The 41792-nt window shown below is 39.7% G+C and carries 31 protein-coding genes; 22 read left to right on the top strand and 9 right to left on the bottom strand.

Going from position 1 to position 41792, the window contains the following annotated elements; all coding sequences use genetic code 11:
• Positions 1-146: 146 nt before the first annotated feature.
• Genes VK097_RS10160 through pssE form a run of 4 tightly spaced genes read left to right on the top strand, consistent with a single transcriptional unit; the run spans position 147 to position 3518 of the window.
• Positions 147-1451 (top strand): O-antigen ligase family protein, encoded by a 1305-nt coding sequence (locus VK097_RS10160; protein ID WP_324211695.1) that lies wholly within the window; start codon positions 147-149, stop codon positions 1449-1451.
• Positions 1452-1476: 25 nt separating this feature from the next.
• Positions 1477-2565, top strand: a complete 1089-nt coding sequence (locus VK097_RS10155; RefSeq protein ID WP_324211694.1) for a glycosyltransferase — start codon at positions 1477-1479, stop codon at positions 2563-2565.
• 6 nt (positions 2566-2571) lie between these two features.
• The gene (gene pssD, locus VK097_RS10150) at positions 2572-3042 is read left to right on the top strand and encodes a PssD/Cps14F family polysaccharide biosynthesis glycosyltransferase (RefSeq protein WP_324211693.1); all 471 of its coding nucleotides are present in this window, start codon (positions 2572-2574) and stop codon (positions 3040-3042) included.
• Positions 3039-3518: a PssE/Cps14G family polysaccharide biosynthesis glycosyltransferase gene (pssE, locus tag VK097_RS10145; RefSeq protein WP_324211692.1), complete on the top strand. Its 480-nt coding sequence runs from the start codon at positions 3039-3041 to the stop codon at positions 3516-3518. The genes pssD and pssE overlap by 4 nt, the downstream gene beginning before the upstream one ends.
• A gap of 5 nt (positions 3519-3523) precedes the next feature.
• Here the strand turns inward: pssE and VK097_RS10140 are convergent, their stop codons facing one another.
• The 3 genes from VK097_RS10140 to VK097_RS10130 all read right to left on the bottom strand — a co-directional run bounded on the left by VK097_RS10140 (position 3524) and on the right by VK097_RS10130 (position 6868).
• The gene (locus VK097_RS10140; protein ID WP_324211691.1) at positions 3524-4675 is read right to left on the bottom strand and encodes a CDP-glycerol glycerophosphotransferase family protein; all 1152 of its coding nucleotides are present in this window, start codon (positions 4673-4675) and stop codon (positions 3524-3526) included.
• A complete protein-coding gene (tagD, locus tag VK097_RS10135; protein WP_324211690.1) occupies positions 4668-5060 on the bottom strand; it encodes a glycerol-3-phosphate cytidylyltransferase in 393 nt (130 codons plus the stop codon). Before tagD (VK097_RS10135) ends, VK097_RS10140 begins: the two co-directional genes overlap by 8 nt.
• Positions 5061-5299: 239 nt before the next feature.
• Entirely contained in the window at positions 5300-6868 is a 1569-nt protein-coding gene (locus VK097_RS10130; protein WP_324211689.1) for an aryl-sulfate sulfotransferase, read from the bottom strand.
• Between the two features lie 196 nt (positions 6869-7064).
• Here VK097_RS10130 and VK097_RS10125 point away from each other — a divergent pair, with 196 nt between their 5' ends.
• Together VK097_RS10125 and VK097_RS10120 are read left to right on the top strand one after the other, a co-directional pair.
• Positions 7065-7844, top strand: coding sequence for a hypothetical protein (locus VK097_RS10125; RefSeq protein WP_324211688.1), 780 nt, complete (start codon positions 7065-7067; stop codon positions 7842-7844).
• Between the two features lie 177 nt (positions 7845-8021).
• Positions 8022-10427 carry a CDP-glycerol glycerophosphotransferase family protein gene (locus VK097_RS10120; RefSeq protein ID WP_324211687.1) on the top strand — a complete coding sequence of 802 codons (2406 nt, stop codon included), beginning with the start codon at positions 8022-8024 and terminating at the stop codon, positions 10425-10427.
• A gap of 48 nt (positions 10428-10475) precedes the next feature.
• Here VK097_RS10120 and VK097_RS10115 read toward each other — a convergent pair whose 3' ends face one another.
• Positions 10476-11663: a CDP-glycerol glycerophosphotransferase family protein gene (locus tag VK097_RS10115; protein WP_324211686.1), complete on the bottom strand. Its 1188-nt coding sequence runs from the start codon at positions 11661-11663 to the stop codon at positions 10476-10478.
• On the bottom strand, positions 11656-12054 hold the full coding sequence (gene tagD, locus VK097_RS10110; RefSeq protein WP_324211685.1) for a glycerol-3-phosphate cytidylyltransferase: 399 nt from the start codon (positions 12052-12054) through the stop codon (positions 11656-11658). Before tagD (VK097_RS10110) ends, VK097_RS10115 begins: the two co-directional genes overlap by 8 nt.
• 453 nt (positions 12055-12507) lie before the next feature.
• Between tagD (VK097_RS10110) and VK097_RS10105 the strand changes: the two genes are divergently transcribed.
• A complete protein-coding gene (locus VK097_RS10105; RefSeq protein WP_324211684.1) occupies positions 12508-16500 on the top strand; it encodes a GW dipeptide domain-containing protein in 3993 nt (1330 codons plus the stop codon).
• Positions 16501-16613: 113 nt separating this feature from the next.
• Complete coding sequence (locus VK097_RS10100; RefSeq protein WP_324211683.1) at positions 16614-18830, top strand: peptidoglycan recognition protein family protein; 2217 nt, start codon at positions 16614-16616, stop codon at positions 18828-18830.
• Positions 18831-18884: 54 nt separating this feature from the next.
• Here VK097_RS10100 and VK097_RS10095 read toward each other — a convergent pair whose 3' ends face one another.
• A complete protein-coding gene (locus tag VK097_RS10095; protein WP_324211682.1) occupies positions 18885-20474 on the bottom strand; it encodes a glycosyltransferase in 1590 nt (529 codons plus the stop codon).
• 173 nt (positions 20475-20647) lie between these two features.
• Here VK097_RS10095 and VK097_RS10090 point away from each other — a divergent pair, with 173 nt between their 5' ends.
• From VK097_RS10090 to VK097_RS10060, 7 genes are all read left to right on the top strand, one after another.
• Entirely contained in the window at positions 20648-22762 is a 2115-nt protein-coding gene (locus VK097_RS10090; protein ID WP_324211681.1) for a CDP-glycerol glycerophosphotransferase family protein, read from the top strand.
• A 110-nt stretch (positions 22763-22872) separates the two neighbouring features.
• The gene (locus VK097_RS10085; RefSeq protein WP_324211680.1) at positions 22873-23694 is read left to right on the top strand and encodes an ABC transporter permease; all 822 of its coding nucleotides are present in this window, start codon (positions 22873-22875) and stop codon (positions 23692-23694) included.
• A gap of 15 nt (positions 23695-23709) precedes the next feature.
• A complete protein-coding gene (gene tagH / locus VK097_RS10080) occupies positions 23710-25014 on the top strand; it encodes a teichoic acids export ABC transporter ATP-binding subunit TagH (RefSeq protein WP_324211679.1) in 1305 nt (434 codons plus the stop codon).
• Positions 25015-25051: 37 nt separating this feature from the next.
• Positions 25052-26419, top strand: a complete 1368-nt coding sequence (locus VK097_RS10075) for a PQQ-binding-like beta-propeller repeat protein (RefSeq protein WP_324211678.1) — start codon at positions 25052-25054, stop codon at positions 26417-26419.
• A gap of 106 nt (positions 26420-26525) precedes the next feature.
• The gene (locus tag VK097_RS10070) at positions 26526-27695 is read left to right on the top strand and encodes a CDP-glycerol glycerophosphotransferase family protein (protein ID WP_324211677.1); all 1170 of its coding nucleotides are present in this window, start codon (positions 26526-26528) and stop codon (positions 27693-27695) included.
• A gap of 75 nt (positions 27696-27770) precedes the next feature.
• Positions 27771-28736, top strand: a complete 966-nt coding sequence (locus VK097_RS10065; protein ID WP_324211676.1) for a hypothetical protein — start codon at positions 27771-27773, stop codon at positions 28734-28736.
• Between the two features lie 117 nt (positions 28737-28853).
• Complete coding sequence (locus tag VK097_RS10060; protein ID WP_324211675.1) at positions 28854-29819, top strand: hypothetical protein; 966 nt, start codon at positions 28854-28856, stop codon at positions 29817-29819.
• Positions 29820-29854: 35 nt separating this feature from the next.
• Here VK097_RS10060 and VK097_RS10055 read toward each other — a convergent pair whose 3' ends face one another.
• Positions 29855-30571 carry a glycerophosphodiester phosphodiesterase gene (locus VK097_RS10055; RefSeq protein WP_324211674.1) on the bottom strand — a complete coding sequence of 239 codons (717 nt, stop codon included), beginning with the start codon at positions 30569-30571 and terminating at the stop codon, positions 29855-29857.
• A gap of 355 nt (positions 30572-30926) precedes the next feature.
• Here VK097_RS10055 and VK097_RS10050 point away from each other — a divergent pair, with 355 nt between their 5' ends.
• The 4 genes from VK097_RS10050 to VK097_RS10035 all read left to right on the top strand — a co-directional run bounded on the left by VK097_RS10050 (position 30927) and on the right by VK097_RS10035 (position 36808).
• Positions 30927-31949 (top strand): glycosyltransferase family 4 protein, encoded by a 1023-nt coding sequence (locus VK097_RS10050; RefSeq protein WP_324211696.1) that lies wholly within the window; start codon positions 30927-30929, stop codon positions 31947-31949.
• A gap of 43 nt (positions 31950-31992) precedes the next feature.
• Positions 31993-32736 (top strand): WecB/TagA/CpsF family glycosyltransferase, encoded by a 744-nt coding sequence (locus VK097_RS10045; RefSeq protein ID WP_324211673.1) that lies wholly within the window; start codon positions 31993-31995, stop codon positions 32734-32736.
• 696 nt (positions 32737-33432) lie between these two features.
• The gene (locus VK097_RS10040; protein WP_324211672.1) at positions 33433-35385 is read left to right on the top strand and encodes a CDP-glycerol glycerophosphotransferase family protein; all 1953 of its coding nucleotides are present in this window, start codon (positions 33433-33435) and stop codon (positions 35383-35385) included.
• Positions 35386-35464: 79 nt separating this feature from the next.
• The gene (locus tag VK097_RS10035; RefSeq protein WP_324211671.1) at positions 35465-36808 is read left to right on the top strand and encodes a hypothetical protein; all 1344 of its coding nucleotides are present in this window, start codon (positions 35465-35467) and stop codon (positions 36806-36808) included.
• A gap of 173 nt (positions 36809-36981) precedes the next feature.
• Here the strand turns inward: VK097_RS10035 and VK097_RS10030 are convergent, their stop codons facing one another.
• A complete protein-coding gene (locus VK097_RS10030) occupies positions 36982-38025 on the bottom strand; it encodes an LCP family protein (RefSeq protein WP_324211670.1) in 1044 nt (347 codons plus the stop codon).
• A gap of 353 nt (positions 38026-38378) precedes the next feature.
• On the opposite strand from VK097_RS10030, the gene VK097_RS10025 reads away from it, so the two are divergent.
• Genes VK097_RS10025 through VK097_RS10015 form a run of 3 tightly spaced genes read left to right on the top strand, consistent with a single transcriptional unit; the run spans position 38379 to position 41567 of the window.
• On the top strand, positions 38379-39338 hold the full coding sequence (locus tag VK097_RS10025; RefSeq protein ID WP_324211669.1) for a glycosyltransferase family 2 protein: 960 nt from the start codon (positions 38379-38381) through the stop codon (positions 39336-39338).
• A 12-nt stretch (positions 39339-39350) separates the two neighbouring features.
• Entirely contained in the window at positions 39351-40622 is a 1272-nt protein-coding gene (locus tag VK097_RS10020) for a lipopolysaccharide biosynthesis protein (RefSeq protein ID WP_324211668.1), read from the top strand.
• Between the two features lie 27 nt (positions 40623-40649).
• Positions 40650-41567: an ATP-grasp fold amidoligase family protein gene (locus VK097_RS10015; protein WP_324211667.1), complete on the top strand. Its 918-nt coding sequence runs from the start codon at positions 40650-40652 to the stop codon at positions 41565-41567.
• Here VK097_RS10015 and VK097_RS10010 read toward each other — a convergent pair.
• Positions 41564-41792 (bottom strand): hypothetical protein (locus VK097_RS10010; RefSeq protein ID WP_324211666.1); only part of this gene is annotated, 229 nt, incomplete at its 5' end. The two genes, VK097_RS10015 and VK097_RS10010, sit on opposite strands and share 4 nt — an antisense overlap.

Below are 41792 nucleotides of genomic sequence, written 5' to 3'. Positions count from 1 at the left end.
TTTAGTATTGATCATTTAGTTATGTCCCAGCCTCCTTTCTTCGTTGACATCAGATTCGATCCCTCTTGTTTTAAAATACCCTGGAATGTCAAATACTAAGATAGAAGTTAGCCATCCTGGGCAAAAAACGGAAAGGGGTCGGCTTCATGGCCTTGAGTTTACAAAAGCATAACGTCGAGAAATTATTCATCTATTTTCTTCTGCTGCAGCCGGCCCTGGATGTATTGGCTTATGTTAATATCCCGCTTTCATCCGTTTTACGCGGGCTGCTTGTGGGCGCAGGTATTGGATACATATTTTTTTTCCTGCCTGATAAACAAGGGAGAAAGTCAGCACTTATTTATCTGGTGATACTCGGTATTTTTATGACCATGCACTTGGTGAATAATTATATGGTAAAAGAGTCATTTAGCATACCGGTTGAACTGACGTATATCATCAAAACCGTCTTTTTTATTGTCATGCTGCTTGTTTATGTGTTTGTCATCCCGTCATTTTCAAAACAGAAGTATTGGCAGAAGGTCATCCAATCAGCTGTTCTGATCAATATGACGTTTATAGCAGTCATCATGTTACTGGCAACTGTGACGGGCAGCGGTTATAGGAGTTATGGCGCTTTGGCTAAGGAGGGCCATTCAGGCTGGTTTTTTTCGGGGAACGAACTAAGCGTCATTCTGGGGATGGGTTTCAGTATCACCATTTTGTACATGCTTCAAAAACAATCGACCCGGACGAAAATGCTGTTATTGCCGGTTATCGGTCTGATCATCTGGGCGATGCTGATGATAGGCACGAAGGTCAGTTTTGGCTCTGTCCTGATTGTGCTGGGGATTTCCATTTCAGTTTTTATTTTAAAAGCCATACATAACAGCAAAAATTGGTTCAATCTCGGCGTTCTTACGGTACTGCTGGCAGCCGCAATAGCAATAGCACCGATAACGCCAATCGGCAATAATCTGGACCTTACGTTTGGAACGAATATCGCTAAACAGGAAAAGAGTCCGGCAGATGTTGATGCAGATGGGAAGAAACAAGCGGCACAACAATTGCTGAGCGGCAGGAAGGATTTTTTAAAGGAAAAAAATAAACAGTACCAGGAAGCGCCTGTCTCACAAAAATTACTCGGAATGGGTTTTGGCGGAAACTACACTTTTGCGCCAAAATTAATCGAGATGGATTTTTTGGACTGGTATTTTAATTTCGGCTGGATTGGATTCATCTTATTATTATTGCCGCTGCTTTATATTGGTTATCGGATTCTGATTAAATTGTGCAAGTATCACCTGAAATCCCTTAACGTTCCCATCATACTCACAGGCGTATCTGTCGCTTTAGGAATTGGCAGTGCATTTACAGCAGGTCACGTACTGTCATCACCCGCTGCAAGCATTTATCTGGCGGTCTTTATCGGTTATCTGTTCGCGCTGGTCCAGAATGAAGCCTCTCCGTAAAAACATGTATAAGGGTGTGGGGAAAGTGGAGAAAATATTAGTAATCAGTACGATGTATCCAAGTAAGTCACATCCCAGCTTTGGCATCTTTGTGGAAAATCAGGTAAAGACCCTCAGGGAGCGCGGGTTTCATATCGATGTTGCAGCCATCAGAAATCCGCGAATAGACAAGCCGGCTGTTGTCATGAAATATGCTTTCTTGATTGTCCGAGTCCTTTTAGTCTTGCTTTTCAAAGGCAGGCAATATGATGTCATTCATGCCCATTATGTGTACCCAAGCGGGAAATTGGCGCTGCTATTTAAAAAACTATTCCGCATGCGGGTCATCGTAACAGCGCATGGCGGTGATTTGGATAAGATGGCGAAAAAGGGTGCGCTTTTCTTTAGCCAGACAAAGCAAGTGCTTTATAAAGTGGATCACATTATTGCTGTCGGTGAAAAACTTAAACAGGATATGATCAGTACATTTAACGTAAGTGGGGAAAAGATTACGGTTTTGAATATGGGCGTCAACCGGCAAATTTTCAAGCCGATGGATCAGGATCACGCACGTAATTTAATCGGCCTGTCGCCTTCAGCAACCGTCATTTTGTTCGTTGGCAACATCATCGTAGCAAAAGGTATAGGTGAACTGATAAGCACCTTTCACGACCTGAAGAATAACAACGCAAGCCTGGAGCTTCACTTAATCGGCGCACAAAAAGAACCCGCGTTTGCAAACCGGCTAATAGATAAAAACGAAAGCATACAGGATATCCATATACATTCGCCGATGCAGCAGCACGATATAGCCATATGGATGGCCGCGGCAGATGTGTTTGTCATTCCATCATACATGGAAGGTTTCGGTCTTGTGGCATTAGAAGCCATGGCATGTCACACGCCGGTCGTCGGCAGCAATGTTGGCGGATTAAGTTATTTGCTCAGCGGAAATGCGGGCGTTCTGATCGAACCGAAAAATAAACTATCTTTAAGACGGGGAATTGAACAAGTCCTTAAAGATGAAGGCCTAAACAAAGAACTGATCGCAAATGGGGAGGAAAAGGCTAAAAAATATGATCAGGAAAAACTGATCGGACAGCTGATTGAGCAATATCAAAAGTATAGGAGCTGAATCCAGTTGAACCAGAAAAAATTACTTCTCATTTCATCAGTGGGCGGACATTTGACACAGTTACTGCAGCTTGAGCCCCTATTTAAAAATTATCAATACCATATCGTCACCGAAAAATGTGCCATCACCATGGAATTGAAGGACAAGTATCCCGTATCCATGCTTGTTTATGGCGCCCGTAATTATTTGTTCAGGTACATATTCAAGTTTTCCTACAATATGGTGAAGGCCCTGTGCATTTTTTTGCGGCGAAGACCCGACGTGATTATCACAACAGGTGCCCACACAGCTGTGCCGATGTGCTATATTGCCAAGCTTTTCCGGAAAAAAATCATCTTCATTGAAAGCTTTGCGAAAACCGACAGCCCGACACTATCGGGTAAAATGGTTTACCCGATTTCCGATTTATTCATCGTTCAATGGAAATCAATGCAAAGGATTTATCCAAATTCTGTTTACGGGGGGTCGATCTATTGATATTCGTTGTATTGGGCACCCACGAACTGCCATTCACCAGATTATTAAATGAAGTGGAGCGGTTAAAAAAGGAGGGCATCATTCAGGAAGATGTGATCGTCCAGCGCGGTCATACACGTTATGAAAGTGACAACCTGTTTCTGAAACAATTTGTCAGTCATAACGAAATGGATCTGCTGTATGAACAGGCACGGCTGATTATCACGCACGCAGGAACGGGTTCGATTATTATGGGATTAAAGAAAGGGAAGTGCGTCATTGCCTGTCCCCGTTTGGCCAAATACGGTGAGCATAATGATGACCATCAGCTGCAGATCGTCTCTGCCCTCGCTGGACAAGGTCATATGCTGAGCTGGCAGGAAGGCAATCAGCTTGAGGGTGTTATCCGGCAAACTGAGGATTTCCAGCCGAAACCATTTCATTCGGGAAGAGAACAGATTTATGAATTAATTGAGAATTTTATTGAGGACGTGTAGCTTATTTAATGATATAGTGTTTGTATCAACCTCTCACTCGAATTCCCTGTCGAGTACTGGTTCCATTCATTGGCAAATGTAAGAATTTGCTCCAAATGAAAGTCTGCATTTTTCAGAACATCAATCAAATCATCCGTATTTTTCACCACAGGCCCCGGAACAAGGTCTTCATAGTCCTCCCAGAAGCCTTTCGAATATGCATATTCTTCCAAATCATAGGCAAAAAACACCATTGGTTTATGCATGAATGAATATTCAAACGGAACGGATGAGTAATCCGAAATCAAAACATCCGTTACGGTGAGAACGTGATTGATATTATCCAGGCCGGAAACATCATAAACAAACCCGGGATAATCATATTCAGCTTTGACGTTCATTTTAGGGTGGAGGCTAAGGAAGAGTACATATTCATCCCTAAGAACAGTATGCATTTTTTGAATATCCAGTTTAATGTCGGCAGCAGACAGATTATTGTCACGATATGTTGGCGCGTATAAAATGATTTTCTTTTCATTGATGACCGGAAATTGATTGATTAATGCTCGTTCGGTTTCCTGCATAGCTGATGTGTCAAAAAAGAAATCCGTTCTGGGTATACCGGTTCTTAAAAATTGACTCACCGATATGTCAAAGGCTTCCGAAAAAATCGCAGCCATCTTTTCTGAACCCACCACAACCAAGTCAAATTGATTATAAACCCGTTTAAATCGTCTGCAGGCACTGGGATGACGATTGTGAATTTGATGGTCCTTTAGCCCGAACTTTTTGATTGCTCCTGCCGCATGCCATAGTTGGATGCATTGTGTATTCCGTCTGAAACGCGTGGCCGAAAGAAAGCCATAATAATTGTCAACGAATACTTTCTCAGACGTTGCCAAATGATAAATCGAACGCACCCAGTCGATGATACAAGGAAATTTGAACATAATGATCCGCCGGTGTGGTGCACCCTCAAACATCATGCAGCACTTGCGGGTTTTTAAAATAATAATGCGCTGATCGGTCAGTTTTTCCAACGCGTTCATCGTATATAAGGCATTATTGCCAAATGACACGACAAATGTTGTCTTGTTTGTTTGAGGAAATACGTTAAATAGGGTGAAGAGCATGCGAAAAATGAAAAGGTAGACGTTAATGACGAGTTCTCTAGCCATTTCTATTCAAATCTGTCTTGATTTTTGTCGTGGAGATGCCAACCGTTCTTGGCAAATAAATAACGTCGCAATGCTCTTTTAAATAGTCGAATTGTCCTTTCCAGTCATCCCCCATGACAAACACATCGATTTGGTGCTTTTTAATATCGTCTTCTTTTTGCTCCCATACATGTTCCGGGATCACTTCATCCACATAGCGAACAGCTTCCAATATGACTTTTCGCTGTTCAAACGAATAATACGCCTGTTTCCCTTTTAAAGCATTGAACGAATCTGAAGAAATGGCAACAACCAAATAGTCACCGTATTGTCTGGCGCGGCGCAATAAGTTTATGTGACCGGTGTGAAGGATATCGAATGTCCCGTATGTGATGACTTTTTTCATAAACACAGCCTCCCGTTTGGGGTAAGGTTATATTAGTTATAGTATGTATTTATTGTAGGAAGTTAATCATGAGAGGATACACCAACCATTAAAATCGATGAATGATTTAATTCGTCAGCTGAAAAAAACCTGCTGAAGTCGCTATCCAGCAGGTTGAAACTTTTGCACCCAATCCTTTTCGTTAAGGCAGGGAACAGATGATTTATGATATTGAGAATTCAAGGGAAGCGCAGACGATTTTATTGATCGAATTTATAAGAACGGTAACTGATGTCTCCCTCATCTTTCGGATAGAAAACAAACAGTTCTTCGCCAGTTGATAATTTTTTTTCTGTGAAAGTAGCGTCATTGTTCTCACCGCTGCCCCAGCCGATTAATACAATGTTCTTCTTTTCGTTGAGCATTTGTACAGATCCGCGTGTGCCGGAAAACTCGCCGGTAGGGTAGTTTTCGTATTCGACAACTTCCTTGTTTTCTTCATCTATTTTAATTTTCATAATGGAAGTCTCTTCTTTTTTGTCATGCAGTGGACTGTCATCAGGGACCACCGGATATGGTGCTTTCGGCAGAACATTGCCATTGTTGAACAGAAGTATTGTGCCATCACTCAAAAATGATAACTTGTGCTGTCGGCTGAATTTTTGCTCCTCGGACAATCCGAACTGGTCACCTTTTCCGCCTAATACCCACATGATATCGCCGGTCTCCCGGTTTAATTTAATAATACTGCTCATATTGCGGGCTGAGATAATAAGGTTATTATCCTCTGGATCAATGGCTAATGAGTTAAAGTGTACATAATCCGCATATTCGGCATGCTCATTTGTGAAGTCGTTATGCTCGATACTCAGTTCATAGAGCTCAGGATAATCTGTGCTCTGCCATTGCCATAATACTTCACCATCTTTGATTTCCTGTAAAGTTGAAGCAATTACCCGGGAACCGAATTTATTCTGATCAATATCAGAAGGTATATTATTAACTTCCTTAGGATAATAGGAACTGATAATATAATGATGCAGGTCCAATACAATTAGTTCATGATTTTCTAAAGGGCTTGCGTCAAGTTTATCAGTCGGGACAAGGGATTCGACTTCATCCACTACATTATAGTTTTCATCCATGATGACTGCTTTCGTTGTCTGATAGCCGATGTTCGAAATTTTATCCTGGTTGTTCGCTTTTACTAAATAGCTATAATAGATGTCACCATCTTCCGTCTTATTCAATTTAAAGTCATAAGACAATCCGACATCTTTGTAATAAACGACTTCACCATCTGTGTTTAATTTTACAATATACGATTCATAGGTGAAATAATAGTAGCCATCTTCAGCACCATTATTTTCGTAATCATAGCCTTCCATTCCCTCAGGCAGTGTTCGGATTGTATAATCTGCTCCGTCAATGGTTAGTGTCAATTGATTGTCTTCACTAATTTCATCTATTTCCAGACTATAGTTGTCCTTCCCGCTGACATCCTTGCCATTGATTTGAACGTCATGACCGGATAATGATCTTAAATCAATAACGTTTTCCGCTTCAGTTGTCAGTGAATTAATGTTATAAACACTGTCAGGTTTGTCCAAATCAATATCAGGCAATGGTATCCAATTATATTCTTCATCGAAAGATTTATTATTCCGGTTGAACTTTTTCTTTTGGCTATCATCACTTTTTCCTTGGACATTAACTGAAGTTGCCTCTTTAACAAATTCAGTATCAGCAGTGAACCAATAGGTAACACCAACTACCAAAATAGTATAAAATATAATTCCGATTATGAATAATAGTTTTCTAGTTTTCATGTTTTACACCTTTCTTTTTCGTTATAGACTCATTCTAGCATTGCTTAATGGTTTTGTATAATTCATATCTCGGAATTATACAGAAATGATGTTGCTGTATATCAAATGAAGGTTATAATGACTAAAGTCGTGGCAATAATTTACTTTTGGACAATTATTGTATATGATGTTAGCAGGTATGATTTGGAGGTGTAGCATGCGAAAAATTAACAAGAAGATGTTAATTGTTTTAGGAAACGTTATTGGCGTTATTGCTATCATATCGATTATTTTATTACATAACTATAATACGCAATCCATTACAATTGATGACAGTGAAGCGAAATTGGAAGATCCTGAAGAGGACGGGAACAAATCAGAGCCATCTATAGAATTCAGGAATATAAATCATTCGGAAACAATTGCCCCGGTTGGGGAGTATACCGCCAATGATACTGAGGCTGTTGAAGAAGAAGTGGAAGATGTAACACAAGAAGATGAAACGGTCGCCGAGGAAGTGGAGCCGGAAACTTCTATAGTGGAGACAGAAGTCAACGATACAGAAAAAAATAATGTTGATACGGCTGAAACGACAGAAGTAGCTGCTGACGAAGACACCAGCGAAAGTAATACTTGGGAAAGAACGACATCAGATAACACAAGCAACAATAGTAATTCAGCCGGGAGCAGCAGCCAGTCTGGTAAATCAGCTTTAAAAGAAAAAAAGGACAAGCCAATGCCTGACGAAAAGGGAGATTCGAGGAAAAAGGAAGAAACTAAATCGGAGCCGGAAGCTAAGCCTAAGCCATTGACATATACTGAGAAAGTTCAAAACAGATTATCCGGTTATACAGTTACTGGGGAAAATCCTGTGACAATAAGTAATAAAAACGGTAGAGTCGCAAGTATTGTTGACGGACAGGTTATAATTCGCACCAAAGATCCTGATTTAGCTAAACAAATTGTTAATAAATTAAGCGGGCTGGCTGCACCATAAAATTTATTATATTTTTGTGGGTATCACACTTGCAAAGCAAAATGATATATCTAAGTTTAAAAAGGGTATCTGTTAATCAGATGCTTTTTTTATGCGTGACGATACTTAATGGAGTTTGATATAGTTTAATTAAATTATAGTTGTTCAATGGATTGTTATTTAAGAGGAGGTCATTGTGTGGTTGCATCTGAAGCATCTTTCACACATATCGTTCATTCTGTTGAAATGAGCAGAGATGGTTTATTAACCGTAAAAGGAATAATCAAATCGGATGATTCCCTTGGAGATACAATTCATTTAATGGTGAAAAAGAGGAAGTCCAAAACCTTTTTCATAGTCCCGTTAAAATGGCCGAAGATCAATTGCTGGGAAACAACGGTTGATTTTAATAAGATGGATGTTTCGAAAGGGACCTGGGATTATTATTTACTATATAGCAATGAACAGAAATACAGGCTTAAAATTGAAGATGAACGTATTTTTGACTGGGACCGGACAGCAGTGTTTAACAGAGAAGATGTGACCTATGGATTAACGTGCTACATAACCGAAAAAGATTCGCTTTCGTCAATCGTTTATACGCCAACTATACATTTTGATATTCAGCAGTGTGGTGTCAGGAATGACTATAGCATTCAAATGATCGGTAAGATAACAGGAAACGAATTCACTGATTCTGTTTCAGGTATACAATTCCTTATAAAACAACGTGATGGCGATAAGCAACATGCGCTGCCGTTAGAGGTTATCCCGGAAAAAAACCACATTTCTGTAGATTTGAAAATAAATTATAATGACATACTGCCGGAAAATTTAACAAATATGACATGGGACTTATACATGAAATTCTGGGTGAACGGGATATACTACTTGTTCCGCGTGCATTTAGCGAATAAGGCAAGTCTCGAAAAAGAAACATGTGTTGAATTGCACGGAGATGAAGTGTATCAGGCATATCTTTATCCAACCATAAACTGGAATATTTCGATCAATCTCAGGAAATTACAAATGAAAAGAAACATTATATCTTATGGCATTGAAGATCACCATATCATTTTAAAAGGCTATGCTTATTTCGAACTGATGCCGTTTGATTCACTTGATAAAATGCAACGATACATTAAGATAAGGAAAAGACATTCGGACAAGGAGCTATTTTTTCCTATCGACAATGAAGAACTTGATGAATCAGGAGTTCAGGATGTCTACCGATTTTCCGGGTTTAATACTACAATCCCTTTGAAAAAAATATTCTCCTTACAGGAAAGTGAAATGGATATCTTTGACTTTTCGATTTGCCTTGTCTATGATAATCAAGAAAAAGAAAGAACCCTGGGTTGTGAGGAATATGACTATTTTGTGGATTATCCTCTGGCATCTGATTCATTACAGCATCGTCTTAAAGGCATAAGAACCTTTCTGCTCTTTACGCCGGGCGGTCATCTTAAACTGGAAACATATGCTTACGCTCTCAGAAAAATGATGTATATGAAATACCAACAAGCACGTACCGTAGACAGCAGAAAAGATGTATGGCTGATCGGTGAAAGGCCCGACACAGCACAAGATACAGGATATCATTTCTTTAAATTCTGCCGTGAAAACTATCCCGAAAAAAATATCTACTACGTGATAACCGCTGATTCACCGGATAGGAAGAATTTGCAGGGACTGGACAATATCATCACTTTTGGCTCAATGAAGCATTTTAAGTTAGCTGCAACTGCTGATACGTTTATAGGGTCACATGATGTGGAGTATCTTTTACCGACAAAGGCTGTTGACTGGCCGAATTACCAGGAAAGTAAACGCGTATTTCTCCAGCATGGTGTGCTGGGACGTAAGAAAGTTGATTATGATAAGCAATATTACAAATACCCATTCACCATGGTTTGCGTCAGTTCGAGGCCGGAATATAATCTGGTAACAAAAAGGATGGGATATGATTCAAATGAAGTGAAAATCACCGGATTATCCCGTTTCGATCGGTTAATGGAAAATCATGAGGCGGAAAGGTCGATTTTACTAATTCCAACCTGGCGGGATTGGATTAGGGAACATGAGTTTACAGACTCAGAATACTTCAGCAAGTACAAAGAACTGCTGAGTGATGACCGATTGAATGAACTATTGGAAAAGTACAATATAAAGCTGGACTTTTACGTTCATTACAGGATGCAGCCATTTGTCCATCAATTCTACGGATTGGCATCTGACCATATCAATATTATCGAATTTGGCCAGGCGGATGTTCAGGAGCTTCTGATCAGAAATGAATTGCTGATAACGGATTACTCTTCTGTTTCTTTCGATTTTAATTACATGCGTAAACCTGTTCTTTTTTATCACTTTGATTTTGAGCGGTTTTTCAAGCATGGTTTGCTAAGGCCAGCCGGTCAAACATTCCTTGGTGATATATGTAAAGATAAAGAGTCCCTGATTGATACAATTGAAAAGTATATTGAAAATGGATTTAAAGAGAAATCAGCGGTCAGAAAAAAGAAAGGAACCATTTTCACTCATATTGATGATGAGAATAATGAACGGATTTATGATGCAATTATTCGTGCCGATAGGCCATGATCTTTTGAAATGAATAAAGCTGACCCACGTCATCATTGGACGTTTGGGTCAGCTTTTTACTTTTTCGTTGACAACTTCATAGTGTTCGTCCTCTGTATACATGGCTTTAATCAACTGTTCGCTTGATTGACCTTGTGAATACTTGTTCCATTGGGAGGAAAAGTTTCGAATGCGATCCATATCATAGGTTCCGTTTTCGATGATATCAACCAGGTCATGTGTGGTTTCTGCAACGGGTCCCGGCACAAGATCCTCATAGGTTTTCCAAAACCCTTTATCCAGTGTATATTGATCCAAATCATAGGCAAAGAATGCTATTGGCTTATCCAATAATGAAAATTCAAAAGGTATTGATGAATAATCCGTTATTAACATATCCGTTACAACTAATAAATGATTCATATTATGATAGCTTGAAACATTGATAACGAACCCCGGATACTTATTCTGGAATTCACCGTTGACCGCGGGATGCAACCGCAGGAATAATACATACTTATCTTTCAACTCCTGATACATTTTATCAATATTCAATGCCAGCTCAGCTGAATTCAGTTCATCATCACGGTAAGTCGGGGCATACATTAAAACTTTTTTTTCTTTTATAATTGGATATTGCTCAACCAACGTTTGCTCAGCATTTTTCTTGGCTGTTTCATCAAAAAAGAAATCTGTTCTCGGGATACCTGTACGCAAAATTCTATCCTCGGACAAATTAAAACTTTCACGAAAGATGGAAGCCATATGGTCCGAGCCAACGACAACATGGTCAAATTGCCGATAAACCTTATTGAAGCGCTTATACGCCAGTCTCGAACGGCCCTGTATAGCGGGATCCTTCAAGCCAAACTGCTTGATCGCCCCAGCGGCATGCCATAGCTGGATACATTGAACACTCGGTTTGAATGCAACAGCAGCCAGGAAACCAAAGTAGTTATCTACAAAAACTTTTTCGCACGTTGCCAAATGATATACAGAGCGAATCCAGTCAGCGGGGTTGCCAGTTTCAAAGTTTAAAGTTAAACGATCAGATCCAAAATCTGTTTTGCAATGGGAAGTTTTAAGAATAACAACTTGCTCATCCATCTGCTTTTCGAGTTCTTTAACAGTATATAAAATATTTTCCCCAAATGAAGCAACAAATGTTGTCTTCTTCTTTTGGGGAAATTGTTTAAAAGTGGTGAAAATTGCACGAAAAACAGAAAGATATAGCGTTATTGCCAGTTCCCTAACCATTGTTCGTCTGATTCAAATCAGATTTGATTTTAGTTGTTGAAATTCCCACTGTTCTTGGTAAATAAACGACTTCACAATAGTCTTCAAGAAAGTCAAATTTACCTTTCCAGTCATCCCCCATTACAAACACGTCGACATCATGTTTCTGAACGTCCTCTACTTTTTGTTCCCAATTATGTTCGGGAATCACTTCATCGACATAACGGATAGCTTCAAGAATAACTTTGCGCTGTTCGAAACTGTAATATGCTTCTTTTTCTTTAATAGCATTAAAATGATCCGAGGAAATGGCCACAATCAGATAATCGCCACATTCTTTGGCCCGGCGCAGAATATTGATATGCCCGACGTGGAGCAAATCAAAAGTTCCGTACGTGATTACTTTTTTCATTTTATTAAACCTCCAGTTTATACGCTTATTATATAGTAAAGTATTTTATTTACAAGGGCATTGTATAGAACTTTCATTTTCTTTAAGACACTAATGTTATTATACTATGATACTCGGATAATATAAACAAGTTTTTCACTGCACAGCATTACATTTTGCGTGTTTTTGTAAAAAAACGTCATGTTTTGTAATGAAATTGTCAAATTAAGGTTCAAAATAAACATTTTTCTTAGTATAATATTTGATAGATTAATATTCTGAAAGCTCTTGGATTTTTGAGTACATATAGCTTTATTCGCACCTTTTAGCAGCATTAATCCTGATAAGGCAGACGGACACGAATTTTCATTCACATATTAATCTATTATTAAAATAACGAAATGCGAGGTGGTAGACGGAAAACTGAGACTTGACTTTTTTGTTTTAATAAGAAAAATCACATGGAGGGTTTGAATGAGAAAGTTATCGATCGTACTAGTAGCGCTTCTGTTAATTACTGCTGCCCTTCCTTACAGTGTTCTAGCTGAAAGCGGTCAGGAAAATGATGCGGCTGTGAGTCAGCAGGACAAAGACAAAGAGGGTGAGCCTTCGGAAAGTGATTCATCCTCTGAAACTGATTCTGAATCCGCTCAGGAAGAAAAAAATACAGGTGAAAAAGGCAAAACTTCGGGTGATAAGCAATCAGAAGGCGAAAATTCTGATGACGATAAACCTGAGAGCGGAGAGCCTAAAAAGGACGAAACAGATTCTGATGCTGATTTGGCAGGAGATTCAAAAAAGGATGGAACAACATCTGAGCCAGAATCAGATGGTCAGAGCGGAACTAAGGATAAAAGTCAGGATGAGCAGACACAGAATAATGATGACAGCAAGAATGGGAAAAAGGATACCGATGAACATCAAAATAAAAAGTCAAATCAGAACACACAGCAATCTGAAGCAAGCTCATTCAAAGCTTCTGGGAAGCCGGCCGTTACAGAGGCTGACATCCAAAAAACTGATGTGAACATGATTGGTCACCTAAGTTCAGGTGCAGTCATTTATGAGAACATCGCAAAAGAATCAACCATTCCATCTGATGAGTATCTGAATGCGGTATACTATATAAAAAAGCAGGCTCACTATGAAGGGGATACGTATTATTTAATAAGTACGAAACGGAGCAGTGAGGAAGGAACTGTCGGCTGGGTCAAACATCAGGATATGGCTGTCACATACACCCATCGCAGCGTCGACAGTCAATCCAAATCGTTTGCCATTAAGGGCTCCGGAGAAGCTTTTTCAAAAATATGGGGCGGCGATAAAAATTTAGTGTTTGTTAATTTAACGAAATTTGAAGGTGAGACCTTTAATGTTGACTTGACAGAAAAGGTCGGAAACAACATTTGGTACCGCGGCGAATTGAACGGCAGCACCGTTTGGATCCATAATAGTTTTGTTGAAGAAGAAAATGAAGATCCTAAAGAGAAAATAGCTATAGAAACGAGCAGTACCAGTAAACTTGGTCATCTTCACAGCAATGCTGTTATTTACGAAACAATCGGCGATGAATCAACTTCGTTCAGTGCCGAAGATTACCTGAATGCAGTATACTACATTAAATTACAGGCTGAAGCAAATGGAGAAACCTATTATTTAATCAGTCAGCATGCAAGCAGTGAAAAAGGTGTCATCGGCTGGGTGAATGCAGCTGATTTGTCGACACACACGCATAAAGGTGTTGACAGAGAGTCCAGAACATTCATCATTAAAGGCTCCGGTAATGCTTACAGCAAAGCGTGGGGAGGCTCCAAAGACCTGGTATTTGACCTTTCCAATTTTGAAGGGCAGAAATTTAACGTTCATAAAACTGAAACGGTCGGAGGTAATGTCTGGTACCGCGGAGACTTTAATGGTGAACGTGTTTTTATTCATGAAAGCTATTTGGCGGAAGTTGACAAAAGCAATACAAGTCGCCTGGGACATCTCCAATCGGGGGCAACAATTTATGAAACAATAGGTGATGAATCCACTTCCTTCAGTTCAGATGACTATCTGAATGCTGTTTATTATATTAAAGAGCAAGCTGTAGCAGGGGATAAAACCTATTATTTAATCAGCCAAAAACCGAGCCGGACAAATGGCGTTATCGGCTGGGTGAAGGCATCTGACATGTCGACACACTCACATGTTGGTGTTGACAGCTATTCTAAGCTTTACTATATAAGCGGGGATGGAACAGCATACAGCAAAGCATGGGGCGGATCCAAAGATGTTGTCTTTAAAGATATGTCAAAATATCAGTATGAGGAATTTGAAGTCAACTTAACTGAAAAAGTAGGCAATAATATCTGGTACCGCGGCAAACTTGATGGTGAAACTGTATGGCTGCACGAATCCTATGTCATAACAACAGAAGTGGAAAAAGAGGGCACAAGCAAGCTTGGGCATATACGCGGCTCAGATGTAAAGATCTATGAGACTATCGGTTACGAAACGTCTGCTTTTGAAGCCGGAGATGAGTATACGAATGCGGTATATTATATTAAAATGCAGGCCGAAGCAAATGGCCAGCTTTATTACTTAATCAGTGAACGGGCAAGCAGTGAAAAAGGAGTCGTCGGCTGGGTGAAAGCGGAAGACCTGTCGATCCATTCTCATAATGCAGTTGACAGGAAAGAGAAGACGTTTGGCTTTACCGGTAAAGGCAATGCTTATTCAAAAGCCTGGGGCGGCTCTAAAGATCACGTACTTGACCTTTCCAATTACACAGGTCATGTATTTAATGTCCATAAAACAGAGACGGTAGGCAGCAATGTTTGGTACCGTGGTGACTTTAATGGTGAACGTATTTGGGTGCATGAAAGCTATGTGACGGGCATTGAAACGGAAAGCATCAGCCGTTTGGGTCATTTGTATAGCAGCGCCAAGATCTATGAAAAATTGGGTGATCAGTCTTCCCAACTGAAAACAAGCGACTATACAAATGCTGTCTATTACATCAAACAGCAGGCAGTAACAGCCGGTGAGACGTACTATAAAATCAGTAATAAACCGAGCAGCGTAAATGGAGTTGTCGGCTGGGTGAACGCTTCTGAAATGAATACTCATCCACATGTAGGCGTTGATAAAAAAGACAAAATCTTTATATTTACAGGTGAAGGAGAAGCATTCACAAAAGCCTGGGGCGGCAATAATGATCTGGTTTACGATGACCTGTCACAATTTGAAGGCGATGTTTTTCAGGTTCATCTGACTGAAAAGGTTGGAAGTAATATCTGGTACCGCGGCGATTTTAAAGGCAATAGCATCTGGGTGCATCAATCATTTGTCGAAGAAGATAGAATTAAAACCCAGTACTTAGATCTGAGTCTTGAAGAAGCGTGGCGAATGCAGAATGAACTGAATCCGCCTCCGCAAACAGATTTTTACAGCGGCTCTCCTGCTTATGTCAGCAGTGATTATGTAGAATTTGTTGATTCTGCTTTGATTACCGGTGATGCAGTAAGGTTGCGGACAAAGCCAAGATTGGAAGATCAATATATTCAGACTGAAGTGAACAAAGGTACTGCAATAACCATATTAGATGAAGTGAATGGCGACAAATACGATGGAAGTACCAAATGGTATAAAATCAAATATGAAGATGAAACATTATATGTTCATTCAGCTTTAGCTAAGAAAAATGGCGAGGTCGCAAAAACAACAGCAAACCTTAATGTAAGAGCTGAAAAATCCAATAGCGCGCACATCTATGGTACAGTTTCTAAAGGTGCTTCGATAGACGTCACTCAGAAGGGGAGCGATTGGCATAAAATCAGTTATCAAAGATGGCGAAATGCTACAAAAGATGATGCCATGTACTATATGAATCCTGAGAATTTCATTGATAACTCTCTGCAAAAATTTCAGTTTCTTGATTTGTCCAGACCAACCGGTTCATCGGCGGGTGTCTTAAACGATTATTTAGCCGGTATGGGTTCACTGGAAGGTCAGGGTGAAGCGTTCATTGAAGCTGGGCAACGCCATGGTGTCAATGAGGTGTATTTAATTTCCCATGCGGTTCACGAAACGGGAAAAGGTGATTCACCGCTTGCGCAGGGTATAAAGCATAATGGAAAAATCGTTTATAATATGTATGGCGTCGGGGCCGTTGACGGTTCTGCCATAGAAAGCGGCAAAAAGAGGGCCTATGAAGAGGGCTGGTTCACACCGGAAGCTGCAATCATCGGTGGAGCAAAATTCATCGGCAACCAGTATATTAAGGGCCAAAACAATGCAGGAACAGTGCAGAATACGTTATATGAGATGCGCTGGAATCCTGCAGCGATGGATAAATATGGATATGCGGCTCACCAGTATGCAACCGATATGGGATGGGCTGCCAAACAGGTAGGTTCAATGTACAGCTTATATGAAGAGCTTGGACTTGAATACTTGAACCTGGAAGTTCCTGTATATAAGTAGTACTTTTGCCTTGGTTCCATGATTATAACGGGACCAAGGCATCTTAATATGTTGATAGAATCATAGATATACTATAAAGAGAAGAATATTTTGATGCATTATGGGAGGATAATATGCGAAGGCTAGTCATACTTGTCATGACAATTCTGTTCATTCTATCGATGATCCCGTCGGTTTCTGCCGAAAAAGGTCAAGATATAAATGATCATGGTATTAAGAAAGGAACAGAAGTTTACGGCGAAGACATCAGCGAACTGACTGAAGAAGAGCTTCAGTACATACCAAAAGGCTGGCGCGATGGTGAATTTAAAAGCCGGCATGAAACGGAGGAAGACCGTGAGGAAGAAAAGGATTTGAAGCGAAAAGGGTCCTCTACTATTATGTCGGGATATCCGGATGTAAACAACTATATCAGAAATATGGATCCGGTAAATGTATCCTATGAACATAACAGTGATTTCACAGAATTCAACTACCGCAATGGTTATGGTGCTGTGGAAGGTGTTGTGGCTCATGAAACGGCCAACGACAACTCCAATATCAGACAAGAAATAAGTTTCATGAGCCGTAACCATCAAAACGCTTTTGTTCATGCATTTGTTGACCATAATAATATCATAGAAATCCATCCGACTGATTTAGGTGCCTGGGGTGCTGGCAGATATGCAAATGAGCGGTTTGTTCATGTGGAACTGGTGAGAGTGGACAGCTTTGATGAATTTGCCCGGTCTATCAATAATTATGCTGAGTACGTGGCATCTATTCTATATGACTATAATCTTGGTGTAACCAGCGCTGAAAATGATGGCGAGGGCACGCTGTGGTCACATTATGCAGTGAGTAACCATCTTGGCGGAACAAATCATGTGGATCCGCACGGTTACTTTGAGAGATGGGGTTATAACTGGGGCGAATTCGTAACGCTTGTCGAGGATAAATATAAAGAAGAAGTCCGGGAAGCAGAACGAAACACAAGTAAGCTGGGTCATATCAAATCAAGCAACGCAAGAATCTATGATGACCCAACATCTCGCAGCAATTATAAAAAAGCAGGGTCAGCTAAAACAAAGGAAGTATTTTATATTAAAGCTGAAGCAAAACTTGGCGGGAGAAGCTATTATTTAATAAGCAGAAAGCCAAGCACCAAAAAGGGGACGTTGGGCTGGGTTCAGGCTAAAGATATGAGCACACATAAACATCAAGGCATGGATAAGAATGATAAAACGTTTAAAGTCCATGGAAGTGGAAAAGCCTATGATAAAGCATGGGGCGGTCCTAACAATATGGTTTATGATTTGTCTTCATATGCCGGCGAGATCTTTAAAGTTAATTTGACGGAAGTCGTCGGAGATAATACATGGTACCGCGGTATGCTTGATGGCCAGGAGGTTTGGATACATTACAGTTATTTGATAGAAGAAAGTCGCACGAGTAAACTGGGCCATTTGAGCAGTTCAGATGTACGGATATATTCTACACTGGAAGAAAACGCAGCATACCAAAAAGCGGGAAAGAAATATACCAATGCAGTGTATTATATAAAAGAAGAAGCTGAAGTGAGACGGAATACCTATTACCTGGTCAGTACCAGACCGAGCCGTACAAAGGGTATTGTCGGCTGGGTGAGAGCATCGGATATGTCTGTCCATTCTCATGTAGGAGTTGACAGTGAATCCAAAACATTTACGATCAAAGGAACAGGGAATGCCTACGCTAAAGCGTGGGGCGGTTCAAAAGATCAGATTTATGACCTTTCGGATTATAAAGGCCAGAAATTTGATGTTCATTTAACTGAAAAGGTAGGCAATAACATATGGTACCGTGGCAAGCTTAGCGGCAAGACAGTATGGATGCATAACAGCTATGTCACGAATTATGAAACGAGTCGTACCAGCAAGCTGGGTCATCTCAGATCCGGATCAGTCATTTATGAAACCGTGGGAGATGATTCGTTAGCTTTCAGTTCAGATGATTATGTGAATGCCGTGTATTATATTAAACAGCAAGCGAATGCCGGTGGAGAAAAATATTATCTGATCAGCGAAAAATCGAGCAGAAAGCAGGGTGTTGTCGGCTGGGTGAGAGCAGCGGAAATGTCTGTCCATTCTCATGTAGGAGTTGACAGTGAATCCAAAACTTTTACGATCAAAGGAACAGGGAATGCCTACACTAAAGCATGGGGCGGCTCCAAGAATCATGTATATAACTTGTCGGCATATGCAGGGGAACAATTCAATGTTCATCTGACTGAGAAAGTCGGGAACAATATTTGGTATCGCGGCAGGCTTGGCGGCAAGACTGTCTGGATGCATCATTCATATGTACAATAACGCAGCTGCAATAAAAAAGTTCTGCTCCATAAAAGGGCAGAACTTTTTTCATCATTATTTTCCGAACTTCCTGTCCAATGCTGAATTTACGGTTTCCATCCATTTTTCTTTATAGACATTTTTGTTAAAGTTTTTGTCAATGTATTTTCGGGCTTTTGATCCCATCTCTATTGCCTTATCAGGATTTTCAAACATGTGTATCATTCGATTGGCGAGCTCTTCAATTTCCGGCTGCTCAATAATAAACCCATTGTCATTGTTAACGATCATATCGCTTGGACCGTACTTGATTTTGTAACTGATGACCGGTGTTTTATTATACATACTTTCCAGCACAGATAGGGCGAACCCTTCTTTTTTAGAGGTCATTAAAGAGAATAGACCTCTTTGATAAATTTTGTCAGGATAGTGAGTATACCCCTTCAAGAAAATATGATCGTTTAAACCTGATTTCGTTATTAAACGCTGTAACTTTGCTTCTTCTTCCCCTGTTCCCCAAATTTCCAATTTTGCATTAGGAACTTTGTCGACAACTAATTTAAATGCTTTGATTGAGTGTTCTATCCGCTTTAAGGAAGACAACCTGCTGATAATGACTGCCAGGTTTCTATCTTTTTCTTCATATCTATCTTTTTCGTTCCGTGAGAAAAGCGACTTGAGTTTTTTTGTTTTCTTATCCGGCTCAGCATGATAATGCGGAATCACTTTAATATTCCCTTTGTCCCCGATTCGACGGATGACATCTTGTTTCTGTTCTTCCGTCAAGAACACGGAGACATCAAATTCATCAATACTGTTAAGCCCGGGCTCAACCTTTTCAGTAATAGGCGCATCCACGGTAAACGGCGCATCCAAATGGCTGCTGTGCATTCGCCAGATTTTGGCTGCCTTTGGATGGTTCAAATGAATAAGAACCTCATCTGTACTTCGGGTATCCGATACAACAACAGATTTGTCCCCCCCCAGGCGATCAATTGTGTTATGAAGCCAGTCTATTTTATGTGAAACATCATCATTAACATACGACGCCGTGACAGATGAATTTTTGTCGAATAAAAATATTCGCTGCACTGTGTTCTTTTTTGGATTATTCCACTGTGATAAATAGGCACGGCCATTATTATCATAATATACAATTTGCCGTGTTTTATTTGAAACGAGATCCATGTAGGTGACTTTTTTGACATTTCCCCACGGATCGAATGTTTCGCGTTTTATGCGGTATCTATTATCATCGTAATAATCGATGAAGTTCAGTGAGTTGTTTTTATTCAAGGAAATATACTTATAGTATAATCCGTTTTTATGCACCCTGTATGCATTGCGATCAGATCGTTTCTCCAGTGTAAAACCTTCTGACAGCTTCTCCAGTGATGCCGTTTTTGGAGGGTGCTTCGCGATTAATGGTTTTTTATGACCTTCAAGTTCTTCATACATATTCGGAATAATGACATTTTTGTGAACCTTATTCATCTCGTATAATTTCTTCCGGATTTCCGGGTAGTTGAGATTGAAGTTGAACGTGAGCATATATGTATTGTATCCCATTTCGGCAAAAAATGATGCCTGTTTTAATGAAGCTCTTGTCAAGCCGCCACGGTTGACGTCGATTGAATTAATCAGGAAAAAAATTGTCGGTTTCATAGGTGAACCTCACTTTTAGTTTTGATAATACGGTTGATTGCTAATACAGTATCATTTTCTAGTATATACCAAACATCTTAGAAGAGTATATTAATTTTCAATTTGAAAATCAACAAACACAGATATATAATATTGGTTATAATTGATTTTTACGAGAGGTGCTTTTTCTCAACATGTCTACACTAAGCCATAACAAAGCAGACGATATCACGCTGAAAGACAATACATATGAAATAAAGCTTCCTTTAAAAGAATCTGTTTTAAATGATTGTGACGAATATTTTTTTACGATGGAAGAACGAGAAACAAATCAAACCCTGGATCTTAGTTGTTCTATAAGTGAAAATGATGGTGATTTCACCATATTAATATTAGAGTTGCCCTTTTACAACCATAAACAAACATTCCTGGATCAAGATATATGGGATTTATACCTGAACCGCAGGAAGGATGACGAAATCAAAAGAAGCCGGATTAAAAGTGACCGTGACGAATATCGATTTTTATCGATTCTTCTTCCGGAACAGGATAGAATGTTTTATCCATATACGACAGATAAAGGGAAATTGTCGTTCCGATTAAATAAATACTTTCTGTACTCCAAGATAGAAAAACTCAGCCTTAGGGATAATGAACTGAATTTTAGCGGGTTATTTAATTTTCCGCCATTATATAAAACCAATAATTATGACATAAATAAGTTAAAGGTCATTGTAACGGTCAGTGAGGACACGGAAGAAATCGAGATACCCGTGGAACGTCAGAAGAGAAAAGATTTATCTGATAAATATAATGGCAATGAAGAACTGCTGAAATGTGGATTTGGAGGATCATTTGATTTTTCCCGTTTTTTGAATGCGGAAGGGCAGTTGTTTTTCAAATTTTATTTGGAGATGGATTATACATATAATGGTGCGGAGGAAATACTTAGAAGTCCCAGATTGCGTATCGATGTACGAGATGACAATTATATCAAAAAGGTTATTCCAAATAAGGATGTCAAAAAGAAAATCTTAATTAAACCGACAAGAACATCGCATTATTTATCGTTTAAATTATCCGATTATAATTTTAAAAATGAAGTCGTTCGAAATTTTAAATCTGCTTGGGTAAAGGTCCGCAGGGGCGAAAAACTTAAATACTTATACAAGATCGCTTTTAAAATCCTGGGTAAATTCCCTGTTAGGAAAAAAGCAATCATGTTCGAAAGCTTTCTCGGCAAGCAGTACAGCGATAGCCCAAGGGCAATTTATGAGTATCTCAGAGAGCACCATCCTGAATTCGATATGTACTGGAGTACGGATCGGAGGCATATCGGGTATTTCGAGGGTAAAAACGTGCCTTATGTCAGAAGGTTTTCAATTGAATGGCTGTTCAAAATGTCCCGGGCGGAATATTGGGTTTCTAACAGCCGCCTGCCTTTATGGATACCTAAGCCAGAACACACGACATACCTGCAGACATGGCACGGGACACCATTGAAAAGACTGGCCGCCGACATGGATGAAGTGCACATGCCTGGCACTAATGCAGAAAAGTATAAGCGGAATTTCTTGAAAGCGTCCAGCAAATGGGATTATCTGGTTTCTCCCAATGCATATTCGACAGAAATTTTTCGCAGGGCTTTTCAATTTGATAAAAAGATGATTGAGTCAGGTTATCCGAGAAATGATTTTTTGATTAACTCAAACAACGAGGAAACGATCTTGCAGATTAAACAAAAGATCGGTGTCCCTGAGAATAAAAAAGTTATTTTATATGCGCCTACATGGCGGGATAATCAGTTTTACGGGCGCGGACAGTACAAGTTCAATTTAGAAATGGACTTGGATAGAATGCGGGAGGAAATCGGCAGTGACTATATCATCCTCCTAAGATTGCATTATCTGGTGGCTGAGAATCTCGATTTAACCGGTTATGACGATTTTGTCTATGATGTGTCGGCACATGAGGATATCCGGGAGCTTTATTTAATATCGGATATGCTGATAACCGACTATTCATCCGTATTTTTTGATTATGCCAATTTAGAGCGGCCGATGCTGTTTTACGTTTATGATATTGATGATTACAGAGATAATCTGCGGGGTTTTTATTTTGACTTTGAAAACCAAGCGCCGGGTCCACTGGTCAAAACAACAGAGGGGTTATTGAACGAAATTAAACAAATCGACCGGAAAGGATATGAACCTTACGAGACAACTGAAGCTTTTTATAACAAATTCTGTTACCTTGAGGATGGTAATGCAAGCCAGCGTGTTGTAGAAGAAGTGTTCATTAATAAGTGAGCTTATACCAAGCGAGGTATAAGCTTTATTTTTGGATATTGTCATTTAACAATGGAACTTGTATAATTTAGTGGCATTTAACATGAGATATGATCTGAAAGGGTAAAACAATGAAATCAGCAATTACTGTATTAAAAGAACAGATTCAATATTTTCATCTGATTAGAAGGCTGTCCCTATTCGAACTGAAAAGCAATAATAGCAACAACTACCTTGGGATGCTGTGGGAATTGATCAGTCCGGCGATTCAGGTTACGATTTACTGGTTTGTATTCAGCACATTGAGATCACGCGATCCTGTTGATGTCGGCGGGGAAACGGTGCCGTTTTTTCCATGGCTGATAGCTGCATTCTTTTTGTGGATTTTCTTCCACCAGTCAATCGTACAAGGGTCGAGGTCTATTTTTTCAAGGCTTCGGATACTGTCTAAAATGAATTTTCCGATGAGCGTGATACCGAACTTTGTCATATTTTCGAGATTTTATGTCCATTTAATGCTGCTAGGTATCACAATCGTTATTTTTCAACTCTTAGGGTATTACGTCAATATCTATTATTTACAGCTTTTCTATTTTATCTTTGCATCATTTTGTCTGTTTTACTCCATATCACTCATCACATCAACCTTATCCACAATGATACGGGATGTGCACATGTTTTTGACCTCAACACTGAGGATGATGTTGTATTTATCCGGTGTGCTGTGGCCGTTGACCTTGCTGAGTGATTTTGACATGTTGATGAAATTGATGCAATTGAACCCTGTCTATTATTTACTGCAAGGATACAGACACGCCTTGTTTGGAGTTGATTGGTACTTCATAACTCAGTGGGAGTACACGCTGTTCTTTTGGGCGGTTGTCGTTGTATTATTCTTAATCGGGGCAAAGATGCATGTCAAATTCAGACGACACTTTATTGATTATTTATAAAGGCATGTGATGGGAATGCAACAAGCAATCAATATGAAAGACATAACGAAAAGATATAAATTATATTACGGCATGAAAGACAGGATACTGGATCTTGTCACACCGAAAAGCTACGGTGATGATTTCTATGCATTGAATGGTGTTGATTTTCAGGCGGCAAAAGGTGATGTTGTCGGGTTTATCGGTATTAATGGTTCCGGTAAATCAACTCTCTCGAATATTATTGCGGGAATCGTGCCAGAGACGTCAGGGCATGTTGAAATAGACGGACAGACATCTCTTATTGCCGTTGCCTCAGGCCTGAAGAATGATCTGACAGGCCGGGATAACATTGAATTAAAGTGTCTCATGCTCGGGTTTGACAAAGATGAAATTAAAAAGCTCGAGCCAGACATCATTGAATTTGCCGAATTGGATAATTTTATTGACCAGCCGGTTAAATCGTACTCAAGCGGGATGAGGTCGAGACTTGGTTTTGCCATCTCTGTCAATATCGACCCGGAGATACTGGTTATAGACGAAGCACTTTCGGTGGGTGATAAAGCCTTTGCCGAAAAAAGCTTCAATAAAATGAACGAATTCAAGAATAAAGGCAAGACCATCATATTTGTGAGTCACTCGACCGCTCAGATGAAACAGTTCTGTGATAAAGTTCTCTGGCTCGAATATGGGACGGTCAAAGATTTTGGTGATGTAGGTGAAGTCATCCCAAAATATGAAGAATTTTTATCCATCTGGAAAAAGATGTCGAAGAAGGAACGGGGATTGTATAAAGATAAAGTTCTGGCGGGGGAGTCCACCGACGAAATTCTCGGGAATTATATCGAAGAGCAAAACGATGAAGCAGAATCCGATTATTCAGAGAATCCGACAAGTCTGTTATGCCACTTTAAAGGCGGCAAATCGTATATTTATAGCGATCCACTCCAGCGGATTGAAGAAATAGCGACGGACTATTATAAACATAGTGTTTACTATGTGAAAAAGCAGCTGTCCTACAACGATGAATTGTACAACTTGATAAGCAACGAGCCAAGTGCACAACAGGGTGTGATTGGCTGGGTAAAAGCATCAGATGTAGTTACCCGCAACCATGTAGCAATCGATAGCGACCCGAAAGAATTCCGTTTAAAAGGAACGGGAGCGGCCTTCGAGCGTCCATGGGGCGGGAAGAAAAACCAGATATATGCTGATTTGGAAGACTTTGAAGATGCTATTTTCAATGTGGATAAAACAGAAAAAGTCGGGGGAAATATATGGTACCATGGAATACTTGATGAAACTTATGTATGGATTCATCAGAACCATTTAAAAGATTGATTTATCGGTAACTAATATACTAAGAGAGGTTAGGAAGATGAGCAAAAATTTCTATCTAGTTTTACTGGTGACACTTACCATCAGTATGTTAATGCCGTCAGAAATTCAGGCAGCAGATAGCTTTGGTCCAGAGGAATGGAATCAATACCGGCTGAAAGGTAACAAGAACGCTGTGTTCAATAATGGCGCAGAACCACTTGAGAGTCAGACGTATCAGACAGCCGAGCAGATAAGAGCAACCCCGGTCATTGCCGGCGACAAAATGTTTGTGGGTAACCACAACTCTGGTGACTTGTTTGCCTTCAATGTTTTAACCGGTGAAAAACTTTGGCAGAATAAAGCACCGAATTGGGTTCACTCGGAAATGATTTACCATGATGGCCGGGTATTTGTTGGGTTTGGGAATCGCTTTTTCCAGGATAATGGAATCCGCGGTACCGGGGAAAGTGGTGTGATGGCACTTGATGCCGAATCAGGCGAGGAACTATGGACGTATAATACAGAAGGGGAGGTTATGCCGACTCCTGTATTCTATAAGGAATCTGTTTACATTGCCACCGGTGATAAACATCTTTATAAACTCGATCCCGAAACGGGCGAATTGCTTCATAAAGCTGAGATAGGATCAACTGTCAGCATGTCCGCTCCCAATGTAACGGAGGATACACTTTATGTCGGTGGAAGCGGGCCTCTTCCATATATGTTTTATGCGTATGATCTAAAGAATGATGAATTTAAATGGCAGACTGAATTTCCTGATGTGTTTGCAGGCTTGGATGATGTACCACCGGCGGTTGCCGACAACACAGTTGTTACAACCGCATTGACAGGAGACAGTGACAATCCCGAACATTGGCTGTACGCAATGGACACTGAATCCGGGGAAATACTTTGGAAAGAAAGCTTGGGAACTGGGGAGTTTGTGAAAAACAATAAATCCGGTGCGCCCATTATTTACAACGGTAAAATTTTTGTCGGAAGTCCAATAACGGAAACATTTTATGCATATGATTTGAAATCCGGTGAAAAGCTTTGGGAGTTTGAAAATAAAGTGATGAAGGCTCCGCCCGTAGCACAGGATGGTATTGTGTACTTTTCCAACACAGAAGGTATGGTGTATGCACTCGATGCTGAAACAGGTGACGTGGCAGGAAAAAAAGAGTTAAATGGTACACTGGCACCATCGGGTCCTATTATTGTCAATGATACACTATTCATCGGGAGTCAGGACTCTAACGTCTACGCTGTCCCTTTATCAGACTTTACAAAAGAACAACCGGGACAAAATACGGACACAGCATCGGAGAGTGACTCACAAGATAATAGTATGCTGTACATTGCAGGAATCTTAATCATCATAATCCTGTTGGCAGGATTCTTCATTTACATGCGAAAACGTGCATAGTGCAAAAAGAGTAATTTTTCAGTAGCCAAATAAATTGTTTAAAAAGCGCGTGATTAATAGTATAATGGCAGTGGTTGGTCTTCCAAAAGCCTGAAGGAGAACAGACATGAAAAAAAGACTGCTTAAAGGAAAAAAGAAGCTTTTTCTGTTTCTCTACAGACACTTTTTTATGAAACTGCCGCTAAAATCAAAAGTGATTGTTTTTGAAAGTTTTCGGGGTAAATATTACTCGGACAACCCAAAAAATATTTATGAGTATCTGAAAGCGAACCATTATGATTATACCTATGTCTGGATTGTTAAAAATCGTCGGGTTGAGATTCCGGGTAAACCTGAACGGGTCAAACGATTTTCCTTAAGATACTACTATTATTTAGCGAGGGCCAAATACCGGGTAATGAACTCAAGGCTTTCCCGAAATCTGCAAAAACCTAATGGGGTGGTGTATCTGCAGACATGGCATGGTACACCACTAAAAAAACTTGCCTTAGATATGGATGAGGTCCATATTCCCGGTATAACTGCCGAAGCTTATAAACGAAATTTCGTGAAGGAAACGAAAAAATGGGATTATCTGATATCCCCAAACTATTACTCGACAAAAATTTTTAGACGGGCATTTGATTTTCAAGGTAAAATTATTGAAAGTGGTTATCCGCGAAATGATATTCTTTATAATTGGAATGAAACAGATGTTGTAAGAATTAGGCAGAAACTGAAGATACCATCCGGTAAAAAGGTCATTTTATATGCCCCCACTTGGCGTGATAATGAATACTACGTTAAAGGTCAATATAAATTTGAACTGCAGCTTGATCTGGAACGAATGAAAACGAGACTTGGTGATGAATATGTGATTCTTCTCCGGATGCACTACTTCATTGCCAACCAATTTGACGTTGCACCCTATTCTGATTTTGCGTTCGATGTTTCTGATTATGATGACATTGCAGAGATTTATATCATATCCGATATACTGATCACTGATTATTCATCGGTTTTCTTTGACTTCGCTAATTTAAAAAGGCCAATGCTGTTTTTTATGTATGATTTGGAATCATACCGTGACAAGCTGAGGGGTTTTTATATTAATATTGAAAAAGAACTGCCGGGGCCGATACTGGAAAGCGAAGGAGAGGTCATTTCGGCTATTGAGAACATTGATCAATTCAGTACACAATACAAACCAAGGCTAGATGCGTTTTATACTAGATTCTGCAGCTTTGAAGATGGCTATGCGTCGGAAAGAGTCGTGAATGAAGTGTTTGGACAGTGATTTTTAAGAGGGGCCGGCCCATAAACTGGTATATATCCGAATAAAAGACAATAAACGTTATAAGGGTGACCATTAGTGAAAAAAACCATATATTTGCATGTCGGTTTTCATAAAACAGCGACCACTTTTCTGCAATGGAGTATTTTTCCGAAATTGAAAAAAGTGAAACTTATACGCAAAACACATGCGAAAAAATTACTAACAGAGGTACGGCTGCGAAAATTAAATGATGACGATGTTCATCGTATAAGGAATGAATTTGAAAAACAGAGCTCTGACAAGGTTCCAACGCTAATTTCTTATGAAGGCTGGACAGGAAGCCCCTTTTCCCAGAAAAATTCCAAAAGTGCTTATAAAGTTCTGGAAGACCTCAGAAGGATTTTTCCGGAAGAGCACTATGATGTGCATCTGATTATCGGCATCAGAAAACAGGTAGATCTAATGACCTCTCTCTATGTTGAATTTTTGCATCAGGGAGGGAATAAGAAAGAATCAGAATATATTGATGAACTGGAACGCAACAACAAATTCAGTCATTATTTGTACAATGATTATTTGAATGCTGTAGAGGAACTGTTTGGCGATAACTATTTCGTATTCATCTACGAAAACTTCAAAAAAGGTAAAGACAACTACCTCTTAGAGTTATTAAACTATATAGGTGTCAAAAAAGTGCCGAAATACACCAATCAGCAAGTCAATCGGAGTTATGGCGTCTTTCAGGCGAAAATGGCAAGAAAATTGAACACGTTATTCAAAACACAAAAAAATCCTGATGGAAAGATACCGGAAATCACCATCAAATTGAAGCGGAATTTCAGTAAGAAAATCGCCAGTAAATTACTTGATAAGAAGAAAAAAACAATTACGCTTTCACCAAGAACGCTTCTGCAAAATAAATTAAGCTTTAAATTGCATTACAAGCGGTATCATCTGTCAGACGATCTTCAGGAAAGAATTAATGAATACTTTAAGGAAGATAACAAGAAACTGGCACAGCGGGAAGGTATAGAACTTCCAGGCTATTATTACGAGAATTGAGTGACAGATCTTGCCGGCGGTCCCGATATCTTACGACTGCCGGCCTGCATCTCCTGATTTTATCCCCTGCATCTATAACATACCTAATAAATACCTTTTATTCGAGGGTGAAGTTTCTTGAAAAAAACGATTTATCTGCACATCGGCTTTCATAAAACAGCAACAACTTTTTTGCAATGGAAAGTATTCCCACAGTTGAAAGAAGTTGACTTGATTAGAAAAACACATGCCAAATCATTATTTAAGGAAATCAGGCTGCGGAAATTAAAGGATATAGATATATTAAGATTACGGAATACTTTTGAAGACATTAGATCTGAAAAGGTTCCTGCACTCATTTCCTATGAGGGATTTACAGGCAGCCCTTTTTCACAAAAGAATTCCAAGAGTGCTTACAGCATTCTGAAAGATCTCAGGCGAATTTTTCCGAAAGATCTGTATGATGTCCGCCTTATCATTGGCATCAGAAAGCAAGTCGATATCATGACGTCACTTTATATCGAATTTCTTCATCAGGGCGGCGCGAAAAGTGAAGCAGAATACTTCGAGGAACTTCGAAAAAATAACAAGCTCCGGCATTATTTATACAATGATTACTTAGACGCCGTGGAACAGCTTTTTGGTGATAATTATTTTGTCTTCATCTATGAGAATTTTAAAAAAGAACAAGAAAACTACTTGTTAAGACTATTAAATTACATTGGTGTGGAAACTATCCCGGAATACAGCAATGTTAGATTGAACCGGAGTTTTGGAATGCTTCAGGCAAAGTTGGCACGGAGACTTAACAAACTGTTCAAATCGCAGAAGAATCCAAACGGCAAAATCCCTCAAGCTCAGATAAAATTAAAACGAAAGTACAGTAAAAAGGCTGTAGAAAAGTTTATGGGCAAGCCAAAAAAGGCAATTACAATTTCACCTAGAACTCTCCTCAAAAATAATCTCAGCCTCAAACTGCATTATAAACGCTATACCTTGTCCAAGGAATTACAGGATGAGATTAACCATTTTTATAAAGAGGACAATTTAAAGCTGGCACAAAGAGTCAATATAGACTTGCCGGATTATTATCACCAAGTGTAGAAAGCATAAGCGAAGCGCCCTGTTTTTGCAGGGCGTCATTTTGTGAAGATCCCCGGTTCATTCGAAAACACCCCGTCAACCCCAAAACCGATCAGCTCCTCATACCGATCAAAGTCACTGACGGTGAACGGATAAATCTCGTAACCATGGCGTTTGCTTTCTTGAACAAACGTTTGATCAACATACACTTGATTGGGATGAAGGCTTCTTATGTTCAGCCCGCTGTTGGCTGCGTAATCCCATGGACGCAGCATCCGGTAATAAAAAAGCATGCCGAGATCGATATCAGGGTTCATGTCCTGAACTTTTTTTAAAGCAACATGATCAAATGATGAAATGATCAGATTTTCAGTTCGTTGATAGGCAGTCAGTGTATCGAGCAAAATATGTTCAATGCCTTCATATATAACGGGGATGTTCTTCACTTCAATATTTAAAAAAAGGCTTTCCGGACAAATGTCCAGCACTTCTTCCAGTGTCGGCAGGCTAGTCCCGGCAAATTCTTCTCCAAATGCTGAACCGACATCTATTTCTCTGATTTCCTCCAGTGTATAATCCTTAATCAGTCCTGTGACATTTTTATTGAACCTGGTGAATTTATGGTCATGAGAGACGACTAAATGGTTGTCTTTTGTCAGCTGCACGTCCAATTCAATCGCTGCTGCTCCGTGGTCGATTGCTTTTTGGAATGCGGGCAGTGTATTTTCAGGTGCTTCCGTCAGCGAGCCGCGGTGTGCAAAGTTTAATGGCATATCGGTCACTCCAAATCTATATGTGTGTTATGGTTTCGCATTTGGTTAACATCTTCAGTATATTCTTCCATACGATAGGTTTCAAAAAATATAATTACCATCGGGCATGCATTATTTACGAATCAAAAGGGAAAATTACAAGCAATATAATATGGAAATGTTCAAGACTTAGCAGAAAAATTTCCAGTAGCGGCTTTCAACAAAAAAGTTTATAATGTATAGTTGAGTTGCCTATGTAAATTGAATGTAAATGATTTCGAAACAATTTTACAATATATTCGTCTAATTAATGAGATGTTTAACTAAAAATGAGGTGGGCTGAGTGGTAAACATATTTTTACTGGCCTTGTTAACCATGCTGGTGTCCTTAATCATAACACCACTGTTTATCAAATTTTCAAAACGCATAAATGCAAAAGATAAGCCGAACCATCGGAAAGTGCATACAGATCCAGTTCCGACGCTTGGCGGGCTGGCGATTTTTGCGAGTTTTTTAATCGGGCTGCTGATTCTTCAGCCGGCAGGCGAATATCATTTGGCCATCATAATCGGAGCTTTTGTCCTGATCGGGCTTGGCTTTATTGATGATGTCTTTGATTTATCGGCAAAAACCAAATTTTTAACGCAGCTTGCGGTTGCTGTGTTTATCGTCTTCTGGGGCGGACTGCAGGTTGAATTCATTAATTTGCCGTTCGGCGGTGAAATCGAATTTGGCTTCTTCAGTTCGATTGTAACCATTTTATGGATCGTTGGTGTGACCAACGCGATTAATCTGACTGACGGTCTTGATGGGTTAGCTGCGGGTGTGTCCGCTATCGCATTGCTGACACTTGCAGCAATGGCGGTCATCATGGGGAATGTATATGTTGCGACGATGGCATTTATACTTTTCTTCAGCACGGCCGGTTTTTTGCGCTACAATTTTTTCCCGGCGAAAATATTTATGGGTGACACAGGTGCGCTTTTTTTAGGGTATATGATTTCGGTGCTGGCCTTGCTTGGGTTTAAGAATGTCACCGTCATTTCGTTTATCATCCCGATTTTTATTTTGGGCGTGCCAATCTCTGATACGCTGATAGCGATGGTGCGGCGCTACATTAATAAAATGCCGTTATCCAGTCCGGACAGTGCGCATTTGCATCACAGACTGATAAAGGCTGGATTCACGCATAAACAGACAGTATTGCTTATTTATGCGCTCGGTATGATGTTCAGTACGGCAGCCATATTATTCTCCATGTCAACGGTGTGGGGAGCCATTTTAATCGTTTCAATAGCGTTATTAACGATGCAGGTACTAATTGAAAACCTTGAAATGATCAACAGCGAATATAAGCCGCTGACAAACTTTGTAAAAGGTCTCTGGCAGCGCCCTTAATGGGACAAGCGCTCAAAAGCTCTAACTGGAGCAGGCGTTTTGGATGGAAAGGTTGCAAAACATGAATGAAACGGTAACGATCATGGATATCGAATTTTTGAATACAACGAAAAGAGAATTGCTGCAGGATTATTTGTATCCGAGCCTGATGGCTGAACAGAAATGCTTTCTCGTCACCGCTAATCCGGAAATTGTCATGCAGACGAGGGAAAATCCTGACTACAAACGAAGTGTCCAGTCAGCGGACTATGTGATTCCTGATGGTGTCGGTATATTAATGGCGGCCAAATCTATGAAACTGCCATTGCAGGAACGGATACCCGGATATGATTTAATGATAGATTTGCTGAAGTATGCCAATGACCATAAACTAAGCTGCTATTTCCTGGGGGCGAAGGAAGCGGTTAATGCGCAGGCTGTCGCAGCAGTGGAAAAGCAATTTCCTGACCTGCAGATAGCCGGGCGGCACCACGGTTATTTTGACATCAAGGATACGGACATAGCTGACGAAATTGATCGCTCTGGTGCTGATCTGGTCTTCGTTGCACTGGGTTTGCCACGACAGGAATTATGGATTTCGCAGCATATCGATCGATTTTCCAAAGGGCTATTGATGGGCGTGGGCGGCAGTTTTGACGGATTGGCCGGTACTGTGCCTCGTGCTCCGCAATTTTGGATCAATCTGAACTTGGAATGGCTTTACCGGCTATTAAAGCAGCCCTCGCGTTTTAAGCGAATTCTGAAGGTATTTGAATTTATCATACGGATTAAACTTAAAAAAGGCTAATGCAAGAAAAGTGGAAGTAAAATGATGATTAGCATACCGAATCACGTCAGATTAGTATGCTGATTTTTTATTGTATCATTACGAAAATTCCCAATATAGATAATGTAAATTCTTACCCACCCTTTCGGGCATTGGACAAAAACGCCCAAATTGGTTTGTTCAGTGGCATGGTCCTCGATACTGACGACGGAGTATGTGGGGCATTCTATGAAGTGGGATTAATCCAAATATTGATAATATTTAACCAATAATGTTACTATAATGATAAAAACTTTTAGGTACATTTGAAAGAGACTTTTGCAACCGTGAACTTATTCAGTTGTGATTTTAATATTGTTAATTGACATCAATCAGTCTCCAAATATCTCACCATATCATGTAAAGGATTCAAGATACTTATCAATCCCACTTATCAATTTTTTTTAGTGGTATTAGCATCCTTCTTTAGATTTTTTTATAACCTTTCTTCGAGAAGCTCACCTTAGCAAACAACCTGTATGTAAGACCATGAATCTTAATATACTCTTATGTCGGTGTCCGGCAATTTATTTAGTAGATAAATCAGACACCTCGAGATTTTACGGGTCTTTGTTCTCAGCTCTTCATAAAAAATTCATGAAGAGAATGATTTTATTAGCGGATAATAATAACATTGGAGAGTAAACTTTTATGTAAATGACGAGGGGGGTATGAAGCTTGACTTTTTCAACAGTGGAAAATAATCTTAACGATCAATTTTTTACAACATTAGAATATGGAACATTAAAAATAAAATCAGGGTATTGTGATTTCAGTGGTAAAAGAAATCTTTCAAAGAAAAAGGCGAATAAAAAGCATCATATTTACCGACATGATACACAAAAGATATTTAGAGATGTAAGGTTTGAACCGCTGGAATTAATCAATGTAATACAAGATGGAAGAATGCAGATAATCGTGTATGCTGATTCGAATCAAAAAGTGTCGTTCATAAGAAGTAAGCGGCACAAAAACCTGTCTCCGCAGCAAATTATCAATAAACTAGAGATGACGCCAATGTATCGCACCACGTTTTTAATGCTGTTTTCTTCTGTACTGATTCTGGGTGTGCTGCGCTTTAGGAATTATTATTTTGAGAATATAAGTTTGTCATTGGGATACCGAAAGACAAATAATTATAAAGTGCATTTTCTGCTTCCAGAAAATATACGAAAAAAATTTTCCTCTAATACAGGGAAGTTATCCCTTTTGGTACATGCTTGCTGGATTCGTATTCCACTTAAAGATATTTATCATCTATATGTTAATACCAGTGAAATTAATGTACCGGTTTATGTAAGAACGTTGGACCAGGATGAAAGCTATTATTACAATTTTAAAAGAAGCACTTCAGACGGATATAACAAAAATCACTTTATATTTAATACACGTTCCGCTCGTCTCACCGGGTCAGATGTAGAAATATATGTAAGAAAGTCAATAACAGGTCAATATGTTTTTGTCGTTTCATCCGTAATGAGTCGTTGGACCCCATTCAAAGAAAAAATAGCCTATGCTTTGTCGTTATTTAGCCGTAAGAAGGAAAAATATGATATATATTTCGAGAAGTTCGCTAAAGGAGCTGCTGAGTCCGGCTTTGAGTTATTCAAACATGCTGTTGAAAAGAATAAATACAGTATTTACATATTGGATCAAAATAATCCGGAGTATAACATACTAAAGCGGAGTTACCCGAAAAACTTAATGGCCAAGAACAGTATTAAGGCATTTTATTTTATATTTTTGGCGAGAAGTTTTATATCTTCCGATCTTGTGACGCACGTCCAAAGACGGCTGTACGACAATGATTCTTTAATAAAGAGAAAAATTTTAAATAATCATTTCAAGGTATTTTTGCAGCATGGGGTTGCATTAGCTACAGACCTTTTTGAAAGGGGCTATTTTAACAGAAAAGTTCCTATTGCCCCGGATTACATTGTGGTAAATTCTGAATACGAACATGACCTATTCGAAAGCAGGTCCAGTTATGAAACGGAGGATCTCTTGATTACAGGACTTCCAAATATGGACCTTTATGTCGATTCCCACAAGCAGCCTAAGGAGGAAATCACTTTTCTACTGACATGGCGTCCATGGGATTTAACGGGTAATATGGATCAAGGGAGTTACATTGGGCGTTATCGTCAGTTTTTTGATTTGATTCGGAACGATTCATTCTATGATGGTAAAAAGGTAAATGTTGTGCTGCATCCTAAAGCAAAAGTAACTCTTAAAGAACAATTTCCAGATGTTTATAATGCCAACAGATCTTATTTATATGAAGGGGATATTAAGGATATATTGTTGAAAACAAAAGTACTTATTTCAGATTATTCCTCCGTTTCATATTTGGCATTTGCTGGAGGTTCAAATATAGTTTTCTATTGGGAAGACAAAGAAGAATGTGAAACACAGTATGGTTCACCTAACATTTTGCAGGAGGAAATTGCATTTGGCGACATTGTCTATGATTTCAATCAATTAAATGATACAATCCAATCGAATTTTAATAGAAATCAGTTGAAAAGCCATGTTGATCAGTATGCCCAGCTTGTCGAATGCACAAATGGAAATAATACTCTGAATACATATGAACAAGTCAATAGGATTATATCTGATTACCAATATTGAGTGTTTCTGTTTTTAAGGGAGAATTAATTGAAGAAACTGTAAGTAATTTCAATTCATTCATAATTGAGAGGTGTATGTGTTGCCGGGAAATAATATCAAAGAGGTTGTTATACACGTAGGATTAGAAAAAACAGGAACATCGAGCATACAAAACTCATTGTATAATGAAGATAATAACAAATTGCTGTTAAATAAAGGAATTTTATACCCTAGATGTTGGAAGCCCAATCACGGACGTGTTTTATGCAGCGCATTTTCAAGTCATCCGGAGAGACTTGCACCGAACAGATTTCCAAAAGTGCTTTCTAAAGAGGAGATTCAAACGAAGGACAATCAAAGTCTCAAGAAATTTGAATCAACGATTAACAACAGTACGGCTAAACGGTTGATTTTATCAGGTGAAGTAATTCCAAATCTCTCCAAAAAAAATCTTGAAAAAATGAAGGATTACTTAATTAGTATCGGACTGGATCAGGCAGAGTTTAAAATTATGCTTTATACAAGAAATCCCGTAACATGGACGATCAGCACAATACAACAAAGCTTTAAAAGCGGGGTTCGGTATGACGCATCATTGAATAAACGAAAGAATCAGATTATACCAACTCTGTTTCAAGATAAAATCAGCAAGTTTATGGAAGTGTTTGGTGAGGAGTCGGTTTGTGTTTATCCATTTGAAAAAGCCCGAGAGCATGGAATGGGAATAATGGGGCACTTTTTGAAAGAGTTGAATGTCGATAAAAAAGTCATCAAGACCTTAAAGCAGATTCGTACAAATGATAGTGTTTCGATGTTTACTGGGGATTTTTTGGAATATATCAATGGTAGAATCCCACTAATGATAAATGGTAAACATAATAGTAAAAGACATAGGAGCGACGACAAACCTCTGTTAAGAATCAGAGGAGACAAATTTGATATACCACTAACAGAAAAAAAAGAAATAGCATCTGCTGCAGAACAAGACATGACATGGCTAAAAGTAAATTTTGGTATTGATTATTCAAAGGAAAAAATGACGGAAACAGATAAATATAAAAAAATTGATACAACATTTGAAGATATAGAAAAAATCTATCCAATTTTAACGAAGACAATACGTGACATTTTGTTGGAATTTATGGAGCAAATTTTGCTGCCAAAGCTTTCATCGTTCCATAAGGATCAATGTTTGGAATTAATTACCCGATTAAAAAAGCTGGAAGAGGATTTAGTACAAATTAACCGCCAGGAGGAAAAATTACAGAATCAGCTGAATATAAATAATACTGACAAAGGATTGATGTACAGAGAACTCGCGTTATTGATGGAAGTATATGATCAATATAAAGCTGCGGAGTTACTTATGGAAAAAGCAAGCCTGTACCGGCCCAACGTGAAATTTATTGAAAATAAAATTAGGGAATATAAACAGAAATCATGACCGCGCAATGAATACCCGTAGTCCGCGCAAGTCTCAGTACCGTCAGAGAAAGGCCGTAACATAATGAATTGGTTGGAAAAGAATGCAAGTATAGTTACGACCGCATCTTTTTCTATGTAAAAAGGGTGGTCATTTAGAAAAAGCTGCTGACATAAGGGTCAGCAGCTTAATCATTAATATGAACCTGTATTTTCCCCAGCGGCAGCCGGAGACTCATCTTCTTCAGTTGCAGTTGCTGTGTTTCCGAGCTCCAAATGTTCTTTCAGCATTTGTTGTGTTTCTGCAAGTGCTGTCTGATCGATTTGCCAGTAATAGGCATTACCCGGCTGATAATCCGTTCCTTCCAGGGTATACGTTTCAAAGCTGAGTTTGTCACGTGCCCTTCCATATGAAATGAAGCTTTTCATTTCACCAAAGGTCATGTTAGTGGTCATATTAGACCCTACAGCCTCAATGATATCGTCATATTTTAAGATGGAATTCAGGGACATCGCCTTGTTGGCAACAGCTTTTATAATTTCCTGCTGGCGTTTCCCGCGCTCAATATCATTATCAAGTTTCCTGGTGCGGGCAAGTGCCAAGGCTTCCTCGCCGTTCAGCTTCTGCTCGCCGGGCATGAGGTGGATAGCCCTTTCCTTGTCTTTTGAGTTCTGCTCATACAATTCGTACGGGACGTCAGCCTTAATTCCATTGACAGCATCAACGACCTCGATAAATGCTTCGAAGTTGAGTTTCACATAATAATCGACCGGAATATCCAGTAAATTTTCCACAGTACCAATAGTAGCGTCCATACCGCCATAAGCATGGGCGTGATTTATTTTCTCTTCACGGCCGATTTCCGGGATATAAACCAATGAGTCGCGCGGTATGCTCAGCATTTTGACACTTTTATCTTCTTTATTCAACGTGGCAAGCATCAATGTATCCGTACGCGCGTTGTCAGAATTGTTGCGGACATCACTGGCATCGACACCGGTAATCAGGATGGAAACATTATCCTCGGTCGGATCCACCTTTGTATCGCGAAGTTCGGATTTCTCCCTGCCGTCATCCTGGTATGAATCGGATAACACGGAGTCAGCCTTGACATATAAGTAGGTTGCATATGATAAACCGACGAATATGACAAATAATGGAATTAATATAAAAAAGGCTCTTTTCCTTAATTTACGTTTTTTCTTTCGTCGAATTGTTCTTCTTGATTCATCAGTCATAAAAATATTCCCCTCTGATTAAACATTTTTAAATATATGTTCACAGTATTGATAGTATCATTCAAAAGTCACTGAAAAATTTACATTCAGTTAATAATAGACCAATCTTAATTTTACTATGGATTGGCGCCTAAGTAAATTAGATTTTTATTACAATCCAATTAGAAATGCATTTCAACCCCGCTGTATATGAGACGAATGAAGACATGCAAATGTTTCAGATATGTGGGATTTTTTATGAAGTTGGTGTTATGAGTGTTGTTCGTGAGGGTTACTAAAGTCCTGTTTTACAACGAGCCATTATTGCCAATAATAGGGATAAAAGCAATAGCGCTACGAACGAAGGGAACCAAATGCTGCAACTGACCATTATCATTCCGCACTATAATTCAACAGCTTCCTTAAGCAGGCTGCTCGGGACGATTCCCTGTTTGGGGGACGTGCAGATTATTGTGATCGACGACCACAGTGATGAAAGCCACCAACAGGAACTGAATCGAATCCGTAAGCGTAACGCGCATAGGAATATGACGATGTTTCGCAATGATCCTGATAAAAAAGGTGCGGGTGCCTGCAGAAACATCGGATTGCAACATGCTGAAGGCAAATGGATTTTATTTGCCGATGCGGATGACTATTTTATGGAAGGTTTTTATGATGTCATTCAAACTAATTTTCGATCTCCTGCAGATATTATCTTTTTTAAACCGACCAGTATTGAAGCAGACACCGGGAACATTTCAGACCGGCATCTGTCATTTGTGAATCTGATTGAGGATGCAGCACGTGCACCTTATTCAAAAGAAGCGGAACTTTCATTGCGATATAAATTCATCGTCCCCTGGTCAAAATTGGTGAGAACGTCCTTTATAAAAGAGCATGATATTAGCTTTGATGAGGTTATTTCCGCTAACGATGTGATGTTTTCGACTAAGGCGGGTTATTATTTGGATGCGTTTGATTTGTCGGATGAGGTGATTTATTGTGCGACAACAAACAAAGGCAGCCTGACAAAGACCATCAACAATGATGTGTTTGACACAAGGTTAAACGTGTTTATCAATCAGTACCGGTTTTTACAAGAACACTTGCCAGAAACAGATTTTAAGAAACTGGGGTTAAGCGGCAGACCATTATTGATTAAGGCTGCAGATCTTGGATTGAAAAAAGCCATCACGGTTTTCTTCAAACTGAAACGGCATAAGGTGCTTATGATTGAACCGAAGCTTTTTAATCCGCTCTGGTTTTTCAGAAAGGCCTTGTTTGTCTATCAAAAACAGAAGCGTGAACGGGATTATCACCGTAAAGGATAAAAGTGATTTAACATGAAACGACAAGTTTTAACGTTATTAAAAAGGCCGTTTGTGCGCAATGTGGTCATCATGGCCTCCGGTACTGCTGCAGCTCAAGCTATCTCGCTGGCATTAACGCCCATTATCACACGTCTGTACGGCCCTGAAGCATATGGCCTGATGGGTGTATTCATGGCGATTATCCAAACTGTTGCGCCTGTTGCGGCATTAACGTATCCGATAGCTGTTGTACTACCGAAGCGGGATAAGGATGCTAAAGGGTTAATGCGGCTTTCGGTGTATATATCAATTGGCATCGCAGCTGTTGCCGCCATTATAATCATTTTGTTCGACAAGCCAATCGTAGAATTATTCCAGCTTGGTGATATCGCGCCGTTCTTGTTGTTGATTCCGCTCGTGATCTTATTTTCTGCTTTCATGCAAACGGCTGAGCAGTGGCTTGTCCGCACGAAGCAATTCGGCATCACCGCCAAAGCAGCATTCCTGCAGGCGCTTATCATACAAGGGAGTAAAGCCGGCATTGGGTTCATCCACCCGGCGGCGGCTGTATTGATTGTTTTGACTGCTTTGGGAAATGGTGTGAAAGCCCTCCTGATGGTGCTGCTCAGAAAAAAATCTCCAGGTGACACGAATGAAGGAGCGATATCGTATCGGGAACTTGGCAAACGTTACAGAGATTTTCCGGTGTATCGCGCGCCGCAAGTATTGATCAATGGTATATCACATAACATACCTGTGTTATTGTTATCCGGTTTTTTCGGTCCTGCGTCGGCGGGATTTTATAGTATCGGAAGGACTGTTTTAGGTCTTCCCATTCAATTAATCGGAAAATCGGTTGGCGATGTATTTTATCCAAGGATTACGGAAGCCCGGGATGAGGGTGAAAATCTTACCCATTTGATTGGTAAGGCGACGCTGGCGCTAACGGCAATTGGCATTATCCCTTTTGGCACGATTGTGCTGTTCGGGCCCTGGCTTTTCAGCTTTGTGTTTGGTGCTGACTGGGCGACAGCGGGCGAATATGCACGCTGGATGTCGCTCTGGATCTTTTTCATATTTGTTAATCAGCCCAGCATCAAAGCGTTACCGGTTTTGGCAGCACAGGCATTTTTTCTGAAGTATTCTATTGTGACCATCGTGATCCGGACAGGCGCATTGCTGGGAGGCTATTATATATTTACCGATGATGTGGCTGCAGTGGCTTCCTTCAGCATTGCAGCCGCGCTTCTGAGTTTGGGGCTGATATTAATGACACTGCATATCAGCAAAACGTTTGCTAAATAAGCAAGCCAGGAAAAGAGGTTTCACGATTTGTCACAAATTAAAGGTCTGCTCAAAAACAATACGATTATCATGAATGTCTATCATAAGGTGTTCGCAAAGTTTATCGCACTGTTTACAAGAGTGTCGCCCTATTTGGCAACAAAATATTTGTACAAAAAATATACCGGAAAACGGCTTGATTTAAAAAACCCCAAGGATTTTAATGAGAAAATCCAATGGTTGAAATTATACTGGCAGCATCCGCTTGTGGCCAAATGTGGCGACAAGTATGAACTGCGGAACTATGCCAAAGAAAAGGGCTGTTCCGGTGCGTTAAACGCGTCATATGGTGTTTATGAAGATGGCTCAGATATTGACTGGGGTGCTCTGCCGCAAAAATTTGTCCTTAAAGTAACGAGCGGATGTGGTTTTAATATGATTTGCCATGATAAAAACACATTCGATCAAGAGGCTGCTGCGGCAAAACTGAATCGCTGGCTGCAAGTTGACTATGGCTTGGACCGGGCAGAGCTGCACTATTCCAGAATGACACCAAGAATTTTATGCGAAAGATTCATTGAGACACATGACGGTAAGCTGCCGGTTGATTATAAAATTTTCTGTTTTAACGGTTCGCCTGAATTGGTATTGGTGGCGCTTGACCGGGCAGCTGAAGTAAAGCGGTTTTTCTTTGACCTGGAATGGAACAGCATTCATTTCGAAAAAGATCAGACGCTAAAAGATGCAGAGCATATTCAAGAGCCGCGCTCGTTTAACAAGATGGTGCACTATGCCAAACAATTAGCGGGCCCTTTTCCGTTCGTGCGTGTTGATTTCTATGATTACAACGGTCAGGCGATATTAGGTGAAATGACCTTTACACCCGACCGCGGCATGGCATCACACTATAACGAAAACATGCTTGCGACATTAGGCGATATGATAAAACTGCCCCAGCGACTTTAAGATGTTGATTTTCGGCCGCCGCCGAAAATCCTCGACTTACCAAAACTCTTCTTTCTTCTATAATCGAATCCCACCCGGAAAAAGGGGCACGGAATTTCAAAAAAGACATTTTTGTTTTTCGTGCCCCTTTTTTGCGTTTTATTTCGATTATAGGGGTGAAAGGAGGTGAGCAACATGGCCGAACAGCAAATGGTCAACTCACGGCTGCGCCTTATCCTGGACGAT

Source organism: Lentibacillus sp. (assembly GCF_035301675.1).
In the GTDB taxonomy this organism is placed as follows: domain Bacteria; phylum Bacillota; class Bacilli; order Bacillales; family Amphibacillaceae; genus Lentibacillus.
Note: the sequence above shows the minus strand (reverse complement) of the source record. Positions and strands in the feature narration are given on the sequence as shown.

Bases quoted from the DNA above. Each gene is read 5' to 3' on its own strand.
- VK097_RS10090 (WP_324211681.1), top strand. From the start codon at position 20,648: ATGTCTACACTAAGCCATAACAAAGCAGACGATATCACGCTGAAAGAC.
- tagH (WP_324211679.1), top strand. From the start codon at position 23,710: ATGCAACAAGCAATCAATATGAAAGACATAACGAAAAGATATAAATTA.
- VK097_RS10070 (WP_324211677.1), top strand. From the start codon at position 26,526: ATGAAAAAAAGACTGCTTAAAGGAAAAAAGAAGCTTTTTCTGTTTCTC.
- VK097_RS10025 (WP_324211669.1), top strand. From the start codon at position 38,379: ATGCTGCAACTGACCATTATCATTCCGCACTATAATTCAACAGCTTCC.
- VK097_RS10095 (WP_324211682.1), bottom strand. From the start codon at position 20,474: ATGAAACCGACAATTTTTTTCCTGATTAATTCAATCGACGTCAACCGT.
- tagD (WP_324211690.1), bottom strand. From the start codon at position 5,060: ATGAAAAAAGTCATCACATACGGGACATTCGATATCCTTCACACCGGT.
- VK097_RS10140 (WP_324211691.1), bottom strand. From the start codon at position 4,675: ATGGCTAGAGAACTCGTCATTAACGTCTACCTTTTCATTTTTCGCATG.
- VK097_RS10105 (WP_324211684.1), top strand. From the start codon at position 12,508: ATGAGAAAGTTATCGATCGTACTAGTAGCGCTTCTGTTAATTACTGCT.
- VK097_RS10075 (WP_324211678.1), top strand. From the start codon at position 25,052: ATGAGCAAAAATTTCTATCTAGTTTTACTGGTGACACTTACCATCAGT.
- VK097_RS10115 (WP_324211686.1), bottom strand. From the start codon at position 11,663: ATGGTTAGGGAACTGGCAATAACGCTATATCTTTCTGTTTTTCGTGCA.
- VK097_RS10030 (WP_324211670.1), bottom strand. From the start codon at position 38,025: ATGACTGATGAATCAAGAAGAACAATTCGACGAAAGAAAAAACGTAAA.
- tagD (WP_324211685.1), bottom strand. From the start codon at position 12,054: ATGAAAAAAGTAATCACGTACGGAACTTTTGATTTGCTCCACGTCGGG.
- VK097_RS10055 (WP_324211674.1), bottom strand. From the start codon at position 30,571: ATGCCATTAAACTTTGCACACCGCGGCTCGCTGACGGAAGCACCTGAA.
- VK097_RS10160 (WP_324211695.1), top strand. From the start codon at position 147: ATGGCCTTGAGTTTACAAAAGCATAACGTCGAGAAATTATTCATCTAT.
- VK097_RS10085 (WP_324211680.1), top strand. From the start codon at position 22,873: ATGAAATCAGCAATTACTGTATTAAAAGAACAGATTCAATATTTTCAT.
- VK097_RS10045 (WP_324211673.1), top strand. From the start codon at position 31,993: ATGGAAAGGTTGCAAAACATGAATGAAACGGTAACGATCATGGATATC.
- VK097_RS10050 (WP_324211696.1), top strand. From the start codon at position 30,927: ATGCTGGTGTCCTTAATCATAACACCACTGTTTATCAAATTTTCAAAA.
- VK097_RS10020 (WP_324211668.1), top strand. From the start codon at position 39,351: ATGAAACGACAAGTTTTAACGTTATTAAAAAGGCCGTTTGTGCGCAAT.
- VK097_RS10130 (WP_324211689.1), bottom strand. From the start codon at position 6,868: ATGAAAACTAGAAAACTATTATTCATAATCGGAATTATATTTTATACT.
- VK097_RS10100 (WP_324211683.1), top strand. From the start codon at position 16,614: ATGCGAAGGCTAGTCATACTTGTCATGACAATTCTGTTCATTCTATCG.
- VK097_RS10125 (WP_324211688.1), top strand. From the start codon at position 7,065: ATGCGAAAAATTAACAAGAAGATGTTAATTGTTTTAGGAAACGTTATT.